Below are 57,164 nucleotides of genomic sequence, written 5' to 3'. Positions count from 1 at the left end.
GGCAAATATCCAAGATAAAAAATATTAATCAAGGCAGTGAAGACCATGTCGTTTTCAGAATACCAGCTATTGTCAGTGCTCGCCCAGGAAATGAATATGAGAAAGGCTGCGGAAAGATTATTCGTCTCACAGCCGGCACTGTCACAGAGGCTGCAAACAATTGAAAAGGAGTGGGGGACGAAATTGTTTCTCCGCTCGCAAAAAGGTCTTTCCCTGACTCCGGCTGGGGAAGCGGTTGTCCGGCTCGCCAATGAGATGCTTGCGAAAGAAGAAAAGATTAAGGAAAGTATCCAGGCAATGGAGCATGAAGTGTATGGGACATTGAAAATCGCCTGTGCCACTATTGTCGGGCAAAACTGGCTGCCGAAAGTATTGAAGAAATTCGTGCAAACATATCCGCATGCGAAAATTTCTTTGATCACTGGCTGGAGCAGTGAGATTTTAAGGTCGCTTTATGATGGGCAGGCCCATATCGGGATTATTAGGGGTACGCCGGACTGGAAAGGTGTTAAAAAGCATTTATTCAAAGACATGCTTTATCTTGTGGATACAGAAATGGTCAGACTTGAGCAGGTTTTGGAAACCGACCGGCCATTTATTCAATTTAAGAGCGATTCCAATTATTATCAAGAAATCCAGGATTGGTGGTTTCGCCACTTTCAGACGGCTCCCAAAAACACGATTGTGGTCGACCAGATCGAAACCTGCAAGCAGATGGTTTTCAATGGGATCGGATATGCGATACTCCCGGCGATTACACTGCATGATAAAGATGAAAATATTTTTAAGATCCCATTGTTTGATGAACATAATCATTATTTGGAACGGGATACATGGCTGTGCGGTTATGAATCTTCCTTTCAATTAAAACAGGTCCAGGCTTTTACCGGGATTGTACAGGAACATATACGTGAAAAGCATTAAAGCGCATAAAAACAGGAAAATGCCATTCTTGCTTGATTTTTCATGCTTTGTTTTGGTAAATTATAAAAAGCAATTATACATATCAGGGGGAATCCTTACACATGAAAATGATGGATGCAAATGAGATTATTTCTTTTATTCAAAACAGCAAAAAGTCGACACCGGTCAAGGTTTATGTAAAAGGCCAGCTTGAAGGCATTAACTTTGGCGAGAATGCAAAAACGTTCATTACCGGAAACACTGGCGTCATCTTTGGGGAATGGGCAGACATCAGTGAAGCGATCAACGCCAATCAATCCCTGATCGAGGATTTTGTTGTCGAAAACGACCGCAGAAATTCTGCGATTCCGTTGCTTGACCTGAAAGGAATAACAGCAAGAATCGAGCCTGGTGCCATTATCCGTGACCAGGTGGAAATCGGTGATAATGCCGTTATTATGATGGGCGCTTCGATTAATATCGGTGCCGTGATCGGTGAAGGCACAATGATCGATATGAACGCAATCCTTGGCGGACGGGCAACAGTCGGGAAAAACTGCCACATCGGAGCAGGCGCAGTTCTTGCGGGTGTAATTGAGCCGCCTTCTGCTAAACCGGTTATTGTTGAAGATGATGTGTTGGTTGGAGCTAACGCTGTGGTACTTGAAGGCGTCACGATTGGAAAGGGTTCTGTAGTTGCAGCTGGTGCCATCGTAACAAAGGATGTTCCTCCGTACTCAGTCGTTGCAGGAGCGCCTGCAAAAGTAATCAAGGAAATAGATGAGAAAACGAAATCGAAAACAGAAATTATGCAAGAGCTTCGCCAATTATAAGGGATTGGTTTCCCCGCGGCGATTCATAAAGTTGGGACAGGCGTGGATCCATGATCCACGCCTTCTTTATAAGGAGGAAACATAAAATGGAAGAAGGTCATTCTTTTGTTGCGATAAGAAGGGATTTACATAAAATTCCTGAACCGGGTTTTCAGGAATTTAAAACACAGCAGTACTTATTGAATTATTTAAAAGGCCTGTCATCTGACCGGCTAGAAATAAAGACTTGGAAAACGGGGATTTTTGCTAAAATCCATGGGCACAATCCGTCAAAGACGATTGGGTATCGTACGGATATCGACGGGTTGCCGATCAAAGAGGAAACTGGACTCACATTTGCATCAGAACATGGGGAATTCATGCATGCATGCGGCCATGATTTCCATATGAGCATTGCCCTCGGAGTCCTGACCCATTTCATTTACCATCCCATTGATGATAATCTGCTGTTTATTTTCCAGCCTGCCGAAGAGGGGCCAGGGGGAGCAGAGCCGATGCTGGGAACGGATATCATGAAGGAATGGAAGCCTGATATCATAACAGCGCTCCATATCGCCCCCGAATATCCTGTCGGGACCATCGCCATCAAGGAAGGATTGCTGTTCGCCAACACATCCGAGCTTTTTATTGACCTGAAGGGAAAGGGAGGCCATGCCGCGTATCCGCATGAAACAAACGATATGGTAGTTGCAGCCTGTACGCTTGTCGGCCAGCTTCAAACGATTATCTCCCGAAACATAAACCCGTTGGATTCAGCTGTCATTACCGTTGGCAAAATCACAGGCGGGACAGTTCAGAACATCATCGCAGAAACGGCGAGGCTGGAAGGAACAATCCGCACATTATCGGTTGCTTCCATGGAGAAGGTCAAGAAGCGTATCGAGCAGCTTGTCGAAGGTATCAGGACCGCATACGGGTGTGAGGTTACCATCGATTATGGCAGTATGTACCATCAGGTATACAATGAAGAAACGCTCACAAGGGAATTTATGGAGTTTGCAAATAGTATTGCCGGCATTACCGTCCATGAATGCCGGGAAGCGATGACAGGTGAGGACTTTGGCTATATGCTGAAAGAAATCCCGGGTTTTATGTTTTGGCTGGGAGTAGATTCAGAATACGGCCTGCATCACGCGAAGCTGTCGCCTGATGAAAGGGCGATAGGAAAGGCAATATCACTTTTGAAAGAATACTTCACGTTCAAAGGCTCTGCAAAATAATCATACGCTTAATCTGCTTGTTACCTGTGAATACGATTTTGTTACAAAAAGGTAATGAAAAATTGAAATGCAAATAGTTTGTTCACCGCCAGCGTAAATGATAAAATAATAAAGTCGAAAAAAGTATGATTTTGTCTCATTTTCGATTAGGACGCACCAAACAAGGGTAAGCTGAGAAAGTGGATTAGCTGGTATTGATGATAACACCTTCTTAACAGCTATTAATGAAGGGTCGATTCTCAATTTTTGCTTGTCTATATTGTTAACTGCCCGAAACAAACATAGATGGGAATTCTTTAACTGGATTCTCTGGTGAAAAATACTTACTTGGAGGGATTTCTTGATGCCAGAGCGTATGGTAGGAAAACAAGCGCCTCGTTTTGAGATGGATGCTGTAATGGCCAATAAGGAGTTTGGCAAAGTTAGTTTAGAAGAAAATATGAAAAATGACAAATGGACTGTATTATTCTTCTATCCAATGGACTTCACTTTCGTGTGTCCGACAGAAATTACTGCGATGAGTGACCGTTTCGAAGAATTTGACGATCTTGATGCAGAAGTAATCGGTGTTTCAACCGATACTATTCATACACATTTAGCATGGATTAACACTGACCGCAAGGACAATGGCCTAGGAGATCTTAATTATCCATTGGCTGCTGATACAAACCACGTTGTTTCCCGTGAATACGGCGTGTTAATTGAAGAAGAAGGTGTTGCGCTTCGCGGCTTGTACATCATCAGCCCAGAGGGTGAATTAATGTATTCGGTGGTTAACCACAATAACATCGGCCGTGACGTGGATGAAACCCTTCGTGTTCTACAAGCTCTTCAAACAGGCGGACTGTGCCCGGCTAACTGGAGACCTGGCCAAGAAACACTTTAATCCGGCATTGAAATTGAATAAAGGGCCTAACTCCCATGTTAGGCCTTTTTTAAATAGAATAGTGACATAGATTTTATGGAGGTGCAGGAATGAAATTACGTGAATTAATGCCTGAATTAACTGGAGCAACAGCTTGGCTAAACAGAGAAGTTACCAAAGATGAATTGGTCGGTGAAAAGCCTACACTGATACATTTCTGGTCAGTAAGCTGCCATTTATGTAAAGAAGCTATGCCACAAGTAAATGAATTCAGGGATAACTACAAAGATAAATTGAACGTTGTGGCTGTCCATATGCCCCGTTCTGAAAAAGATTTGGATCTTGATGATATCAAAAACACGGCAGAGGAACATGGAATCAGCCAGCCGATTTTTGTTGACAGCGAATTGAAGCTGAATGATGCGTTCCAAAACCAATACGTTCCCGCTTATTATGTTTTCGATAAAGAAGGAAAACTTCGCCACTTTCAGGCTGGAGGAAGCGGAATGAAGATGCTCGAAAAGCGTGTGAATCGCGTGCTTGATGAAAATGAGAAAGCTTAAATAGTGATAAGGTAAGCTGATGGAGATTTCATCAGCTTTTTTTTGGCCGTTGGAAAAGCTTTTCCTGGCTTGACGGCTGATGATATATACTATCTAAATATGTTGAATTTATGCATTACAGATTTCCCGGAGATTTCTGGCTTGGGGATGGTGAACCAGGCTTTTAATATGCCCTTTAGCACAGCTGAAAGGTTGATCCAACTGCATCGTCCAAGAGAAAGCTAGCTTCTCGCGAGCCAATCAACAGTATTTTTTTTCAAAGTGTAATTTTTACTTTATATTATATAGCTGCTTAAACAAATGGTTATGTGATAAAATATCATCATGTTTAAAGTTAACGCATTTCTGGAGGTAACGTCGTGAAAAAAGAGTTCGCTGTTATCGGATTGGGACGCTTTGGCGGGAGCATATGCAGGGCCCTAGCCGAAGAAGGAATGGAAGTTTTGGCTATTGATATGGATGAGGACAGGGTAAATGAATTTGCGATGATTGCCTCGCATGCAGTTGTGGGTGACACGACTGACGAAAATGTCCTGAAAAGCCTCGGGATCCGCAATTTTGACCATGTCATCGTCGCAATCGGCGATAATATCCAGGCCAGTATCTTGACTACGTTAATGTTGAAGGAATTAGGCGTGACCAATGTAACGGTGAAGGCTCAAAATGATTATCATGAAAAAGTGCTGCGAAAGATTGGCGCTGACCATGTTGTCCATCCGGAACGGGATATGGGACGCCGGATCGCCCACAATATCTCATCCAATAATGTCCTCGATTATTTAGAACTATCCGATGAACATTCAATCGTGGAAATCGTTGCAAGTGAAAAAATGGACGGCCGTTCGATCATCGAAATGGATGTCCGGGCCAGGTACGGGATTAACATCGTAGCGATTAAAAGAGGGAATGAAATTATTGTTTCTCCCCAGGCGAATGACCTTATTAAAAAAGGGGATATACTGATCGTCATCGGAGCTGATAGCGATATCAACCGATTCGAGAAAAAAGTCCTTCAATAGCAACTATATATGTTTGAATTTAAGAATTTAGAACTCAGCATATACTTTTTGCTCATTCATGTGAAACCTGGGATTCAAATGTTTTTCAGTAAAGCTGAAAGGTTGATCCAACTGATAGGCCACGGGAAAGCTTGCTTTCTCCTTGGCCTTTGCAATCGAATCTTACCATGAACCAAAGCCCATGATTTTAATTATCAATGCGTATTATACTTTTATAGCATGGTATCCAGGAAGAATGTCGGGTTGCCCCCATCGAGCAGTTTCTTGATTTTTCTAGAATGAGACAGCCCAATGCCAAATACTTGTTTACATGAGGACAGAAAAAAGCCAACTTTACTGTTGACTTTATTTGAGATACAGTATTCCACAAGTGATATATAGTGTTAAATCTGGAAAATCGAGTCCCCTCCCCGGTGCCCGTTGCCGGAAAAATCCTGACATATTTTGAGCGGGGTATTTCTACCAGCGTTCATCGCACCATTTGTTTTCCTTCTGCCCAAAATCCCTGTTGCGTTTTTTGATATGACACTCAACACAAACAGTTTCAAGATTATCAATATCCAGTGCAAGTTCCGGGTAGTGTTGCAGTTCTTTTATATGGTGAACGACTAACTGAATCTTCTTCGCTTAGCACTTTGGCTATATTTGTTCGTATCAATACGAACTATGCCTTACCGTTTACATTCTTGACATTCCTAGTTGTCACGATGCTTTACTTCCGCACGTAACTACTTCCTCGCTCCACTGTCATAAAACTTACGCTTCTGTTCTCGGACTTTTACTCATTCAAAGAGTTATTACTCCAAAAAAACGCCTACCCATTGGATAAGCGCTTTGATATGATATATGAGTTTAACCGACAAGCAGTTGACCCTTGTCCCTGAAAAAATAGAAAGCGGACCCTGACAAAGCAGTCACGCCTTCTATCCATGTTATATTATTTATAGGATTTTACCATATCCATCAATTGGGATAAGTCATGCTTATCGTGGTCCTTATTGGCAAAAAGAAACACAATGAGCACAATCAAAATATCGAAGTCCACTTTAACATTTACTTGAGCATTGTTTTCAACTTTGTTTGATACAGTATCAGTGTCAACGTTGCTTTGAGCCTGTGCTTGTGCTTGAGCTTGTTGCTGCTTCTGCGTTTGGATAAAAGCTAAAATTTCCTTAGCCTTTTTTTCCATAATGTCGTAATCTTTATCGTAACAATATGACATATTTTTTCCCCCTTTCCTTTTTACTACTGTATTTATATGCTTGACTCTTCATCAGTGAGAGGGTGCTTGTCTTCATTAAATCAACCATTTTTTAACCGGATAAAAATAAATGGAAAGAAAATATCCTTAATGAAGCATTTATATTATTAAAAAAACGAAGATGATTACATTGACGGAAGAAACAAAAGAATACAACGGCTATGACACAACCATTATCTATGACTATAAAAAAAATCCTGATGTTAATTATGGACGATGATAACTGTGGTCACACAATGTTTAAAAGTTCTTGCCAAAGATAATAAGTTCCTTAGAAAATGTAGAAACTGCGGAATGAAAAAAAGCATTTGACTAACAATTGGTTGTAAATAAAAAGCCTAACCAATAGGCTCGTACCACTACGGGCTTGGAGATGAGAAAAAACCCGCTCTATTGGCAGAGCGGGTTTTTTTTGCAGGTAAGAAACTATATAACTTTCTTGCCTGCATAAGGCACAGTACAGGCTAAGTTACGCAACGTCCCGTAGCAGCGCCTTTGTGACCCAGACCTGTGGGCCTAACTGTGCCTCTGTCTTCGCCTTTACAAAAGGCTCGCCAATCGACGAGTTTTTCTAATATTACACTTCCATGATAATCGGCAAAATCATCGGCCGGCGTTTTGTTTTTTCGTAAAGGAATGGTGCAAGTGTATCTGTAATTTCGTTTTTGATTTCTGACCATTGGGTTGTTTTTCTTTCCATCACCCTGTTTAAGTGCTTTTGGATTAAATTTTGGGCATCATTAATCAGGTCCCCGGATTCCCTCATATAGACAAAACCACGGGAGATGATGTCCGGTCCGGCGGAGATCTTGAATTCTTTCATATTTATGCTTACAACGACTACGACAAGTCCTTCTTCGGAGAGAATCCGGCGGTCGCGCAGAACGATGTTTCCGATATCCCCGATACCGCTTCCGTCAATGTACACATTGCCTGAAGGTATTTTTCCGGCAACTTGTGCGGAATTGTCGCTTAGTGCAAGCACTTCTCCATTATCCATGATGAAACAATTCTCTTCAGGCACGCCGCAATCTATGGCGTGTTTTGAATGCATTTTCTGCATTCTGTATTCACCGTGGATTGGCATAAAGAATTTCGGCTTGATCAAACGGAGCATGAGCTTTTGCTCTTCCTCCCCACCGTGGCCTGAGGTATGGATGTCGCTTAACTTGCCGGCGATGACTTCGGCACCGGCGCGGTATAACATATTGATTGTCCGCGATACGCTGATCGTATTTCCCGGAATGGGAGAGGACGAAAAGACAACCGTATCCCCCGGAATGATCTGGATTTGCCTGTGAGTTCCGTTGGCGATACGGGACAGGGCTGCCATAGGCTCACCCTGGCTTCCTGTACAAAGGATTGTTACACGGTTTGCAGGTATCCGGTTGATTTGCTGCGCTTCAATGAAGGTATCCTTCGGTGCGCGGATATATCCTAGGTCAAGGCCGATATTAATCGCCGCTTCCATGCTTCGGCCAAAAACGGCTATTTTGCGTCCGTTTATTACGGCAGCCTCGACAACCTGTTGCAGCCTGTGAATATTCGACGCGAATGTAGCGAAAATGATGCGGCCATCCACCTTGCGGAAGATATTGTCAATCGTCTCGCCGACGCGCCTTTCTGACATCGTAAAATGCGGAACCTCACTGTTTGTGCTGTCCGAAAGCAGACATAGCACGCCTTCTTTGCCGATTTCCGCCATTTTTGTGAGGTTGGCTGGTTCGCCAACTGGGGTAAAGTCGAATTTGAAATCTCCCGTATGAACGATTTGGCCCGGAGGTGTTTTCACTACGATACCATATGAGTCCGGGATGCTATGGGTTGTCCGGAAGAAGCTTACGGACGTTTTTCTGAACTTGATTACATCATCTTCCTGGATTTCGATCATCTTTGTCTGACGGAGCAGGCCGTGCTCTTCCAGTTTGTTTCTCAATAATCCCAGGGCAAGCTTCCCTCCATAAACAGGAATGTTCACTTCCCTTAAAAGGTAAGGGATTCCTCCTATATGGTCTTCATGGCCATGCGTAATGAACAGGCCTTTAATCTTTTCTACATTTTTTGCTAAATAGCTGTAATCAGGAATGACATAATCGATGCCAAGAAGTTCGTCCTCTGGAAATTTAATGCCGGCATCAATGACAATAATTTCATCCTGAAACTGTACTGCATAAGTATTTTTCCCGATTTCGCCTAAACCGCCCAGGGCAAAAACGGCCGTTTGATCGTTTTTTACAAATTTCATTTTTTATAGCTCCAATACTTTAAAGTGTTCATTTTGCTTTTCGTAATCCAGATATGCGCCGGTTACTGGCTGGATGAATTCAATGTTGAAAGGCTCCTGCTTGATCTTCAGGCGCACATCCCTCACTGATTCTCCCTCTATATACATGGTTTTAGTATGCTCACGAATGGCAACTTCTGATGCATCCGCTTGGTAATAAACTTTAAAAATCATGATAATATCTCTCCTATCCTCTAATTAATTGCTTTTTTCATTATATATAAAAACAACAATTTTTTCATGTTTTCCTATCGTCTGTCAGGTAATGTAAGAATTTCATTTAATGGAAAAAAGATGGACACTTAAAGACTGTACAATAAGAATAGGCCCTCCGCAAGTTTTTGAAGGGCCGATAAGCAAAAGTTTATGCGATTGACTTCTTTCTTAATAATCCATTCCATTGTTTTTGCAGCTTCTTGCGCAGCTTTTTCAACATGGCGGATCACGCTCCCCTTATCTTTTATTTTAATGGAATATGAAATAAAGTAAATAAGTCTTTATGGGCAAAAGCGGATTTATCGGCAAAATTTTCTCTGGTTTTACAAATACCGCAGGTTGGCGTAAAATCTCGGAAGCTTCGTTCTTAGTATGTTGATTTTGTATTCCAAGTATATGTAAAGTTTACGCAGTCTTTTCATTACTAATATTGGAAAATATATTGGGATACAGGTATGTTTTCTTGACATGAAACCCCGGCCAGCGGTTAAATGGGTACATATTCTGTCTGCTATTGGCAAAATAAAGAAAGGCAGAACTTTTACAAGAATGTAAGGAAGTGGACTAATGAAGATTGTTTTTTTTGATATAGATGGAACCTTGCTTGACCATGATAAGAAACTCCCTGATTCTACAAAGGCAGCGATCAAAAAGCTTCAGGAAAATGATGTTTTCGTGGCAATCTCGACCGGCAGGGCCCCATTTATGTTTGAACACTTGCGTGAAGAACTCGATATTGACACCTTTGTCAGCTACAATGGCCAATTTGTAGTTTTCCAGGGAGAAGCGATATATAAAAATCCTCTTTCCAGGGAACAGCTTAAACAGCTGCATGGCGATGCCGAAACGAACAATACACCAATCGTTTTCATGAATGATAAAACAATGAAGGCAAATGTCCGGCATGACGAAAGAATCGAAATTTCATTAGGGACACTTCATTTTCCACACCCTGAAAAGGATGAGACGTTTTACCACGACAGGGATATTTACCAATCTTTATTGTTTTGCAATGAGAATGAGGAAAGCAAATATGTGGGGAAATATGAAAAGTTCCGTTTTATCCGGTGGCATGAATACAGCATGGATGTCCTTCCTGTGGGGGGCTCAAAGGCAGAGGGCATCAGAATTTTAATCGAAAAGGCAGGCTTTGCCATGGAAGATGTTTACGCTTTTGGGGATGGATTAAATGATATTGAAATGCTCGAAACGGCAGGGACTGGTATTGCCATGGGAAACGCAACGGAAGCAGTTAAGAAATTTGCCAACCATGTGACTGATGATGTCGATAACGATGGGATTTATAATGGCTTGAAGCATTTTGGCCTAATTTAAGGGGCAGACTCATAAGGGTCCGACCCCATCGGCCCTTTTACATTAGCTCTTCATATCGAAGAACATCTGTAAATGTCCTTGTGGGTCTGACCCTTGTTTCCTAAGTCGGCGGCTTCCATTATCTCTCGATTGCGATAGCGTCCCCCGAGATGGTAAAGGGGTTCTCCTGGGAAATATGGTCATAAAACATGATGCCGTTCAAGTGATCGATTTCGTGTTGAAACACAATTGCCGGCAGACCTTTAAGTTTTAGGGTGATTTTTTCGCCTTCCAATGTGGTACCGGACAATTTTATTCTGGCATGACGCGGCACATAGCCGGGAACCATACGGTCGACAGACAGGCAGCCTTCCCCGGCAGTCAAATATGATTTTTCCACGGAGTGGCTGATAATTTTAGGGTTAAATAGCGCATAGCTGTAAAGTATGCCATCATGATCTTTCACATGAACCGCGATCATTCTTTTTGAAACATTGATCTGGGGAGCGGCCAGGCCAATTCCTGGCCGCAAGCCGTGTTTTTCGGCCATTTCAGGATCCTGGCTGTTTTTGACATATTCAAGCAAACCAGCGAGGATTTCTTTGTCTTCCTTTGAAGCTGGAAGCTGTACTTCCTCTGCTGTTTTGCGGAGGGCAGGGTGCCCTTCCCTGATGATATCTTTCGTTGTAATCATGATTGCACCTCGAAATTCACAAGATAATATATTATGTAGTCTACCAAATCAGGCCCCAAAAGTAATCCGGGAGATTTGCAAGAACAGGCCGATTGCAATTTTTGACACAAATCGGCCACCTGGATAAAGCTAAAGATTATCGATGCTATTAGAAAAGACGATTACGATCAATAATTTTACGGGTATACAAAAGAAAGCGGCCTATGTTAAAAACTCCAGCACGCACCGACGATAATTAATAAAATGAATAGCACGATGATTAAAGTGAAGTTTCTGCCGCGTCCAAATCCGCAATACCCATGACCGGCAACCGGGTAGCAGCAGTCATAACCGGAATAAGGGCTTCCCTGGATGTTGCTGCCGTAAACATTTTGATACATACGGGATTCCTCCTCGAGTTTTTCATTCCTTTAGGAACGACTCCCTACAGCCTATGCTTTGTATTGAGTGTTGTATAGGCTATAGCCCAACAGTTTTTATATATTAAAATTTCCAGAACACAAACAGATATAGTATGGATTAGCCGGGTTTTGACAAATTATGAAGTTTGTCTCCTATTGTCAAATACTTCGGCTTTCCATTATAGTAGTAAATGTGAACAAATGGGGGGAGTTATCAGTGTTGAAACAACTAAGCCTAGCAGCTATTCTTTTATGTTTTACTTTTTTTATTACAGGATGCAGTGCGTCACCCGAAGAACAAATCCACACCATTCTTGAGGAAGCGGTCCAGAAAGAAAATGCGTTTGAAGAACAGCAAGGACCCATTACCGAGTCGGAAAAAAAGGAAAAACAACTATATGAGCAAATCATTGGCTTGAGCATGAAGGAATTTGACCAGATCGTGAAACTTTCCGATCAAGCGCTGGCCAATATTGAAGAACGTGAGAAACTAATAGAAAAAGAACATGAGAGCATAACTGAATCGGAAGAAGAATTTAATAATATTAAGGATCAAATCGGCGAAATAGAAGATGAAGAAGTGAAGCAGCGTGCGGGAAAGCTTAAGGAAACGATGGAAAAAAGATACGCAGCACACGATGACTTGTATAAAGCCTATAAGGAAAGCCTAGCTCTCGATAAAGAACTGTACGGGCTATTCAAACAGGAAGATTTGAAAATGGATAGGCTCCAGGAGCAAATCAACAAAATTAACAAATCCTATCAAAAAGTATTGGATGCAAATGAAACGTTCAATAAAGAAACAGAACGGTACAATAAAGAGAAAGAAGCATTTTACAAGAGCGCAGATATTAAGGTCGAAGAAAGCTCCGATAAAAAATAAACCAGGCAAAGTCCTAACAGGACTTGCTTTTTTTTTTTCAATATACAACAGCACATTGTGGGATTTTCTTTTCTTCTATAATAACCTTTAGGGATTGGAAGATGATGATTAAAGGAAAAACCGTTTGGATACCCTTTATCAGGAGAGGAAAAAATTATATTAAATTAACTCTTCAAGGCAGATATTCATTTGGAAATGAGAATTTTGTAATACAGTTTTATATTTATTGTATAACAGATGTGAAATCGGGGGTTGTGTATTACGTCATATAAAAACGCTGCCAATGTTGTAAAATTAAAGATCATAGTATTTGACGAATAGGTATTTGTTAGGTAAACTAAAAACGGAATAAAGCATTGTACTATTTAATTTTCTGGTTAAATTGATACAGACGATCATTTAAATCCGGAAAATGCCTGCATGTTTCACTAATTTTTTATTGTGGAAAATATAAACTGGCGTCCATATCGGCCCTTTGAATATTGGGAAAAATGCTTTATGGAAAATATAACCTTTTAATTGAAAGGATGAGGTGGCACAAGATGGCTTCGAAAACAAAAAAAGCTCAATTTGATGTCAAAAAACAGTTTGAGGCTGTGGCAGAGCAGTTCCAGACACTTCAAGTTTTAAACGAAGAAGGCGAGATTGTCAATGAAGCGGCAATGCCTGACTTAAGCGATGAACAGCTCCAGGAATTGATGAGGCGCATGGTGTATACACGGATTCTTGACCAGCGTTCTATTTCTTTAAACCGGCAGGGCCGGCTTGGTTTCTATGCACCAACTGCAGGCCAGGAGGCTTCGCAATTAGCATCCCAGTTTGCTTTGGAGAAGGAAGACTTCATCCTGCTCGGATACCGTGACGTCCCGCAATTGATCTGGCACGGGCTGCCTTTATCCCAGGCATTCTTATTTTCAAGAGGCCATTTCAAAGGAAACCAGATTCCAGAAGGCGTTAATGTTATTTCTCCACAAATCATCATCGGAGCCCAAATCATCCAGGCTGCAGGTGTTGCGCTTGGAATGAAGAAAAACGGTGCAAAATCGGTTGCGATTACATATACAGGTGACGGCGGTGCTTCACAAGGGGACTTCTATGAAGGCCTGAATTTTGCGGGAGCATTTAAAGCGCCTGCAATCTTCGTTGTACAAAACAACCGTTTCGCAATCTCAACACCGGTTGAAAAGCAGTCCGCTGCACAGACAATCGCTCAAAAGGCAGTGGCTGCAGGTATTCCTGGAATCCAGGTTGATGGTATGGATCCGTTAGCTGTATATGCAGCCGTCAAGGATGCCCGGGAACGTGCGATAAATGGGGAAGGGCCAACATTGATCGAAACATTGACTTACCGTTATGGGCCTCATACAATGGCAGGCGATGATCCGACACGCTACCGCACCTCCGACCTTGATAATGAGTGGGAACAGAAGGATCCGCTTGTTCGCTTCCGTAAATTCCTGGAAAAGAAAGGATTATGGAGCGAGGAGCTCGAAAATGCAACAATCGATCAGGCGAAAGATGATATTAAGGAAGCAATCAAAATTGCGGATGAAACGCCTAAACAAAAAGTAACCGACCTAATGGAAATCATGTACGAAGATATGCCTTACCACTTGAAAGAACAATATGAAATTTATAAAGAAAAGGAGTCGAAGTAAGCCATGGCTCAAATGACAATGATTCAAGCAATCACTGATGCATTGCGCACAGAACTCCGCAATGACGAAAAAGTGCTGATGTTCGGGGAAGACATTGGCGTAAACGGCGGTGTATTCCGCGCAACAGAAGGATTGCAAAAAGAATTCGGCGAGGACCGTGTATTTGACACGCCGCTTGCAGAATCAGGCATTGGGGGCCTAGCGATCGGTCTTGCCCTTACCGGTTACCGTCCGGTACCGGAAATCCAGTTCTTCGGGTTCGTTTTCGAAGTAATGGATTCGATTGCAGGACAAATGGCCCGCATGCGTTACCGTTCTGGAGGTCGATATAATGCTCCGATCACGGTACGTTCTCCGTTTGGCGGAGGTGTACATACTCCGGAACTGCACTCAGATGCACTGGAAGGGCTGATGGCACAATCTCCCGGACTAAAAGTAGTTGTTCCATCCACTCCTTATGATGCTAAAGGATTGCTGATCTCTTCTATCCGTGACAATGATCCGGTTATCTTCCTTGAGCACTTGAAATTGTACCGCGCTTTCCGCCAGGAAGTGCCTGAAGAGGAATATACAATCGAAATCGGCAAGGCAGATGTTAAGCGCGAAGGAACTGACCTGTCCATCATTACTTATGGAGCAATGGTCCACGAATCCTTAAAAGCGGCGGAGGAACTCGAGAAGGAAGGCCACTCGGTAGAAGTAGTCGATCTCCGTACAATCCAGCCTCTGGATATTGAGGCGATTATTGCTTCGGTAGAGAAGACAGGCCGTGCCATTGTGGTACAAGAAGCCCAAAAACAGGCAGGCGTAGGTGCGCAGGTTGTTGCCGAAATCAATGACCGGGCTATCTTAAGCCTAGAAGCACCTGTTCTGCGTGTGGCTGCTCCTGATACCATTTATCCTTTCTCCCAAGCAGAAGGTGTTTGGCTGCCGAATTTCAAGGATATTATCGAAACAGCGAAAAAAGTATTAAACTTCTAAGCATGTTTGAACGATCTGCTTAACGGCTTCTATGATGGCTGTTAAGCAGTTTAGTTATATGGAATTCGCATGCTTAAAATCTAGCAGCCCGGAAAAAAGACTTTTTTGTTGTAAGTATATATGATTGAATAATAGGAGGTTGAATCCATTGGCATTCCAATTTAGACTCCCTGACATCGGAGAAGGTATTCACGAGGGTGAAATAGTAAAATGGTTCATAAAACCAGGGGACAAAGTACAGGAAGACGATGTGCTTTGCGAGGTTCAAAATGATAAGGCCGTGGTGGAAATCCCATCACCGGTTGAAGGTACTGTTGAAGAAATACTGGTACAAGAAGGTACAGTAGCTACAGTCGGCGATGTCCTTGTCACTTTTGACGCTCCAGGGTATGAGAACCTGCAGTTCAAAGGCGACCATGCAGAGGAAGCGGCTGACAACAAAACAGAAGCCCAAGTACAGGCTACTGCAGAAGCCGGCCAGGAAGTGAATAAGGAAGAGGCGCCTGCACAGCAAGCAGCTGGCGCAACGGGAGCGGGTGCTGCACCTCAAGCTGAGGTCGATTCAAACCGCCGCATCATTGCCATGCCTTCAGTGAGAAAGTATGCACGCGAAAAAGGTGTCGAAATTCGCCTGGTAGCAGGTTCCGGTGACAATGGCCGGATCATGAAGGAAGACATTAATGCGTTCCTGTCTGGCGGAGCAGCACAGCCTGTACAAGCCGAAGCTGCCGAAACGCAAGCTGCACAGGCTGAAGAGAAGGCGGCAGCAAAACCGGCTGCAGCAGTTCCAGCAGGCCAATATCCTGAAACCCGTGAGAAAATGAGCGGAATCAGAAAAGCGATTGCAAAAGCGATGGTGAATTCCAAACATACTGCACCGCACGTTACATTAATGGATGAAGTGGACGTGACCAAATTGGTCGCTCACCGCAAGAAGTTCAAGGAAATCGCAGCATCAAAGGGAATCAAGCTTACTTTCCTTCCTTATGTGGTAAAAGCCTTAACCAGCGCATTGCGTGAATTCCCTGCTTTGAACACATCCATTGATGATGCAGCAGGTGAAATCATCCATAAGCATTATTTCAATATCGGGATCGCTGCAGATACTGAAAAAGGGCTTCTAGTTCCGGTCGTCAAGGATGCGGACCGTAAATCAACCTTTGCTATTTCCAATGAAATTAATGAACTTGCAGGAAAGGCCCGTGACGGGAAACTTGCTCCTGATGAGATGAAGGGTGCTTCTTGCACTATTTCAAATATCGGTTCTGCAGGCGGTCAATGGTTCACGCCAGTCATCAACCATCCTGAAGTTGCCATCCTTGGAATCGGCCGCATCGCGGAGAAGCCAATTGTACGCGACGGTGAAATAGTTGCCGCTCCAGTCTTGGCATTATCACTAAGCTTTGACCACCGTATTATTGACGGTGCCACAGCACAAAATGCATTAAACCACATCAAGAGATTGCTTAACGATCCAGAACTATTGTTAATGGAGGCGTAATAACATGGTAGTAGGAGATTTCCCAATTGAAACAGATACTATAGTCATCGGTGCAGGCCCTGGCGGATATGTTGCCGCAATACGCGCAGCACAGCTTGGCCAGAAAGTGACAATCGTAGAAAAAGGGACTGTTGGCGGGGTATGCTTGAATGTCGGATGTATTCCATCAAAGGCCTTGATCTCTGCGGGCCACCGTTTTCATGAAGCTGGATCCTCAGAAGAAATGGGGATAACAGCAGAAAACGTAAAGGTTGATTTTTCAAAGGTACAGGCATGGAAAGGGTCTGTGGTAAACAAGCTTACAGGCGGTGTTTCCGGCTTATTAAAAGGAAACAAGGTTGAAATCGTAAGCGGGGAAGCATATTTTGTAGATGCGAACACTTTGCGCGTAATGAGTGAAACATCCGCACAAACCTATACATTCAAAAATGCAATCATTGCTACAGGTTCAACACCTATTGAACTGCCTGCTTTCAAATATTCAAAGCGCATTATCAATTCTACCGGTGCACTTGCTCTTGATGAAGTTCCTTCGTCAATGGTAGTGATCGGAGGAGGATATATCGGAACCGAGCTGAGCGGAGCTTACGCTAACTTTGGTACAAAGATCACAATCTTGGAAGGTGCAGATGAAATCCTTGCCGGTTTTGAAAAGCAAATGTCTGCTCTTGTCAAGCGCAACCTTAAGAAAAGGGGTGCGGAAATTGTAACGAAAGCCTTAGCGAAGGGCGTAGAAGAAACAGAAAACGGCGTAGTCGTAACTTATGAAGTCAAAGGCGAAGAAAAGAAAGTCGAAGCGGATTATGTTCTAGTAACAGTTGGACGCCGCCCTAACACCGATGAATTAGGCCTTGAACAGGTCGGCATCAAAAAGACTGACAGAGGCTTGGTCGAAACCGATAAGCAATGCCGTACAAGTGTTAGCAATATCTATGCAATCGGAGACATTGTCGAAGGGCCGCCGCTTGCTCACAAGGCTTCCTATGAGGGTAAAATAGCAGCTGAAGCAATTGCCGGACATGCTTCCGAAATCGATTACCTAGCCATCCCTGCGGTTGTATTCTCTGAGCCTGAACTTGCTTCTGTAGGCTATACTGAACAGCAAGCCAAGGAAGAAGGAATTGAAGCTATTGGGGCAAAATTCCCGTTCGCCGCAAACGGCCGCGCTCTTTCCTTAAACAGCGCCGACGGATTTATGAAGCTCGTGACACGCAAGGAAGACGGACTGGTTATCGGTGCGCAAATCGCGGGACCTGGGGCAAGCGACATGATCGCTGAGCTTGGATTGGCTATTGAAGCAGGTATGACTGCAGAAGATATTGCCATGACGATCCATGCCCACCCTACATTGGGAGAAATCACTATGGAAGCTGCCGAAGTTGCTTTGGGAAGTCCAATCCATATCATTAAGTAATACATTTAAAAAGCACACTTACCGAAAAGGTAGGTGTGCTTTTTTCAGGTTTAGCCTCATCAAATCTCCTGTACAGGCATATATATGATTCATTAATGGAAAAAGTTTTTTCGAAATCCATCCTGGACAGGTCCTTTCAAAAAAGTCTTCAAAAAGCGTTTACGGGCTTGTGGTTGGGTTATAAAATGAATAGACCACTGGCAAAGTGAGGCTGTATACTTTGAAAAGTTATATTGTATTCCTCTTTCAAATCATTGTCTGGAGCGGGTACACCCTGGCGGAATGGCTGTCATCACACGACCGCTTAATGTTCAAAGTTATCATGTTCATGGTATTTTGCTATTTTGCAGCCTACATTGGCAAAACGATCCTGAAGTCAAACAGGGGAACGATACTGGTCACTTGCACAAGTCTCCTTAGCTATGCATTATTGCAGCTGTTGTTTAACAAATACCTGCCTCAATGAATAAAGCAAGATTATTAGTAAACAGATTGATTGTTGGCCACCTTACTCTATTACTGACGAATCTCTTTTACAACAAACATATTGCTTGCGGGGTGACTAACCTGAAAAAAATATGGATCGTAACCGTTTTATTTTGTATGTTCTTAACAGGTTGCAACGGGGAGACTGCTTCAACGGAGAATCGGAATGGAGAAAAAACCGAAAAGCAGGAAGCTGGGAACGAAAACGGATCAAGCGAGGAAAAAATAAAAGGGCAATTCGATAATAACGGGTCAAAAGAAAGGCAGGAAGAAAATAAACAAGCGCGGCCGGCGATGAAAAATGAACGGCCTAAATACCGCATCAATCCTGCAAACTGGTCTGTCCATCCTATAGAAAGTGCGGATGCACAGGTTGTGCTTTTGACCTTTGATGATGCCCCTCATGAATATTCTTTAACCATTGCAAACACATTAAAACAACACGGTGCCAAGGCCATTTTCTTTGTAAACGGGCATTTCATCGACACAGAGCCGGAGAAAGCCGTTTTGAAGAAAATTCATGAAATGGGTTTTGCGATTGGGAACCATACCTACAGTCACGCCACACTTAAGGGTTTGAGTGAAGATGAACAGGCGGCGGAAATTGTAAAATTGAATGACGCAGTGGAAGCGATAACCGGGGAAAGACCGAAATTTTTCAGGGCGCCATTCGGGATGAACACCGATTTTTCGAAACGACTGGCCGCCAAAGAAAATATGCTTGTCATGAATTGGACATATGGTTACGATTGGGAAAAGGAATATCAAAACAAGGCGGCTCTTGTGGATATCATGGTGAACTCGCCATATTTAAATAGTGGGGCGAATTTGCTTATGCATGACAGGAAATGGACAAGTGATGCTATTTCAGGCATTATCAAGGGGCTGAAACGGAGAGGGTTTGAAACTGTTGACCCTGCCCTTATTGAAACACCTTGAAATCAAAACTTTGTGCTTTTGTGTCAAAACCGGCCGTATTTTCGGCCGGTTTTCTACTTCCGAGGGTAGTAATACATGACCCGTTGATTAAATAAATGAAGTTCCCCTTTTAGTTTTTTTGCGAGAAACTTGCAAAATTCATTTGCCTTGCCTTTATCCCCAAATGTAGATGTTTCGGGGAGGGTGATTTGTATATATGTCTGGATTCTTTCATTTTGTGACTCGTCGAATGCTTTTTCTTGGTCTATTCCTATTAAAATTAAATGATAGCCATCTGAGGCCGATTGTAAATACATCCACCTGCCCCCGGAATCATCGGTTTCTTTTATTTCATAGGGAAATGCGCGGTTTTCATAATTCCACGCCAATTGGCTTCCAGTCTTCGAGGTGATTTCCTTGTAATAGGCAAACAATTCTTTCACTTCCTCAAGTGTTACCGTTTCTTTATCCGAACCTGGAACTAACTTAATATAAGCTGTTTCTGCCATAATCAATCCCCTTCCAGATATTCCATGTATCCGTTTTCATTCTAGCATTGTTTAAAAAGGGCTGGCAACAAGAATCAAAAGGCTTGTCAGTTGAAATATACAATTAATTGAATTATAATAATATTCAAACAATAAAAGGGGGATCGTATGGAACTATTCGAAAAATTGTATGATGAGAATGAGACAGTCAAGGTCCGGTTTGTCGGGTTTACGGGAGGCGAAACGAGGTTTGACTTCGGAATCGTATACACGAATATGTTCTTTGGAAAGCCTTTGGTCGTTTGTATGCAAACAGGCCGTTCGACCCTCCTGGAATTAAAGGATATTCAAGACCTGGATTTTCTGCAGGCCGCTTTTAAGATTAATTACGCCGATGCACTGGAACTGGCAGAGTTTTTTAAAGAGACGCTGCCAGAGGTTCCGTTTCAATCTCAATATGAATAATAAAAAGGCCGTATGGCCTTTTTATTATTCATAATTACAGAATTTATGACATACTTTTAATAAAACTATATAAATCTTGTAAATAATTTTTTTAATGTGACATACAAAATAGGCTTGAAATATTAATTGTGTTATATTATTATAGAATCAATAAGATAAAGCGTTTTCATTGAGTGCTTCTAATACTTTTTATTATTAGAAAGGGGAATGGAAAATGGGTACAATCGTATGTAAACACTGCAATGACACAATTGATCATTTTGAGGATGAAAAAGTAAGCGTTCTCTATTCTCAATGTGGAAGCTGTCCGGAAGATGTCACTGAAGAATAGGATAAATTGTCAAAAAGGCCGACTTTCACAGTCGGCCTTTTTCTGTTTTTTATTTAATTGCTTTAAATTCCTTGATTACCCGCAGGAACTTGAGGTCACTGTCTTCAGGTCCCTGTACAGGCAAGCCTACTTCCAGGTTTTTCTTGATATATTCAACATTATCTTTATTTATGATTTCCCCCGGTATGAAAATGGGGATTCCCGGCGGATATACCATGATGAATTCAGCAATGATCCGTCCTACTGAATCATCTATAGGAACGATTTCGGTGTCGGAATAAAACGCATCACGGGGTGACATCGCCAAGGATGGAATGTTAGGGAGCAGCACCTGTGTTTCAGCTTTTTCTTCATCGCCAATATATTTGCGGAACTCTTCGGATAAGTTCTTCAAGGCGTCAACCAATAAATCGGCCTCTTTTTTTGTGTCCCCTGGCGTGACAATACATAGGATGTTGTACAAATCCGACATTTCAACCTCGATATTATATTTCTCCCTTAGCCATTTTTCTACATCATAACCGCTTATCCCGACATCCTTGACGGAAATGATCAGCTTGGTCGGATCCAGGTCATAGGTCGCCTTGGTTCCGAGAATTTCTTTTCCGACACAATACAGGTCAGGGATTTTGTTTACTTCATCACGGATATAATCAGCAAGTGCAATCGTCTGTGAGATTAATTCCCTGCCTTCAGTTGCAAGCCTTTTTCTTGCAACGTCAAGAGACGCCAGCAAAAGATATGATGTGGACGTGGTCGTTAACATGCTTAGTATGGATTGGACACGCTGCACAGAGACAAGCCCTTCCCGCACATTAAGGATGGAGCTCTGGGTCATGGATCCACCGAGCTTATGTACGCTTGTGGCTGCCATATCGGCACCTGCTTCCATTGCGGACATTGGCAGCTCATCGTGGAAGTGGATATGTACGCCATGCGCCTCATCAACCAATACTGGTACATCATAAGAGTGGGCGATTTCTACGATTTTTCTTAAATCTGCTGATATGCCAAAGTACGTCGGGTTGATGACCAGCAATCCTTTTGCATCCGGATGCTGTTCAAGTGCATGTTCAACAGATTCTGTAGTAATCCCGTGCGAAATGCCAAGGTTTTCGTCTATTTCAGGATGGATAAAAATAGGGACAGCCCCTGAAAACACGATTCCGGACATGACGGATTTATGCACGTTCCTCGGAACAATGATTTTATCCCCAGGTCCGCAAACAGCCATAACCATCGTCATGATTGCTCCGCTTGTACCCTGGACGGAAAAAAAGGTATGGTCCGCGCCGAACGCTTCAGCTGCCAGGTCCTGGGCTTGCTTGATAATGCCCTTTGGCTGATGGAGGTCATCCAATGGAGCAATATTGATTAAATCGATGGCTAACGCGTTATCGCCGATGAATTCGCGGAATTCAGGGTCAATGCCGGTTCCTTTTTTGTGTCCGGGAATATGGAATTGGACAGGGTTTTTTTTAGCATGCTGGATTAAACCAGTGAACAAGGGTGTATCATTTTGAGACAATTCTTCGTAACACCTCTTTTATTTTTTATTTACTATTAATAGTATAATGTCTAGCTACAGCGCCCAGCCTCTCGCTTGCCGCACGATGTCACCAAAAAATCAAAGTTTTTTGACCGAAGCCTTCAGGGAAAAACATTCTTTCTGCTGACGTCGGCGTTAGCAACAGCACTTGAAAAGCTTTAGTCCATGCTTACTAGTTTTCCTGCGCAGTTCGTCTTATGCCTCTCTCACTTGCACACGGATGTAAGTTAAAGATTTTTTTGGCTGCCAAACGTTTGGTGGACGCATACCTTGTGTTAACGTCAATGTTAGCCACGGACGTGGCAGGGATTAGCCGACGTTCCTAACAGCGCTTCCGATTTTCTAACAAAACAAATGAATTATAGCATCAATGGTAGTGTTTGCAAAGAAATTATTTTTTACAACGGAGCATGACATATAAATTTAGTTTAATATATGAATTTAAACTAACCGCCTACCATATATTTTTCGGCTCTATCATAAGAACGATAGTGTCACATGCTTCTCAGGAAAGCTGAATGGGACAGGCCAACTGAACACAGGTGAAAAAGCTTGCCTGCTCCTTGGCCTGTGCGGTTTCGCTGTAGTAGAGCCAAAAACTCAACAATATTGCTAATTTGATTTTCTAAAGAGAATTGAGAGAAAATTCTGGTTTTCTCATCCTGGATTATTTAGACTGGATAGAGAAGGATTATATGATAGGGAGGGGAAACCTAATGGATTGGAATACCAGGGTTACAGAACTGCTTGGCATTCAATATCCGATAATTCAGGGAGGGCTTGCGTATCTGGCATATTCAGAGCTTGCCGCTGCCGTCTCGAATGCAGGCGGACTGGGGCAGGTCACCGCAATGAGCCTCAAGGATCCCGGGCAGCTGCGGGAAGAGATCCGAAAAACAAACAGGATGACAGACAAACCGTTTGGCGTAAATTTTGCAATCGGACAGTATAACCGGACATACGCCGATTTCGTGGAAGCCGCACTCGATGAGGGAGTTTCCGTTATCTCGGTAACAGGCGGGAACCCGGCTCCCTTTTTTGAGCTATTGAAAGGAACAAATGTCAAGAAGCTTGTTTTGGTTGCGGCCAGAAGGCAGGCAGTAAAAGCGGAGGAATTAGGGGCCGATGCAGTTATGGTTGTCGGGCAGGAAGGCGGCGGCCACTTAGGAAGGGATGATATCGGCACGACAGTTTTGATTCCGCAGGTGGTTGATTCAGTGTCAATTCCAGTGATCGCTTCAGGTGGATTTGGGGATGGCCGCGGGCTGATGGCAGGCTTATCATTGGGGGCAGAAGGCATAGAAATGGGAACAAGGTTTATCGCCACAAAAGAATGCGTTGATGCCCATGATATCTATAAACAAGCATTAATAAAGGGGACTGAAACGGATACTGTCGTCATAAAACGAACGCTCGGCGCCCCGGCAAGAACGATTTCCAATTCCTGGACAGATAAAATCCTTGAGATGGAAAAAGAACAAGGCACGTATGAGGCATTGAAAGATTACATAAGCGGTGAAGCGAATAAACGGTATATCCACGATGGCGAACCGGATAATGGATTTGCCTGGGCAGGACAGGTGATGGGATTGATTCATGATGTTCCGACGGTGGCCGAGCTTTTTGAAAGGATGATAATAGAAGCGGAAGCTATCCGGGAAAAATGGGCAAGGTAACAAATGCAGCGTATAAAGAATTATCACGACATGCCCCAAATAAAATCGCAAGCAGGTGATGATTGATGGACTATCAATATCCAATGGAAATGGATTGGACGACCGAAGAAATCGTCGATGTAATCCGTTTTTTTGAAGCAGTCGAAAAGGCGTATGAGAGCAAGATCCAAAAAGTGGAGTTGATGTCTGCCTACCGGCGGTTCAAGGAGATTGTACCCGGAAAGGCTGATGAAAAAAAATATACGGATGAATTCCAGCAATCAAGCGGCTATTCCGCCTTTTTGGTCATGAAGAAGGCAAAGGAAATGTCTGACGGTGAATCTGTTTCCATGAAGTAATTTTTTATTTTTCAGAAATATTTCTTGACAGGGAATATTGAAAAGTTTTATGATGTTAAATAAGAAAATGATAAAACGGCGTTGAAGAAGAATAGTAGCTTTACGGGTGCAATTTTAGAGAGCCGGTGGTTGGTGAGAACCGGTTTGTACCGTATTGTGAATGGGCTTCCGAGCTCCAAACCGAAACCCATCAGGAGAGTAGGCTTTGGCGAACAGGTCTCATCGTTACAAGAGGCAGGCATTCTTTTTGGATGCTGTTTAAGTGAGCTTTTTATGCTAATAAAGGTGGTACCACGGGTTCCTCGTCCTTTGGATGGGGGCCCTTTTTGTGTTTTTTTAATAAAGATAAATCGCGAACCGCAGGAGCAAGTAACCTTTTTAGATTCGTTAAAGAGAGCCGGGTAGCTGGGAACCGGCACGATATAATAGGGCGAATGGACTTGCGGGAGGCTCCCTGAACAATAAGTAGTGGAGCACGGAACCCACCGTTAACGGGATAAGGTATCAGACTTTGTCTGTACCTGACAAAGTGGGAGGGCATATGAAGCAAGGCCTTCCAACAGGGGTGGCACCGCGGTAAATGAATCGTCCCCTGCAAGCAGGATTTTTCTGTTTGCAGGGGATTTTTTTATACGGAAAAAAGGAGAAGTGATAGATGTGAATAACAAATTATTATCCAGAGTGGAGACGCTGGAAGGGGATACCCATACCCCTGTCTCCCTGTTTCAAAGGCTGAAAGGAAAAAAGAAATTCCTCCTCGAAAGCTCAAATAAGCATGAAGGAGACGGCCGCTACTCTTATTTGGGAAGCAGCCCCACTGTTGAAATTCTGGCATCAGGAAGCGAGATTACTGTCATCGATTTGAAAAACGATGAAGAGAAAATGGTTCAAGGCAAAATCATCGATTTCTTAAAACATGAAATCTTAGCCGAAACGGACAAAGATTTGCCATTCCCGTTCCATGGAGGGGCAATCGGATTTTTCGGTTATGATGTGATCCGCCAATATGAAGAAATCGGCACGGTCCCTTCTGATGAGCTGGAAATGCCGGACGCACACTTCATGGTTTTTAGGGAACTGGTCGTTTTCGACCATGCCCGTCAAAAAATCCATTTGGTTGTGCTTGATGAAAAAGAATCAGAGCTAACAGGCCGTATGGACACGTTGAAGAAGCTGCTGGAGGCAGAGACGCCGGTTTCCGGACTTGAGAAAGGTTCCTTGATCTTCAAGCCATCCGTAACCAAATCACGGTTTGAAGAAATGGTGGAAGAAGCAAAAGAATCAATCATTGCCGGTAAGATTTTTCAAATCGTGCTTTCGCAGCGCTTCACTTCCGAATTTCATGGCAGCCCATTCGAGGTCTACCGAAGGCTCCGGGTCAAAAATCCTTCACCATACATGTTCTATCTGGATTTTGAACGATATGCGGTGCTTGGCTCCTCTCCTGAAAGCATGATGAAGGCAAGGGGCAGGACGGTGACCCTGAATCCAATCGCGGGTACAAGGCCTCGCGGAAGCAATGAGGAAGAGGATCATTTAATGGAAAGAACACTGTTATCGGATGAGAAAGAAATCGCGGAACATCAAATGCTTGTAGATCTAGGAAGGAACGACCTTGGGAGGGTAAGCAAGGTAGGTTCCATCGATATTACTTCCTCTATGGTGATTGAACGCTATCAATATGTCATGCACTTAGTGTCAGAAGTGTCAGGGGAATTGCTTGACGGCATAACCGGACTTGATTCATTGGCAGTGTGCCTGCCTGCCGGAACCGTGTCAGGGGCTCCAAAAATTGAAGCGATGAATATTATCAACAGGCTCGAAAATGTAAAACGAGGCCTTTATTCAGGGGCAATCGGCTATATTTCTTTTAACGGTGACCTGGATATGGCCCTTGCAATCAGGACAATGATCATTAAAGATAACATTGCTTATGTACAGGCCGGAGCGGGAATTGTGTATGATTCCGTTCCCGAAAAAGAATATGAGGAAACGATTAATAAAGCGAAGTCGCTAACACTGATGGAGGAAGCCGAACATGATTTTGTTAATTGATAATTATGATTCATTTACTTATAACCTTTATCAATATATGGCCGAGCTGAATGATGACATTTTGGTCAAAAGAAACGATGCCGTCACATTGGAAGATATAGAAATCCTGAACCCGGAAGCTATCATCATTTCCCCGGGGCCTGGCCGGCCTGAAGAAGCGGGCATTTGCATCCCTTTGATCCAGCGGTTTTATGAATCGGTGCCAATACTCGGTGTGTGCCTTGGACACCAGGCAATTGCCGCTGCTTTTGGAGCGGAAATCATACAGGCTAAGCGGATATGCCATGGGAAAACATCGCCAATCACGCACAATGGCCAAGGGCTTTTTGAATATCAGCCCCAGCCTCTTGAGGTAATGAGATACCATTCATTGGTGGTGGACCGAAATACAGTTCCTCCAGAATTTGAGATTATGGCAACCGATATGACGGATGGTGAAATCATGGCCATCCGGCATATTTCACTGCCGGTGTACGGGGTCCAGTTCCACCCGGAATCCATTGGGACAAAATCAGGGAAAAAATTATTGCATGAATTTATCAAACAGGCTGGGAGGCTAAAAGACAATGAAATTATTTCTGGAAAAATTAACGGATAGAACGACGCTTTCTGAAGAAGAAATGACGCTTGCGGCTGAGTCCTTATTTTCTGAAGAAATATCGGACAGTGAAATTGCGGCCTTTCTGATTGCCCTTAAGTCGAAAGGCGAATCTTCCGATGAAATTGCAAACCTTGTACAGGTGCTGAGGAAAAAAGCGCTCCGTATCACGCGCAGGTTTGATGATGTTATGGACAACTGCGGAACAGGCGGGGATGGGTCGCAAAGCTTCAACATCAGTACGACATCAGCTTTTGTTATCGCAGGAGCCGGCATCACAATCGCAAAACATGGTAACAGAAGTGTTTCCAGCAAGACAGGAAGCGCCGATGTACTTGAAAAGCTAGGGGTTGATTTACAGGCAGGACCTTCTGAGGTGGAAGAATTATTAATCGAAAACGGGATCGCTTTCTTATTCGCTCCGCATATTCACCCAAAAATGGCCAGGATCATGAAAATCAGGCGTGAATTAAAAATAGCGACCGTGTTCAACTTAATCGGCCCGTTGACCAATCCTGTGGAATTGACATCACAGCTGCTTGGGGTTTACCGGCAAGATATGCTGGAGCCCTTCTCCAAGGTGCTCCATTCCCTAGGAAGGAAAAGAGCGGTTATTGTGAACGGGGCAGGAAATATGGATGAAGCAAGCCTTCAGGGCACAAACAATCTTATATTGCTGGATAACGGGAATACCAAACGCTTCACCCTCCACCCCGAAGAAGTAAACCTTCCTGTTTATGACAATCAGGCCATAAGAGGAGGAGATGCTGCGGAAAACAGCCAAATCCTGTTGAACGTGTTAAAAGGAAAAAAGGGGGCATACCGAGATACGGTATTGCTGAATGCCGGTGTCGGGATTTTCACAAATGGCAAGGCAGAGACGATTCAAGAGGGAGTCGCTCTAGCGAAAGAAAGCATCGATAGCGGAAAAGCTTTGAATAAATTGGAAACACTTATTTCTTATAATCGAACTAAAAGCGGAGTGATTTAAATGGGAGATATCTTATCGAAGATTCTGGCTCATAAAGCAAAAGAAGTAGCTGTTCTAAAGGAGAGCGGGTACATGATGAGTAATGAATATGCCAGAGAATGCAGGTCTTTATTCAACGTGATAAAGCATAACCCTACAATCGACATTATTGCGGAAATCAAACGGGCATCCCCTTCCAAGGGAAATATTTCTCTGGATGTCATCCCTGCCCGGCAGGCCGCCATTTATGAGTCGAATGGTGTAGCAGGGATATCCGTTTTGACGGATTCCGAGTTTTTCAAAGGCTCGTTTTCAGATTTGGAGGCCGTGCGTGCTGCTGTGGGCGTTCCGCTTCTTTGCAAGGATTTCATTATTGATGAAATCCAGATCGACCGGGCGAGGAAAGCAGGGGCGGATGTGATTCTGCTGATTGTCGCAGCCCTTAGCGCCGAAAGGCAAAAGGAACTCTATCACTTCGCAAAGGGCGTCGGCCTTGAGGTAATAACCGAGGTGCATAACGAGCACGAACTGGAACGTGCGGCGGGCATGGGGGTGGAAATGATCGGGATCAACAACCGGAATTTAAAGACATTCGAAGTCGATTTGGCAGTCACGGAAAGGCTTGCGAAAGAACTTGGCAAGTCATCAAGTGCCCTGATAAGCGAGAGCGGGATGAAGACGAAAGAAGATGTGCTCCGGGTAAAATCGGCCGGTGCCGATGCCATTCTCGTAGGTGAAACCTTTATGAAAAGCGATGACCTGGCAAATAAATTAGTTGAATTTCAACTGTGAATATTAGGAGTTTTTAGATGATCGTAAAAATTTGCGGAATTACAACACATGAAGCTGCCCGGGCTGCGGTGGATGCAGGTGCCGATCTGTTAGGCTTTGTATTTGCCAAAAGCAAGCGTCGCATTGAACCGGAATTGGCAGCGGAGATTATTGCCGGAATCAAGGGCAAGGCCAAAACAGCAGGTGTTTTTGTGAACGAACATCCAGATGAAATAAACCGGATCCAGTCCATCGCCGGACTTGATTATATCCAGCTGCATGGCGATGAAAGTACTGATTATATAAACGGTTTGAGGCTGCCGGTTATAAAAGCCTTTGGCATCGGCAAGCAGGAAGACCTGAATAAGCTTGCTTCATACCAGGCGGATTATTTTTTGCTTGATAGCCCGAAAGGAAAATATCAAGGAGGAAACGGGATTGCCATTGATCAGCAAATACTTGACCCGGACGCTCTTCCCTTGAATAAGGTCATCCTGGCAGGAGGGCTTACGCCTGAAAATGTAAGCTCGGCCATCAAAGCCGTCCAGCCGGCCGGTGTAGATGTTTCAAGCGGAGTGGAAACAAATGGCATGAAGGATTTGGATAAGATATACCGATTTGTTAACAATGCCAAATTAACAGTCTATTAAAGGAGATGGAATAAGATGAGCACCTATGTACAGCCAGACCAAAACGGACATTTCGGCCCTTACGGAGGAAGGTTCGTTCCCGAAACACTAATGACCGCCGTATTGGAACTCGAAAAAGCCTATGACGAAGCAATACAGGATGATAATTTTCAAAAGGAGATGGAGTATTACCTGACCCAGTATATCGGGCGCGAAAATCCACTCTATTATGCTGAAAATCTCACAAAATATGCCGGCGGTGCAAAAATATATTTAAAACGGGAAGACCTGAACCATACAGGTGCCCATAAGATCAATAATACAATCGGCCAGGCGCTTTTGACCGCCAGGATGGGGAAGAAAAAGGTTGTTGCTGAAACAGGTGCCGGCCAGCATGGCGTTGCTACTGCGACGGTTTGTGCATTGTTGAATTTGGAATGCATCATTTTTATGGGCAAGGAAGACGTCGCCCGCCAAAAGCTGAATGTATTCCGGATGGAACTTCTTGGGGCCAAGGTAGTCTCGGTGGACCAGGGGAGCGGCACACTTAAAGATGCCGTCAATGAAGCGTTAAGATATTGGGTTGCCAATGTGGATGATACCCATTATATAATGGGCTCCGTTCTTGGACCGCATCCGTTCCCGAAAATTGTCCGTGATTTCCAAAGCGTAATTGGAAACGAAACGAAACGGCAGTTTTCAGAAATTACCGGCGGCCTGCCGGATGCCATTGTAGCCTGTATCGGCGGCGGCAGCAACGCGATGGGGATGTTCTATCCATTTATCGAGGATTCAGGAGTATCTTTGGTTGGAGTAGAGGCGGCAGGAAGCGGAATAGACACAGAGAAGCATGCAGCTACATTAACAAAAGGGAAGAAAGGAATCCTGCATGGTTCCCTGATGTATTTATTACAGGATGATGATGGCCAAATCCAGGAAGCGCACTCGATTTCAGCAGGCCTTGATTATCCGGGAGTAGGACCTGAGCACAGTTTATTAAAGGACATGGGCAGGGTGCAGTATGCATCTGTGACTGATAAAGAAGCTTTGGATGCTTTCATATTGCTTTCCCGTACAGAGGGGATTATCCCAGCCTTGGAAAGCTCCCATGCGGTTGCCTATGCAGTTGGTCACGCAAAGGAGATGAGGCCTGAACAAAATCTTGTGATTTGTCTGTCAGGCAGGGGAGACAAAGACGTGGAAACAATCCAGAAGCTGATGGGAGGACATTCAATTGGGTAAGGAAAGACTGGAACAGGCATTTGAAAAGTGCAGCCAAAAAGGCGAAAAAGCTTTTATACCTTATATTATGGCGGGTGACGGAGGCCTTGATATATTAAAGCAGCAGCTGCTTTTTCTGCAAGAAGCGGGGGCTGATGCAGTCGAATTGGGTATTCCTTTTTCGGATCCGGTTGCAGACGGGCCGGTCATACAGGAGGCAGGCAAGCGCGCCCTTCAACAGGGAGTTTCCCTGAGAGGCATTTTAGAGACTTTAACCTCCATTCGCACGGAAATTAAAATTCCTATTATTCTTATGACCTATCTAAACCCGGTGTTTACATACGGGGCCGGGCAGTTTGCTGCTGATTGCGCGGCTGCTGGAGTGGACGGATGTATCATTCCCGATATGCCGCTGGAAGAAGAAGGAATCATATCCGGGGAGTTAAAACAATCGGGTATTGCTTTGGTACGGCTTGTGACATTGACAAGCCCGGCAGAGCGGATAAAGAAAATCGCTGACGGAGCGGAAGGGTTTCTGTATGCAGTGACCATCAAAGGCACAACAGGGGCAAGGGATCATTTTGAAGAGGAAACCGGACGCTTTTTGCAGCAGGTACGGTCTGTAAGCAACGTACCAGTGTTGGCGGGTTTTGGGATATCCACCCCGCAGCACGTTCGCGAAGCAGGTAAATATTGCGATGGTACGGTTGTTGGCAGCAAGATCATCCAATTGCTTTCTGCTGCAGCATTTAATGAGATTACCGATTTGATTCAAGCGGCAAAAGGGAAAGTGCTGTCTTAAAAATTTTGTACTTTCAAATTGTGACATGTAAAAAGGGCTGGATACGGATCCAGCCCTTTACTTATAATATGAAATCCGCAGTAGATGTCGAATTGTCATAGGATATGTTTATCCGAGTTTATACAGGGGTATTAAATGGTCAAACGCATCACTGATTTTTTTTACTAAGTCATCGCCTGATAGTTTGACCGCTTCTTCGCGGGGAATTTGAATGCCGCAAAGGATTTCTGCTTTTTTCACGGACTGGAGACGTTTGAACATGGATTTCAATTCCTCTATAGAAAGGCCTTCATGAGGAATGACCTCAGGCTTTGTATGGTCGAGTGACCAAACAAATTCATCCGGAATCATATCTTTTACTTTTTGGGCGTTCTGTTCCAGGGTTTTTCCGAACTCGGTCTTGTTGGGTGCTTCATAAATCACTGCAAACCAAATGAATAAATGGGTCTCCCATAAGCCAATCTGGAAGTGGGGCATCATTTTATATCCCCTTTTATTGGCGGCAAAAGCAACCCATGTATCTTTCGGGGGGTTCACCGTCCTTCTTGCGTGCTTAGCAACATGGGCAAACATCTCATCCCCGGTCTTGGCAGATAACTCCTGTGAAAAATGGGTGCCAAGCGTTTGAAGCTTTGGCCAAATCCGGTCCTGTAATGCTTCCATTCGGCCGTCTAGGCCATCTATTTTAAAAACATTAAAATCGCTGGCAATAAATTGTTCCATTTCCTTCCTCCTGTAACTTTTACTACATATATTGTAGCATAGGGGTTGCTTAAATGAAAAAAATTACTATAGATGATGGATTCGCCGGATTCGATTTAGGTTATTGCACAAATTTGTTGCGATTTGGCGAGGGACGTCATAATATAGTAAAAAAATATATCTGAAAATTTAGTTAATTATTCGAGAGGAGAAGATACAGGATGAAACAAGTTATGAATCAGGCATTAAAAGCGAAAGAAGTTGAAAAACATAGAGCAGCAGTATTGAGAATGGAAATGGATTATGAGCTTGCTACCTTATTCGAGGCTATCGGAGAAAAAAATGAGCAGAAAAAAAATCAATGCAAACAGAAGCTTGAGCGCATCCGCTTGGAATTATTGAGACTTAAAGCGCTGTAGCAACAGGTTTTGGAAGAAAATAAGGAGAAAAAAAGCCGGAAATGAGAATTTACAATCTTAACGGAATAATGAAGATTTAGGACGGACACTTTCTTGTAAAAATAAAGTGTCCGTCTTTTATCATCCCACTACAGAATACATAGATGCCAAGCGCTGATGAGCAGGTGGGAGTTGAATCTACTTGGAGCAAGCCAAAAATATTGAAATATGTAATCAGAACAAAAAAACCTGGCAGAATTTGTTCCAATCAGAAGTTTTTCTCAGGCTGGAAGAAAAAGCAGACAAAGCGCAAAAGAACAATGGGCAGGCGGACCATAGCCGGTTTGATTTGGTACTAAGCAAAAAAGGTAAGTTCAAGAATCTGCAATGTTGAAGAATTTGGCAGCATAAAGTAATCTGAATAAAACCGGTTGTAAATGGACCAATATTCTTTCTTATTGGCTGCCACTGTAAATAGCCATAATAAATATGTGTTTTTCTAATAGTAGGGATGTTTGATCAAATGAGCGGAGGATCAGGTATGACGAATTGGAAGCAAATTGATACATATGCGAAGAAATGGATTGAAGAAGCGGGGGAAAAGCTTAGATGCTCTTTTGAAAAAAAGCTGAACATTGAAACAAAAACGAATCCGAATGATCTTGTTACGAACATGGACAGGGAAACTGAGCAATTCTTTCTGGATAAGATAACGGAAACTTTCCCGGGCCACAGGGTTCTGGGAGAGGAAGGAATGGGAGATGCAGTAAGTGATTTAAAAGGAATCGTCTGGATTATCGACCCCATTGACGGAACGATGAACTTCATTCACCAGCAAAGGAACTTCGCCATATCCATCGGCATCCTTGAAGATGGAATTGGGAAAATAGGGCTCGTGTATGATGTCGTCCATGACGAATTATATCATGCATTCAAGGGGCAAGGCGCCTATATGAACGACAAGGAAATTCCAAAGCTTAAGGAAGTGGCCGTCAAGGAAGCCATTCTTTCCTTAAATGCGACATGGGTTACCGAAAATAAGAAACTCGACCCATCCATACTTGCGCCGCTTGTCCGGGACGTAAGAGGGACAAGGTCATATGGTTCGGCAGCGCTTGAATTGGCCTTCGTGGCAGCTGGCAGGCTGGATGCATATATTACACCAAGGCTTTCTCCATGGGATTTTGCAGGAGGGGCGATTTTGATTGAAGAGGCAGGCGGGGAGGTAAGCGATCTCTATGGGAACCCTTTGGATTATATAAAGGGAGGCTCCTTGTTTGTGTCCAAGCCTGGCCTCCATAAAGAAATTAGGGAGAACTACTTGAAGAATTTGTGAAAAAACGCCGCATGCAAGCGGCGTTTTTTCAGGGTTATTATTCAATCTTTTTTTGTTCTTTTTCACGCAATTTTCTCTTCTTCGTAAAGCCGTAGCCCATAATAACAAAAAGAGCGAGTATACTAAGAATGATCCCGATTGTGCTCCCCTCGCCTATTGCGATGCCTGTCCAGGCCATGCTTGCTGCGGCAAGGAGTGCAAGAAGCAGGAAGTTCCATTGCATTTCCTTCATAATCTTCACCTCATTTTATTAAAACATAAGTAATTCGACTTGTCATTTTTAGATGTGCACGTACATGGATTTACTGGCGCCGACGATCAGATGAAGTCCTGGCGGTTTTAGTCGGCCCCGAAGTGCACAGCGCCCGTCTCCGGTCTTTCACAGGACAAGGAAAGATTCCGGTATGATACATCACCCGATGGAAAGCGTAGCTTTTCGAGGAGTTAGTGACATCGGCGTTCGCCACAGGACGTGCCAAAAGTTAGTCGAAGTTTCTTTTAAACAGGTGGCATCCTCTTTTCTTATGATTGTACAGAATTTCTTTCTTTGTTTCTACTATGATTGTGATATAATATGTAAGTTAATGGGACAGACATTATATACCTAGGAGTGAATTTATTGAAATCTCGTAATGATATACGCAATATAGCGATCATTGCCCACGTTGACCATGGGAAAACGACGCTGGTAGACGAACTATTGAAACAATCCGGTACATTCCGTGCGAATGAGCACGTTGAAGAACGCGCAATGGATTCCAATGACCTTGAAAGAGAGCGTGGAATCACGATCCTGGCGAAAAATACAGCCGTTCAATATAAAGATACAAAAATCAATATCCTTGATACACCTGGCCACGCCGATTTTGGCGGTGAAGTGGAGCGGATCATGAGAATGGTTGACGGCGTAGTGCTTGTTGTGGATGCTTATGAAGGTACAATGCCCCAAACACGGTTTGTATTAAAAAAAGCATTAGAACAAAAAATTACTCCGATTGTCGTTGTAAATAAAATTGACAAAGACTCCGCCCGTCCAGAGGAAGTTATTGATGAGGTCCTTGATTTATTCATCGAGCTTGGCGCTGATGAAGAGCAGCTTGAATTCCCCGTTATTTATGCTTCAGGCATAAACGGTACAGCAAGCGTTGATCCGGATCCGGCCAAACAGGAACCAACAATGGAACCATTATTTGAAACAATCGTAGACACGATTCCTGCTCCTGTTGATAACCGTGAAGAGCCGCTGCAATTCCAGGTGGCGTTACTTGATTATAATGATTATGTCGGACGTATCGGGATTGGCCGTGTATTCCGTGGAACGATGAAGGTCGGCCAGCAGGTTTCTTTAATGAAGCTTGATGGCACTGTCAAGTCATTCCGTGTGACAAAGATTTTCGGCTTTATCGGCTTAAAGCGTGTTGAAATCGAAGAAGCGGTTGCCGGAGACCTTGTAGCTGTTTCCGGTATGGAAGACATCAACGTAGGGGAAACCGTAACACCGGTAGAACATCAGGAAGCACTTCCAGTATTGCGTATTGATGAGCCTACTTTGCAAATGACTTTCCTTGTCAATAACAGTCCGTTTGCTGGCCGTGAAGGTAAATATGTGACATCAAGAAAGATTGAAGAAAGGTTAAAGAGCCAACTAGAAACAGATGTTAGCTTGCGGGTTGAAGATACAGATTCACCTGATGTGTGGATTGTATCCGGCCGTGGTGAACTTCATTTGTCTATCTTAATTGAAAACATGAGGCGTGAAGGCTACGAGCTTCAGGTTTCCAAGCCTGAAGTTATCGTCAAGGAAATTGACGGCGTCCGCTGTGAGCCTGTTGAGCGAGTGCAAATTGATGTTCCGGAAGAGCATACAGGTGCAATAATGGAATCAATCGGTGCACGTAAGGGCGAGATGCTTGATATGATTAATAATGGAGGCGGCCAGGTCCGTCTGATTTTTAACGTGCCTGCACGCGGTTTAATTGGATATTCAACGGAATTCCTTACGCTTACGCGCGGCTATGGGATCATGAACCATTCATTTGACAGCTACCAGCCAATGCAGACCGGCCAAGTCGGCGGACGAAGGCAGGGTGTGCTTGTATCCATGGAAACCGGTAAATCCACTCAATACGGGATTATGGGTGTAGAGGACCGCGGCGTCATTTTCGTTGAGCCGGGCACTGAAATTTATGAAGGTATGATTGTGGGAGAGCATAACCGTGAAAATGATTTAACGGTTAACATCGTAAAAGCGAAGCAAATGACTAACATGCGTTCAGCGAACAAAGATCAGACAACCTCCATGAAAAAACCAAGAATTATGTCTCTAGAGGAGTCATTGGAATATCTGAACGACGATGAATATTGTGAAGTGACACCGGAATCGATTCGCCTTCGTAAAAAGATTCTGGATAAAAATGAACGGGAAAAAGCGGCAAAAAAGAAAAAATACGCTGAAACAAACTAAGGTTTATCCAGGGGGGAAAAGGAATGAATGTCGAGGAGCGGCTGTCTTTCTTTGCGGCACTGTTTAATGTAGATAAAAATCCAGAGGCCGGAATGTGGTATTTATACGCCACGGTTTTTGTACTATGTGTGATCGTCTATAAGCTCGGATTTGCGAAAAAACTGCCCGTACTGAAAAATGTCATCATCTATGCCGTAATGGCAATAGGATGCTCGCTTCTTTCATTCCTTGCCGTATTCCTGCCTGTCGGCGAAGGGCTTGTCATTGCCGCTCTGGTTCTCGGCATATATAAATATCGCCTGCATAACCATAAAAAAGAAGAGCGGGCCTAAAGCATGCAATATTTACAGGATACGCTTTATAACTGGCTTACCATTAAAGTTGTCTGTGAGGCACGTCCTGATGATACTGCTGCAAGAGATACAAGACTGCTTTTTGAGCAGATGCTGCGGGAAAAGCACCAAGCAGTAATCTTAGGTGTCCAAAAAGAAGAACCCTTTTATTATGTCGAGTATTTTGTCAATCAGGAGGAAAAGACAGCACGGTTCCCTATTGAGCTGATTGATGTGATGCTTGGGCAAATAGAAGCAGAGCCGGAGAAATATATGAATTATGAAGAATGAAAAAACCGTGAGTCCAGTGGACCCACGGTTTTTCTTTTTGGCAAAGATGAGTCCTACCATTCATCATCCTTGATCGCGCTCCGGTATAAGCGGAAATTTCCTGATTCAATCCGGGCATTTGTTTTTTCTTCGATTCTTTGATGGCAGCTCTTGCACATATATGTATGGATCGGCCGGTTCCTGAGCTTTTTGGCTTCAGGGGAAAAATCAGGAATCGTCTCGATGGTATCGCAAATTACGCATTTTACCCGCATGGCAATAACCTCTTTTCTGATTTGAAATATAATTTCTGTTGCATGCGCATTCTTAAACTTGCATTTTCATTTACATAATAAAAGTATAACATGTTTACTGCTTTACGAATATTTGTATAAGGCAAAAGGATTTCATATACTTACATTATCATCCTGCAATCTGATCAATACAGAGACAATTTCCGCTTAGTGAATGGAGGCTATCACAATGGCTAATCTGGTAGAACCCGTATTAATCCGCCCGTTATTTGAAAAACTGCAGCAGGACCAATATGTGATATTGGCCACGGTCGATCATGAAACAGGTGGTCCGAATGTAAATGCGATTTCCTGGCTTACCGCACGCAGCGAGAAACTCATATACCTTGCTGTGGATAACCGTTCAAGAATTGTCGAAAATATTAAAGTGAATAAAAATGCGGTCATTACCCTTATTGCGAATGAGTCCACTTATTCAATAAGTGGAAACGCCAAGGTGAAAGAGGAATATTTACAGGGTGTCCCCCTCAAACTCGCCCTTATTGAAATTTCGGTGAAGGAAGTAAGGGATATCATGTTTTATGGCTCAAAAATCACTGTTGAACCGCGGTATGATAAAACCTATGACGAACTTGCGGCGGAAAAGCTGGATAAACAAGTAAAAGAAGCGATGATAAAACATTGAACCCATGCAATTTTCATAAAGAAAGGCCCGCGGAGTGCGGGCCTCTACCTTTCCTTATCCTTATAATGATTAGACTGCTTATCTTGCTGCCGTTCCATAATCCTTCTTTCCTTTTGGCTGCCCATTTCCTTTTTTTCATCCTCCAAGGAATTTGTTTGGGGTGGGCCAAAGTGATCACCGGGACCATCGGGAATGACACGTCCCGTTATATCGGCGAGTTCATTCATAATCCCTTGGATTGGACGGCCGTTTTGGATATCCTGGGCCATTTCCCTTATCCTCGCGTTTGTGTCCGCATCAGCAACTACCACGGCATTTGCTCCAGCAGGATCTTCGCTTAGCGCTTGGGCCACGGAATATTTGACTGTCCCCACCTCTGAGCGCTCGAGATTTGCGTCCACATCGATCCCGACTACCGCGTAATTCCCCAGAACCACTGCCGTTGCATCATTGACATGGCCAACCCCCTCGGCAAGGCGGGCAAGCCTTCCCGCTACCTGCTTGCCATTTTTCTTGTCAATGTCTCTTATGGCTGTATTTTGCACCTGTGACGTCTGAGGGTGATTGTCCCTGTTCTCAACGGCATTATTGTCTGAATTGCATCCAGCTATAAACAAAAAAGCAATTGCCGCATACCAATATTTCTTCACGTGCATATCCTCCATCCCTGGCATTTTGTTCATAGTATTCAAATGTTCTTCTATCTTTATGCAAATAGACATATATTTTAGCAACAGTCTCGTCCACGGCATAAACTAAAGTAGCAATAAATACGGGCATAGTGGACATTTCCAGAATGAACAGGCAGGGGGCGTCATATTGGGCAAAATCTATGTATTAGATACCAATGTCTTGTTGCAGGACCCTTATTCGATTTTTTCCTTCGAAGACAATGAAGTAGTCATTCCAGCAGTTGTACTTGAGGAAGTGGATTCGAAAAAGAGGTATATGGACGAAATAGGGAGGAACGCAAGACAAGTATCGAAATTGATTGATGGCTTTCGTGAAATAGGAAAGCTTCATGAAAAAATACCGCTTCATAATGGCGGTTTTCTCAGAATCGAATTAAATCACAGGTCATTTCATGAACTCCAGGAAATATTTGTTGAAAAAACAAATGATAATAGAATATTGGCTGTAGCAAAAAATTTGTCCCTCGAAGAACAAACAAAAGAAAATGGCAGGACAGTCATTCTGGTGTCAAAAGATACATTAGTCCGGGTCAAGGCTGATGCAATCGGGCTTACCGCAGAGGATTTCCTGAATGACCGGGTTGTGGAAATGGACCATATATACAACGGCCTCCAGGAGTTTTTTGTCCCGAAAGAAGTCTTGGACAGGTTTTATGAAAAAGGCAGCCTTCCCGCCACCGATATTACCAACAAACCGTTTTACCCCAATGAATTCGTCATATTAAAGGATGCGCTGGGCGGATCTTCTTCAGCAATCGCGATTGTTGATAAGTCTGGCTCGATAGTCAAAAAGCTGGTATTCGACCAGGAACATATATGGGGGATAAAGCCGAGGAATGTACAGCAGACGATGGCTATGGAAATCCTCCTTCGTTCCGACCTTCCCCTGGTGTCCTTGATCGGTAAAGCGGGAACGGGGAAAACACTGCTTGCATTGGCTGCGGGATTGATGCAGACAGAGGACCTCGGGCAATATAAAAAACTGCTTGTAGCACGTCCGATTGTACCGGTTGGCAAGGATATCGGATATTTGCCGGGCGAGAAGGAAGAAAAATTGAGGCCGTGGATGCAGCCAATTTTTGATAATCTGGAGTATTTATTCAATACGAAAAAACCTGGCGAGCTGGATGCCATTCTCGCAGGCATGAGTTCCATTGAGGTCGAAGCTTTGACTTATATCAGGGGTAGGAGCATACCGGACCAGTTCATCATCATTGACGAGGCGCAAAACCTGACAAAGCATGAAGTGAAAACGATACTCACACGGGTGGGGGACCGAAGCAAAATAGTGTTGATGGGTGACCCGGAACAAATCGACCACCCTTATTTGGATGAATATAATAATGGACTGACTTACGTTGTCGAAAAGTTTAAAGACCAGTCGATTGCCGGCCATATTAAGCTTATCAAAGGAGAGCGCTCGGGCCTTGCCCAGCTGGCGGCCAACATTTTGTAGGGTGTAATGAAAGATTTTTCGCCCATTCCTTTTAATGGGAGCTTAAAGGAATGGGCCGAAAAACGTCATTCGACCCGGAACGATCTAACTTGTTTAATTGGAGTGGCAAAGTTTGCACCATCCCCAAAATAAACATAGACGGGCCCGTCTTCACGCAAAGGCTGGCCCTTTATGGAAAAGCCGAGAATAAAAGCTTTTGCGGCCTCTAAAGAATGGACGCTTTCGCCTGTTTCCGTTTCAATGATGACAGAAGAAGCTCCTTCATGTGGTTCCGCATTCTGTAGAAAGTGTTTAAACGGTATCCCGAATGTACCTGATAATACTTTTTCCTTTTCGAACTTTTTCTCTGTCTTTAATGTTGGCGGAAAAATGGCACCCTCGCGGATCTCCCTTTCCCAATGTTTGGACGTAGAAATCGTGTACTCCTCGAGTTCATTTATTTGTTGGGGTTCCTCATGGAAATACGTATCCAGGTCCACTTTTCTGTCATCAAAGATCCATACTCCCGGATCTAAAGTGATATTATATTTTACATCGCCCTTTATAAAAAGTATTGATTCCAATTCGTCCATTCCTTTCTGCTGCACGCTGCCTTTTTAGTATAGCGGCAAAAGAGGGGGAGTAACAATATATCCGACCGATTTTGCACAAAAATTCTGCACTCTGCATCCAAATGACCTCTTTAATGCGGCGTACCCTCTTAAATTGTCCTTCTATGTTCTTGCTTTTTTGCAAAAGTAAGGGTAGAATTTATAGATAAGATTTAATCGCTTCACAAGCGGGGGGATTTAATATGGCATCTGAAATGCTTGTCAATCATCGAGAAAAAGCCTTTGCTTTGCTTAAAGCTGATGCTGACAAGATATTAAAGCTCATAAAGGTACAAATGGATAATCTTACAATGCCTCAATGTCCTCTTTATGAAGAGGTTCTTGATACACAAATGTTCGGCTTATCCCGGGAAATTGATTTTGCTGTCCGGTTGGGATTAGTGGGAGAAGCTGACGGGAAATCCCTACTGGAAGCACTTGAAAGGGAATTATCGGCTCTGCATGAAGCTTCCCTTCGTAAATGAAGGTGCAAAGATAATAAATTACTCAAACAGATCGAAAGATTGTTTGAGTTTTTTTATATCGTTTTTTGCCGGGAAAGTACCTTGGCAGGAAAGTTGAATAGTATAACACTTTCGTTAAAAGTATGGCATATTGGTCAGAATATGGTATTATTAATGTACTCATAAAAAAACAGCAGCTTTGCATTTTTTTACTATGATAGTTTAATAATAATATTTACAAGATTGCGATAATTCGGTAATATCTTATAGCAAGAGCATGCATTTATTTTTGTGCTAAAAGGGTTTTATGATTTAAAGTAATGGGTAGAGTTGCAAGAATGAATCTGCTGCAATATCCATCGCTTTCAAATGTTTACATAAAAGAGTACGATTTCTATATCAGAAAAATAATAATGAAAACAAAGCAGTGAGAGAAATCTCTCACTCTTTTTTCAATAATAATTTGAAAAACATGAGATTAGGTAGGTGTAGGTAATGGGAACACGCATAAAAAAGGTACTTGCCGCCAACCGCGGCGAAATTGCCATCCGGATTTTCCGGGCCTGTACGGAGCTTGGAATACGTACAGTAGCCATTTATTCCAAGGAGGATTATGGCTCTTACCATCGCTATAAAGCAGATGAAGCCTATCTGGTGGGCGAGGGAAAAAAACCGATAGATGCATACCTGGACATTGAAGGGATCATAGAAATTGCCAAAAAAAGCGGGGTAGATGCCATACATCCCGGCTATGGTTTCCTGTCAGAAAATATCGAGTTTGCCCGCCGCTGTGAAGAGGAAGGCATCATATTCATCGGCCCTGAAACGGAACATCTTGATATGTTTGGAGATAAAGTGAAAGCCCGGCATCAGGCGGTGCTTGCAAAGATTCCGGTTATCCCGGGCAGTGACGGGCCTGTTCAGGGACTTGACGAAGTTATCTCATTCGGGGAAAAATACGGCTTCCCGATCATCATAAAAGCGTCGCTTGGCGGCGGTGGACGGGGCATGCGCATCGTAAACAATATGGAAGAGGTCCGCGAGGCATATGACAGGGCAAAATCGGAAGCCAAAGCTGCATTCGGGAATGATGAGGTTTATGTAGAACGCTTCATCCAAAACCCTAAGCATATCGAAGTGCAGATCCTTGGCGATAAGCATGGCAGCATCGTCCATCTTTATGAACGTGATTGCTCAGTCCAAAGAAGGCATCAGAAGGTTGTAGAGGTAGCGCCAAGCGTCGCTTTGTCCCCGCAATTAAGGGAAAAGATTTGCGATGCAGCTGTTAACCTCATGAAGAATGTGGATTATGTAAATGCCGGAACTGTAGAGTTTCTCGTTGCAAACGATCAATTTTATTTCATCGAAGTCAATCCCCGGGTCCAGGTGGAACATACCATCACCGAAATGATTACCGGCATTGACATTGTCCAATCTCAAATTATGATTGCAGAAGGACATAACCTCCATGAGGCACCGCTTGATATTCCTGTACAGGAAAACATACACACGATCGGTTATGCGATCCAGTCACGTGTAACTACCGAGGATCCCTTAAATAATTTCATGCCGGATACCGGAAAAATCATGGCCTATCGGTCCGGAGGCGGTTTCGGAGTCCGCTTGGACGCAGGCAATGCCTTTCAAGGGGCGGTAATCACGCCTTATTACGATTCGTTGCTTGTGAAGCTTTCTACACAGGCCCATACGTTCGAACAGGCAGCCTCAAAAATGGTAAGAAATTTAAAGGAGTTCAGGATTCGTGGAATAAAAACAAATATTCCGTTTCTTGAAAATGTCGTAAAGCATGAAAAGTTCCTGACAGGAGAATATGACACTTCATTCATCGATACGACACCGGAACTGTTCGCTTTCCCGGTACGGAAAGACCGTGGTACCAAAATGCTTAGCTATATCGGCAATGTCACTGTGAATGGCTTCCCGGGCATCGAGAAAAAGAATAAACCGATTTTCGATAAGCCGCAGGTCCCTATCGTCGGCCAGGATGTTTCTGTCCAGAATGGCACTAAACAGATACTTGACAGGAAAGGGGCAGAAGGGCTTGTAGAATGGGTGAAGGAGCAGAAAGAAGTATTGTTGACGGACACCACGTTCCGTGACGCGCACCAATCCCTGCTGGCGACAAGGATCCGTACTACGGATTTGCTGCATATCGCTGAGCCGACAGCAAAGCTATTGCCAAACCTGTTTTCGCTTGAAATGTGGGGCGGCGCGACATTTGATGTAGCGTACCGGTTCTTGAAAGAAGATCCGTGGGACAGGCTTCTGCACCTTCGTCAAAAAGCTCCAAACGTTTTATTCCAGATGCTTTTGCGCGCTTCCAACGCGGTGGGCTATAAAAACTATCCAGACAATGTGATACAGGAGTTTGTCGAGAAATCAGCCTATGCCGGAATCGATGTATTCCGCATCTTTGATAGCTTAAACTGGGTAAAGGGAATGGAAGTGGCGATTGATGCGGTCCGAAGTTCAGGAAAGATTGCGGAAGCTGCCATGTGTTACACAGGAGATATCAACGATCTAAACAGGGGAAAATACGATATCGGGTATTACAAAAACCTTGCGAGGGAATTGGAGAATCAAGGTGCACACATCCTCGGGATAAAGGATATGGCTGGTTTGCTAAAGCCGGAAGCTGCTTACCGATTAATTTCCGAGTTAAAGGAAACTGTTTCCATACCGATTCATTTGCACACTCATGACACAAGCGGAAATGGCATTTATATGTATGCAAGAGCGATTGCTGCCGGTGTCGATATCGTTGACACTGCACTTGGTTCCATGGCCGGATTGACCTCCCAGCCAAGTTCGGAGACGCTTTATTACGCATTGGAGGGGTCCGACAGACAGCCTAAAGCGGATGTTAATTCAATGGAACAGCTCTCCCACTACTGGGAAGGTGTACGGAAGTATTACACTGATTTCGAGAGCGGTATGAATGCACCTCATTCCGAGGTCTACAAGCATGAAATGCCTGGAGGGCAATACAGCAATCTCCAGCAGCAGGCTAAGGCAGTGGGATTAGGCGAGCGCTGGGCAGAGGTAAAGGAGATGTATTCCCGTGTCAACGCTCTTTTTGGAGATATCGTCAAAGTAACTCCATCTTCCAAAGTTGTCGGTGATATGGCTTTATTCATGGTCCAAAATGAATTGGACGAAGAGTCTGTATTGACAAAAGGCAAGTCGATCGATTTTCCGGACTCTGTGATTGAATTGTTCGAAGGATATTTGGGACAGCCGTATGGAGGGTTTCCAAAGGAACTCCAGGAGGTTATTTTAAAAGGGAAGAAGCCTATAACAGTACGGCCCGGAGAGCTGCTGGAAGATGTGAACTTCCAAACCTTGAAGGAAGAATTGTATAAAGAAATTGGAAGGCCGGTCACAAGCTTTGATGCCTTGGCATACGCCCTTTACCCGAAAGTATTCCTCGACTATGCAAAAACGATCGAGCAGTTTGGAGACATTTCGATGCTTGATACTGCCACATTCCTGTATGGAATGAGACTGGGTGAGGAAATTGAGGTGGAAATCGAGACAGGGAAAACCTTAATTGTGAAATTGGTTTCAATCGGACAGCCTCAGGTCGATGGAACCAGGGTCATCTATTTTGAATTGAACGGCCAGCAACGTGAAGTAGTCATTAAGGATGAAAGCATCAAATCCGCAGTACAGGCGAAGATGAAGGCAGATCCTAAAAATGAGTCCCATATTGGGGCAACAATGCCTGGTACTGTTATAAGAGTCGTGGCCCAAAAGGGAGAAAAGGTCAACCAGGGCGACCATTTGATAATCACAGAAGCGATGAAAATGGAAACAACCGTGCAGGCGCCATTCTCCGGTACAATCAAGGATATATATGTTTCAAACGGCGAAGCGATCAGTACTGGTGATTTGTTAATTGAGATTTCGAAGTGAGAATAAAGAGAGCCATCTTTCTATTTGAAAGATGGCTCTTTGCCTTGGAAGGTTATTGGGCTGCTGCATTATTAGCAACACCCCGCTCTTCCCTTTCCCTGAACGTGGTAGCTGCTTGTTCCAAAGCATTTTCATTTTTTCTGCTACGGGATGAAAGAAGGAGCATGTAACTCATTACGCCAAAAAAACATGAAATGAAAAGGGCATGTCCAAGAGCAATATACAGGTTAAGCCTTGAAAAAATGATAAACGCCCCGGCGATTACCTGTAAGAATACCAATGCCATGGATGAGATCCAGCCCCAGTACAAAACTTTTTGGTGCTTATGATTCCTGATAACAAGGACCGTTGCGTAGGCTACCCACAGGAATATGAGCCCGGCAGCAGCCCTGTGGCCCATTTGTACCCACTCATACAAGTTGTCTGGAAGCAGGTTGGCAGAGTTAGTGCAGAGAGGCCAATCCTTGCAAACCAGGCTGGCGTTTGTGTGCCTGACCAAAGCTCCGGTATACACTACGATAAATGAGTACATCATGATTCCTTGAATATGGAACCTCACCCTTTTATCAATGACCAGCTTCTCCGCTTCAAACTTCTTGTCGACTTCAAATATCAAAAGAGTCAACAGGAATACGGATGCAAAAGAAATTAAGGAAATGCCGAAATGCAGAGCCAACACAAAATCGGATTGCCCCCAGATGACTGCCGCCGCCCCAATCAATCCCTGTGCCAATAGGAAGAAGAATGATAACAGGGAGAGAAACTTTGTTTCCCTTATATGTCCGATCGTTCGCCACGACCATATGGAAAGGATTAGGACCATCAAGCCGACACTGCCGGAAACGAGCCTGTGGGCAAGCTCGATAATGAGCTCCGCGGTAATCTGGGTTGGAACGAATTGCCCGTTGCACAATGGCCAAGACCTGCCGCATCCCATTCCGGATTCCGTTTTCGTTACCAGCGCTCCCCCGAGCAGGATCAGGAGCATGCCGACTGTTGTTAAAACCGCGAACCATTTTAACGCTCGATGCATTGTTTTTCACCTTCTTCATACTTGGCTAATTAGGTAAGCATACGGCTTTCCTAACGCAAAAAGTGGAACTTCCCTATGTCCAACCCTTAAAAAGGCAGGAAATCAGTGGATTTTCTCTCTCTCATACTCATCAAGTGTATTTTACAAGATTACTATTTATTAAATGTACAATAAAGCGTTCTCTTTTCTTTCTAGATATTACACAACTTGCTACGAATTTACAAGATTTTAAAAAATTTGCCGAACCATCGATTTTTCCATTTTTTATGATGGAAAGTTTACAAACATGCCTAAAAGACCAGTGCTGTTTTCCGGTTTCCTGGGCTTATCTTCTCCCTGTTCTAGAGGTTTGCTGGGAAATCACGGACGTCCAATAAGGTTCCATTGCTTCTCGATTGCGGAAAATATACTGTGACAGACCGGGAAAAGCGGTTTCACAAATAAGACAAGAATTATACAAAAAAAATTCACAAAAGAATAGTAAAGTGTGATTTAATATACAGAAGAAGGGTGGCAATTATTCAAAATTATAGAAAATATTATTCTTAGCATTTAAATAGGAAATAAATGCCAGCTTAATTTTTAATGGACTTCCTCAGTCGCTAATATAGAAAAGTTGGAAAAAATGATTTATAGTATTGATTATATGATTTCTTATTTGCGGAATTTGTTGAAGGAGTGAATAGAATGTCTAGTACAAGGGCTTTGACTGAACCTGGCATAAAGGACAGTGACTCAACCCTTCATACCCCAGGGTCGGCAACGACGGCCTGGAAGGATTTCATGGCCCTTATCAAGATTGGGATCGTCAATTCCAATTTGATTACAACATTTACAGGTTTGTGGCTGGCCCTTCATTTTTCAGGCGAGCATTTTTTCAATAACCTGGATACGATGTTTTTTGTTCTTGCTGGGTCTTCGTTGATCGTTGCGGGATCCTGCAGTTTAAATAATTATATTGACCGAGACATAGACCATTTGATGGAGAGGACCAAAAACAGGCCGACAGTTACCGGGAAGGCAAATCCGGCGAAGGTGCTGGCCCTCAGCCTGGGATTGATAGCGGCAGGGACAATCCTGCTTGCTTTCACAAACTTTACTACAGCAGCCATCGGGCTTTTCGGCGTTTTTTCGTATGTTGTGCTGTATACGCTAATCTCTAAACGCAGGTTTGTCTCTAACACGATTGTGGGAAGTGTGTCCGGAGCGGTGCCGCCACTGATTGGCTGGGCAGCTGTTGATCCGGATTTAAGTTTGCTTGCCTGGATGCTGTTTCTAATTATGTTCATCTGGCAGCCTCCACATTTCTATGCAATCGCCATGAAGCGCTGTGAAGAATACAGGGCAGCGGGCATTCCAATGCTGCCGGTTGTAAAAGGCTTCAAAAGGACGAAAAGGTCTATGGTATTATGGGTCGCTTGCTTGCTACCGATTCCTTTTTTCCTTGTTCCGCTTGGAACACCCCTTGTCATTTTGGCAAGCATTTTGAATGTCGGGTGGCTTATTCTTGGAATCTGTGGGTACAGGATGAAGGATGACCTGAAGTGGGCTAGGTTGATGTTTGTATATTCCTTAAATCATATGACCATTCTTTACGTTGCGATGGTAATAGTTACATTGGTTTAATACAGAACAATGTGTATTTATAAGATAGGATTGCCTGATGGTCTGGATATTTTTTTCGGCATCAGGCAATCAAATCATAATTATTGGGGAAACACCTTGTACCCCTGCCGTCTGGCAGGAAAAAGCGCTGTACCTCATACATATCTGGTGTGGGATTCACAAAATTTAAAACGCTGTCATCGAACGGCGTCCTGAGATGATTCCTTTTTTATAGGAATTCTTTCTTATTGTTAGAAATTGATATAGAGAGAATTTTCAAAATCAGCGCAAATCTTTTTGACTTGTGAGAAATTTTACGAAAGAGGGGTTTCTAAAGCTATGAGGAAAAGGCTGCAAAAATGGCGTATAGCTTCATTATTTGCAATATTGGCACTTTTGCTGGCCGGTTGTGGAGAACCATTTGTATCTGCATTACAGCCAGCTGGTGAAGTTGCAAAGAGGCAATACGACCTCATGATCCTAAGTACATCGATCATGGTATTGGTAATTATTGCTGTAGTAGTAATATTTTTAATAGTGATTTTTCGTTTCCGCCGCAAAGAAGGGGACAAGTCAATTCCTAAACAAATTGAAGGAAACCACAAACTTGAAATCATATGGACTGTTATCCCTATCCTTCTTTTATTGATCTTGGCAGTGCCAACTGTAACTGCTACATTTGATTTTGCTGATACCAAAGCTATGGAAAAGAAAGACAAGGATGGCAAAACAAAAGATGCCCTTGTTGTGAATGTGCGGGCAAATCTTTACTGGTGGGAATTCGAATATCCGGATCTGGGTATCGTAACGAGCCAGGATTTAGTAGTTCCAACAGATGAAAAGGTTTACTTCAATTTAACTGCTTCCGATGTTAAGCACTCCTTCTGGATACCTGCTGCCGGCGGCAAGATGGATACGAACGTTGAGGGAGAAAATCAATTCTGGCTGGAATTTGATAGCAAAAAAGCAGAAAATGTCAAAGATGTGTTTTATGGAAAGTGCGCAGAGCTTTGCGGACCATCACATGCTTTGATGGACTTTAAAGTAAAGACGAAATCCCGTGCCGAGTTCGACCAATGGGCGGCTGACATGAAAAAGGTTAAAAAGCCAGTTGCAGAAGGTGACTTAGCAAAACAAGGTGAAGCAGTCTTCAATAAGAGCTGCATCGGATGTCATGCTGTAACACCTAATGACAGCAGGCCTGAACAAGCTCGACAGGCGCCGAACCTTGCCACATTCGGTGAACGTGAACGAATCGCTGGAGTGTTGGAACATGATGAAGAAAATCTGAAAAATTGGATCAAAGATCCTGAACAATTTAAGCCGGGCAACACGATGACGGGCACCTATAAAGTAACCGATGAACAGGTTGACGCACTTGCTGCGTACTTAATGGGTCTTAAAGTGGAAGAAAAATAGGGGATAAAATCATAGATTGATAGACAGAGGGAGGATAAACTGTGAGTACCTACGCTCAGAAAAAAGGATTTGGCGCTACGGTTTGGGATTACCTTACAACGGTAGACCATAAGAAAATCGCCATTTTGTACCTTATCGCTGGCGGACTGTTCTTCGTTGTCGGAGGACTCGAAGCGATGTTCATCAGAATTCAGCTCGCAGTCCCGGACAATGATTTTATTAGTGCCGGATTGTATAATGAAATATTAACAATGCATGGAACGACAATGATTTTCCTGGCAGCAATGCCTTTAGTTTTCGCATTTATGAATGCTGTTTTACCGCTTCAAATAGGAGCACGTGATGTTGCATTTCCTTTTGTAAATGCATTAGGATTTTGGTTATTCTTCTTTGGGGGTGTATTCCTTAACCTATCATGGTTCTTGGGGGGAGCACCGGATGCGGGCTGGACATCGTATGCGTCTTTGTCCTTGCATTCTGAAGGGCACAATGTGGATTTCTATGTGCTCGGCCTTCAAATCTCCGGGATTGGTACGTTAATCGGAGGGATAAACTTCCTGGCGACGATAATAAATATGCGGGCTCCAGGTATGACATATATGCGTATGCCATTGTTTACCTGGTCATCATTCGTAGTTTCTGCTCTAATCTTATTCGCTTTTCCTCCATTAACTGTTGGATTGGTTTTAATGATGTTTGACCGTATGTTCGGATCTAACTTCTTTGATGCTACAGCGGGCGGAAATACAATTATCTGGGAACATTTATTCTGGATTTTCGGTCACCCTGAAGTATATATTTTGATCCTGCCGGCTTTCGGAATATTTTCAGAAATTTTTGCTACATTTTCGAGAAAAAGATTGTTTGGATATTCTTCAATGGTATTCGCGACAGTCCTTATTGGTTTCTTAGGGTTCATGGTTTGGGCTCACCATATGTTTACGGTAGGTATGGGCCCGATTGCAAACGCAATTTTTGCGGTGGCTACGATGGCAATTGCGGTTCCAACCGGTATCAAAATTTTCAACTGGATGTTTACGATGTGGGGAGGAAGCATCAAGTTCACAACACCAATGTTGTACGCTACAGCCTTCATTCCTTCGTTTGTTGCCGGTGGTGTAACAGGTATCATGCTTGCCGCAGCACCTGCGGATTATCAGTATCATGACAGCTATTTCGTAGTTGCCCACTTCCACTATGTAATAGTTGGAGGCGTAGTATTTGGTTTATTAGCTGGTACGCATTTCTACTGGCCAAAGATGTTTGGTACAATGCTAAATGAAAAATTGGGTAAGATTTCGTTTTGGCTGTTCTTGATTGGTTTCCACTTAACATTCTTTATCCAGCATTTCCTTGGATTAATGGGTATGCCTCGCCGTATATTCACTTATCTTCCAGGACAAGGCTTTGAAACAGGAAACCTGATAAGTACGGTAGGAGCATTTTTTATGGCGGTTGCGGTTCTTATCTTACTGATAAATATAATCATGACTTCTATCAAAAATGAAAGAGTCGGTAACGATCCATGGGAAGATGGGCGTACACTTGAATGGGCGATTCCATCTCCTCCGCCATTTTATAACTTTAAACAGCTTCCTCTCGTACGCGGCCTGGATGCTTACTGGGTGGAAAAGATGGAAGGTAAAAATGGAATGACCCCGGCTGAACCGCTTGGTGATATTCATATGCCAAACTCATCCATTCTACCTCTGGTGATGTCATTTGGCCTGTTCGTTGCTGCTTTCGGAGCAATGTACCATGTCGATGATAAGAGCTGGGCAATACCTGTACTTGTAATTGGCCTGCTCATTACCTTTGGGGCGATGTTTATCCGTTCGGTAAAGGATGACCATGGTTTCCATATCCACAAGGAAGATCTGTTAGATGACGATGATAAGGGGGCTAAGGCATAATGCACGCAGAAGAAAAATTCACAGATGCCACCTGGCCTGCTTCTCCTGAAACAGCAACCCTGGAAGGCAAGAATAAATTCCTGGGATTCTGGTTATTCCTGGGAGGAGAGACTGTATTATTCGCATCACTTTTTGCTACCTACCTGGCATTGAAGGATAAAGTTCCGGATTCAAGCCATAAACTGGCTAAAGATATTTTCGAACTTCCATTAACATTTGTTGCGACAATGCTGCTGTTAACCAGTTCATTGACGAGTGTATATGCGATGTACCATATGAAAAATAACCATTTCCAGAAAATGCAGGCCTGGTTATTGATAACTGTTTTGCTTGGCGCGGCTTTCCTCGGACTGGAAGTGTATGAATTCAACCATTATGTCCATGAATTCAAACATACCTTTACCAGCAGTGCATTTGGATCTGCGTTCTACACTCTAGTTGGATTCCATGGGGCCCACGTTGCTGTCGGTTTAGCCTGGATCCTGACATTGATGCTGCGGAATGCAAAACGCGGCCTAAATCTATACAATGCACCTAAGTTTTATGTTGCGAGTCTTTATTGGCATTTCATTGATGTTGTATGGGTATTTATCTTTACTGTAGTATATTTAATGGGAATGGTGGGATAAACTGATGGCGAATGATCAATCAAATTCAGCTAACCCGAATGTGAATTTAAAATACCGGCGCAAAAAAAATGCTGAGGAAATGAAACATCAAGTAATTACCTTCACGTTGATGATCTTCTTTACCTTACTTGCGTTTTTGGCAGTTGCCTATGACGGATTCTCACATTGGTTCATTGTACCTTTTATTCTTTTGCTTGCTGCAGTCCAGGTAGCTTTCCAGCTATATTACTTCATGCATATGAAGCATAGAGGCCATAACACGATTGCTTTGTTCATGTACTCAGGGGCTTTAGTCGGGGCAATTACGATTCTGACATTTATAACCATTACCTGGATTTAAGTAAATCAGAAAATCGGCTATGATCTATAGCCGATTTTCTTTTTAGGCCGGTTTATAATTTAAAATGATATTATTATTTTGTACTTGGTGAACAGATTTGAATTCTTTATCCATACAGAAGTAATAATAACCTTCTTTAAGTTATCCTTTAGATTGTCCATGTTTGAAGCCATGTTGTATAATATTCTTAAAATGAAGGAATTTTTCAGAGGTGATATAATGTCGATCGATATTTTTGGTTTCCGAGCATTGTGGAGCCCTTACTTCCTTGTCGCCCTGGTCTTGATTACGCTTGCTTATTTCTTGCTGGTAACGAGGTATCGAACAAAGTTTTCAGGCAGTGAGCCGGTAACGAAGAAGCAAAGTACCCTTTTTGTTATTTTCATGGCATTATTGTACGTCATAAAAGGATCACCGATAGATTTATTGGGTCATATCATGTTCAGTGCCCATATGATTCAGATGGCTTTCTTATATTTAGTAATGCCGCCTTTACTCATATTAAGCATCCCTGACTGGCTATGGAGGCAGGTTTTCTCCTTTTCAGCTATCGATAGTATATTTAGAAGATTAACAAAGCCTCTAATCGCGTTGCTCGTTTTTAATCTTACGTTCTCTTTCTATCATATTCCGCTTGTTTTTGATTTTGTCAAAACGGATATGTGGCTGCACGCGCTTTATACGGTTGTTCTTTTCTTTACGGCCCTTTTCATGTGGTATCCCCTTGTCAATCAGCTGCCTGAGAAGGAGAGCTTATCAGGTTTGTATAAGATCGGATATATCTTCGGTAACGGTATTTTATTGACGCCTGCGTGTGCCTTGATCATTTTCGCCGATAATCCGATGTATGATACCTTCACTAATGCTTCTGCGTGGGCGAAGGCAATGGAATTGTGTGTCCCTGCATCCCAGCTTTCCGGTTTGCAGCTTAGCGGACCCGAGATGTTTAACGGCCTTCCTCTCTTGGAGGACCAGCAGCTTGGCGGCGTCCTAATGAAGATCATCCAGGAAATCGTATATGGGATCGTGCTCGCTTATGTTTTCTTCGCGTGGTTTCGAAAGGAAAACGGCGCAGTGGATAAAGTTGATCCGCTGCCCGTTGATGTACAAACGATAGAATAATATTTTGACCAGCCTTGTCCATATTTGGCAAGGTCTTTTTTTGGGAACATCGAAAAAATTGGACATTATTGAGCATTCTGTTAAGAATCTGCTATTTCGTTGAGTTTTCCTGATGCCTTTTATAAAATGAATAAGATGGGATATTTAGATATAGAGAGGACGTTATTAATTATCATGTCTTTACCGATACTTCCGACTATTAGTACAACTTTTATCGTTCTAAGCGCAATAACCGTAGCCATCGGCTGGTACCAGATCAAGCAGCGCAGGATTGAAACACACAAGAAAACAATGATTACGGCTGCAATCTTTGCGTTAATTTTCTTTCTGATATATGCATCGAGGACCATTTTTATCGGAAATACAGCGTTTGGGGGACCAGACGATTTAAAAATCTACTATACGGTTTTTTTAGTGTTTCACATCTTTTTGGCTACAACAGGGGCTGTTTTCGGAATTGTGACTTTATTGACGGGTTTCAACAACAAACTTTCCAAGCATAGAAAGCTTGGCCCGATCACAAGCATTATCTGGTTTTTTACTGCCATAACCGGTGTTGCCGTGTACCTTTTGCTTTATGTATTTTATCACGGCGGTGAGACGACATCCGTCATTAAAGCAATTCTGGGGTTTTAACTTAGTAAAAAGCAGCGGACTGAAATTAAATCCGTTGCTTTTTTACTATCTGGTATGAATCTCTCGTATGGTCAGCTGAGCTTAGACGGTTTGAGGGAAAAAATAAAAACGCATGAAGGTTCATGCGCTTTCTTGGGTCATATCAGATGCCTGAGAATTGATCAAGCTCTGCCTTTATGTCTGAAAGGATTTTCTCACATTGCTGAACAAGGGAAGCAGGGAAGCTTTCGCCTTCGCCGTATTCGATGCCATGCGGATAATAGTGTTTGCCCAGTAGAGGAGTAAGTAATTTGATCACGGCCTTGTGTGCGCCAACATCGCCCTCAACGGCATGGCCCAGGACACGCAGATAGAAGGTGCCTTCTTTTAATTCGAATTTTCGATCGTAGCTAACTCTTTCATAATCCCATTGCTCAGCGCGAACCAAACCGTGCTCGGGCATTAACTGATCCAAGCGGTTTAAATCTGCTGTTACATTTTCCAAACCAAAGCTTTCGAATTTCACGGATAACCCTCCTAATTTTGCTTTTCAACGCAGGATAAAAACAAGATGGAGAAAGGTATGTATAAAAATGCTATTTTCTCCAATATTATTTACATATAGACATATTTCCCTCATATTTTATAATAGTACGAAATTATGCAACTTGCAATGAGTACCTTTCCGTTATTTTAACGTTCACAAAAATTATATGTTTTTCCTTCATAAAAACTTAATGTAATAGGGGTTATTGCATGTCATGATTGATATAAAAGCCGCTCAAACAATGATATAATTAATCAAAAAATGGTTTATAAAGCTTATACATCTATATATAGATTTCGAGAGGGGGAGACTTCCTCTGCGCATATTGGCAAGGGCGATCATACTTTCAGCTATTTTATTTATTATTGGAATTTATTTAAATTTAGCTCATGACAGTAGTGAAAACTCGATTCTCTTGGGGGAGAACGGCATCAAGCAAAAAAATCAGGAAGACATTCAAAGAAATATGGCCCCCAGTGATAATGGAGCTTTAAAGAACCCGAAAGAGGGTCTGGCTGGCTTAATAGGAAAAAAAGCGGCTGAAGCAGAAAAGCGTTATGGAAAGCCTTCAAGGGTCGATCCATCCTCTTACGGTTATGAATGGTGGATCTATAATCAGGACAGCAGAAGGTATTTTCAGCTTGCTGTTGAAAGCGGAAGGGTTGTTTCGGCCTATGGGATCGGCAAGAAAATCAATGTAACACCATTTAAAATCGGGCAGACGATTGATGAGATATATTCCAGTGCTTTTGTAGAGACGTCAGTCGACATTGAAGCGCATGGAAGCTCTTACCGTTTTGAGCTTTCAGAGGAAGATATGAATATGAGGCCGCTCATAAAGCTTGGAGATGTATACGCTCAGTTATATCTGGATAAGTTCACAGGGAGTGTATCCAGTGTCCGGTTTTTAAACGAGGAAACGCTACTTAAACAGAAGCCTTATGAATTGACATACCGCGGGAAGTTGAAGGAAGAACGGCCCCTCGGTGAGGAAGAATGGAAAAAGGTGGAGGCCGGAAGCCGCCATCAAATTTTTGATATTACCAATATCATGCGACAACGGTTTGACCTTGCAGAATTGAAATGGGATGAGAAAACTTCCGAGGTTGCTTATGATCATAGCAGCGACATGTCGGAAAGCCGGTATTTTTCCCATACTTCCCCTACGAAAGGGGACCTTGAGGACAGGCTTGCCGAGGGTGGCATATCCTACACACTTGCAGGAGAGAACATTGCAGCAAACTATGTGGATGCGATTGCCGCAATGGAAGGATGGCTGAATAGCAAAGGGCATCGCGATGCACTGTTGAATAAAGATTTTACCCATGTAGGTGTTGGAGTTTACCGGAAATATTACACACAGAATTTTATCGCTAAATAAGGAGCCTTCACTAGTGAGTCGGGCCTCGGGTCAAATTTCTGCATTTTTAGTTCGGGTGATGAATGTAGTGTTGACCCTGGTCCTTTTTTTAATGTGCTTTTTGTGGTATACGCCCGCCGTCACACTTTCGATTTCTGTTCATAAGATGGGAATAGGCGTATGTCATGGCGTGAGGTGATCGTATATGGCTCAAAAAAAAGGGCGCACATCAGTTGAAAAATTCAAGGCATTCGTGAAGAAGCATCCTAAATTAAGGCAGGAAGTCAAAGACGGTAACTATACATGGCAGGAGTTATTTGAGGAGTGGCAGCTTTTTGGAGGCGACCATGAACAGTGGGAGGAATACAAGGCCAAGGATGGGGTTGGCACGAGGCAGGAAGAACCCGAGAAGGGCAAGTCCATCGAAACAAATCAAACAATAAAAACCAGCCAAATGAACAAAACGGATTTCTTGGCACTCCTTCTTCAGTCAGTCAAGAACCTGGATGTTAACCAGGTCCAGCAGTATATATCAAGTGCAAACCAGGCACTGGGAGCAATCCAGGGGATTATTTCTTCATTCCAGGGAGAAAAGCCGAAAAACGAAGAAGAGGTGCAGGAACAAAAACCCAAGTCCAATCCATTTGTATTCAGAAAAGACTAGAAATCCGTCTGAATGAGGAGGTTTTTATGAGGCAGGATGTATATAGCTTGATTGAAGAAAACCAGGATTTGAAAAAGTTTCTGCGTGGTCAGCCGTATTGGTACCGGAGATTGATGAGAAATCCTCAGGATTTGGATAAATTGGAAACCGAAGCCGCGTATCATTTTAATAAAACGATCCCGCAAAGAATAAATAAGTTTTCAGATGGCGTCCAGATGGCTTCTATGCTGCTTGGGATGTTCCAGGCAATGAAATATCAAAATGGCTGATCCTTTGGGAACAGCCATTTTTATTTTACTGGGTTTTTGGCCTGATTTAGCTGCAAGTCGATGCAAAACCCAAGAATGATCCATAAAGTTCTTTAACACTCAGGAAGGAACCATGATTGTTATTCTGTGAGTAAATTGGCTTTTTTTGCAAACACTAGTTGGCAAAGGAGGCAGATTATATGAAATGGCTGGTTACTGTATTTTTATTGGTGCTGATCGTCTCAGGTTGTGGCAACAAAATACCTGAACCGCAATATAACCAGAAAACACCGGAAGTTCTTGGCCGCGGCCATTCTGCTTCAGCGGAATCTATCAAGCCGGACGGCGATAGAGGATTTGAAGCCAAATATTTTATGAAAGGAAACTCCCTTTATGTTGATTGTTTCTTAAGAGGATTTTCCTTATCTCCTTCCTACGGCAAAGAGAGGGCGAAGATTAGGTGTTATATGGACGGGAAAAGGATCGCTGACTATCAAACTGCCGCATTTATCGTGAAAAAGATGCCCCAGGGCCGGCATGAAATGCTATTAGAAATTCTTAAGGCAAATGGGCAGCCCGCCGGACTGAAAAAAGGCTTCACCGTTGAAGTCAATTCTGACATCTAAGGAAAAGCATTAGCATCTAAACTGCAAAAATGGTAGAATGTTGGTGGAGGTGAGCGGTCAATGCTTGCTACGATGGAAAGGGTTAACATCTTGCAAACTGCCGATTCTTTGGCGGAAATGGTATTGCAATCTGAAGCAGGGGAAAACTATCTCCTTA

General features: G+C 43.3%; 61 protein-coding genes, 2 pseudogenes and 2 other annotated features (1 of these 65 cut by a window edge). Of the genes and pseudogenes, 48 read left to right on the top strand and 15 right to left on the bottom strand.

Annotated elements, in window-relative coordinates:
* The first annotated feature begins 45 nt into the window (after positions 1-45).
* The 6 genes from D0466_RS11990 (at position 46) to D0466_RS11960 (ending at position 5,403) form a co-directional block, all read left to right on the top strand.
* Positions 46-924, top strand: a complete 879-nt coding sequence (locus D0466_RS11990; protein WP_117322813.1) for a LysR family transcriptional regulator — start codon at positions 46-48, stop codon at positions 922-924.
* 101 nt (positions 925-1,025) lie between these two features.
* Positions 1,026-1,736 carry a 2,3,4,5-tetrahydropyridine-2,6-dicarboxylate N-acetyltransferase gene (gene dapD / locus D0466_RS11985; RefSeq protein WP_117322812.1) on the top strand — a complete coding sequence of 237 codons (711 nt, stop codon included), beginning with the start codon at positions 1,026-1,028 and terminating at the stop codon, positions 1,734-1,736.
* A gap of 86 nt (positions 1,737-1,822) precedes the next feature.
* Positions 1,823-2,956 carry an N-acetyldiaminopimelate deacetylase gene (locus tag D0466_RS11980; RefSeq protein ID WP_117322811.1) on the top strand — a complete coding sequence of 378 codons (1,134 nt, stop codon included), beginning with the start codon at positions 1,823-1,825 and terminating at the stop codon, positions 2,954-2,956.
* Between the two features lie 343 nt (positions 2,957-3,299).
* Complete coding sequence (locus D0466_RS11975; protein WP_117322810.1) at positions 3,300-3,842, top strand: peroxiredoxin; 543 nt, start codon at positions 3,300-3,302, stop codon at positions 3,840-3,842.
* 89 nt (positions 3,843-3,931) lie between these two features.
* Positions 3,932-4,384 (top strand): TlpA disulfide reductase family protein, encoded by a 453-nt coding sequence (locus D0466_RS11970; RefSeq protein ID WP_117322809.1) that lies wholly within the window; start codon positions 3,932-3,934, stop codon positions 4,382-4,384.
* A 359-nt stretch (positions 4,385-4,743) separates the two neighbouring features.
* The gene (locus D0466_RS11960) at positions 4,744-5,403 is read left to right on the top strand and encodes a potassium channel family protein (protein ID WP_117322807.1); all 660 of its coding nucleotides are present in this window, start codon (positions 4,744-4,746) and stop codon (positions 5,401-5,403) included.
* Between the two features lie 459 nt (positions 5,404-5,862).
* Here D0466_RS11960 and D0466_RS22930 read toward each other — a convergent pair.
* Together D0466_RS22930 and D0466_RS11950 are read right to left on the bottom strand one after the other, a co-directional pair.
* Positions 5,863-6,182 (bottom strand): annotated as a pseudogene (locus tag D0466_RS22930) (HNH endonuclease); the annotation flags it as partial.
* A gap of 158 nt (positions 6,183-6,340) precedes the next feature.
* Positions 6,341-6,625: a hypothetical protein gene (locus D0466_RS11950; protein WP_117322806.1), complete on the bottom strand. Its 285-nt coding sequence runs from the start codon at positions 6,623-6,625 to the stop codon at positions 6,341-6,343.
* A gap of 160 nt (positions 6,626-6,785) precedes the next feature.
* Between D0466_RS11950 and D0466_RS11945 the strand changes: the two are divergent.
* Positions 6,786-6,976: pseudogene (locus D0466_RS11945) on the top strand (hypothetical protein).
* A gap of 265 nt (positions 6,977-7,241) precedes the next feature.
* Here D0466_RS11945 and rnjA read toward each other — a convergent pair.
* Together rnjA and D0466_RS11935 are read right to left on the bottom strand one after the other, a co-directional pair.
* The gene (rnjA, locus tag D0466_RS11940) at positions 7,242-8,909 is read right to left on the bottom strand and encodes a ribonuclease J1 (RefSeq protein WP_117322805.1); all 1,668 of its coding nucleotides are present in this window, start codon (positions 8,907-8,909) and stop codon (positions 7,242-7,244) included.
* 3 nt (positions 8,910-8,912) lie between these two features.
* Positions 8,913-9,122 carry a DNA-dependent RNA polymerase subunit epsilon gene (locus tag D0466_RS11935; protein ID WP_117322804.1) on the bottom strand — a complete coding sequence of 70 codons (210 nt, stop codon included), beginning with the start codon at positions 9,120-9,122 and terminating at the stop codon, positions 8,913-8,915.
* A 609-nt stretch (positions 9,123-9,731) separates the two neighbouring features.
* On the opposite strand from D0466_RS11935, the gene D0466_RS11930 reads away from it, so the two are divergent.
* Positions 9,732-10,499 carry a Cof-type HAD-IIB family hydrolase gene (locus D0466_RS11930; RefSeq protein ID WP_117322803.1) on the top strand — a complete coding sequence of 256 codons (768 nt, stop codon included), beginning with the start codon at positions 9,732-9,734 and terminating at the stop codon, positions 10,497-10,499.
* 118 nt (positions 10,500-10,617) lie between these two features.
* Here D0466_RS11930 and def read toward each other — a convergent pair whose 3' ends face one another.
* Both def and D0466_RS11920 read right to left on the bottom strand, forming a co-directional pair.
* Positions 10,618-11,172 (bottom strand): peptide deformylase, encoded by a 555-nt coding sequence (gene def / locus D0466_RS11925; protein WP_199484548.1) that lies wholly within the window; start codon positions 11,170-11,172, stop codon positions 10,618-10,620.
* 206 nt (positions 11,173-11,378) lie between these two features.
* Positions 11,379-11,552 carry a YjcZ family sporulation protein gene (locus D0466_RS11920; RefSeq protein WP_117322801.1) on the bottom strand — a complete coding sequence of 58 codons (174 nt, stop codon included), beginning with the start codon at positions 11,550-11,552 and terminating at the stop codon, positions 11,379-11,381.
* Between the two features lie 238 nt (positions 11,553-11,790).
* Here D0466_RS11920 and D0466_RS11915 point away from each other — a divergent pair, with 238 nt between their 5' ends.
* The 7 genes from D0466_RS11915 to D0466_RS11885 all read left to right on the top strand — a co-directional run bounded on the left by D0466_RS11915 (position 11,791) and on the right by D0466_RS11885 (position 19,435).
* Positions 11,791-12,456 carry a YkyA family protein gene (locus D0466_RS11915; RefSeq protein ID WP_158555893.1) on the top strand — a complete coding sequence of 222 codons (666 nt, stop codon included), beginning with the start codon at positions 11,791-11,793 and terminating at the stop codon, positions 12,454-12,456.
* Between the two features lie 542 nt (positions 12,457-12,998).
* Positions 12,999-14,114 carry a pyruvate dehydrogenase (acetyl-transferring) E1 component subunit alpha gene (gene pdhA, locus D0466_RS11910; protein ID WP_117322799.1) on the top strand — a complete coding sequence of 372 codons (1,116 nt, stop codon included), beginning with the start codon at positions 12,999-13,001 and terminating at the stop codon, positions 14,112-14,114.
* A 3-nt stretch (positions 14,115-14,117) separates the two neighbouring features.
* Complete coding sequence (locus D0466_RS11905; RefSeq protein WP_117322798.1) at positions 14,118-15,095, top strand: alpha-ketoacid dehydrogenase subunit beta; 978 nt, start codon at positions 14,118-14,120, stop codon at positions 15,093-15,095.
* A gap of 148 nt (positions 15,096-15,243) precedes the next feature.
* Entirely contained in the window at positions 15,244-16,596 is a 1,353-nt protein-coding gene (locus D0466_RS11900; protein WP_117322797.1) for a dihydrolipoamide acetyltransferase family protein, read from the top strand.
* Positions 16,597-16,600: 4 nt separating this feature from the next.
* Positions 16,601-18,010 (top strand): dihydrolipoyl dehydrogenase, encoded by a 1,410-nt coding sequence (gene lpdA / locus D0466_RS11895; RefSeq protein ID WP_117322796.1) that lies wholly within the window; start codon positions 16,601-16,603, stop codon positions 18,008-18,010.
* Positions 18,011-18,230: 220 nt separating this feature from the next.
* Positions 18,231-18,476 carry a hypothetical protein gene (locus D0466_RS11890; protein WP_117322795.1) on the top strand — a complete coding sequence of 82 codons (246 nt, stop codon included), beginning with the start codon at positions 18,231-18,233 and terminating at the stop codon, positions 18,474-18,476.
* A complete protein-coding gene (locus tag D0466_RS11885; protein WP_233522625.1) occupies positions 18,473-19,435 on the top strand; it encodes a polysaccharide deacetylase family protein in 963 nt (320 codons plus the stop codon). Before D0466_RS11890 ends, D0466_RS11885 begins: the two co-directional genes overlap by 4 nt.
* Before the next feature lie 53 nt (positions 19,436-19,488).
* Here the strand turns inward: D0466_RS11885 and D0466_RS11880 are convergent, their stop codons facing one another.
* Positions 19,489-19,923 carry a DUF1885 family protein gene (locus D0466_RS11880; RefSeq protein WP_199484547.1) on the bottom strand — a complete coding sequence of 145 codons (435 nt, stop codon included), beginning with the start codon at positions 19,921-19,923 and terminating at the stop codon, positions 19,489-19,491.
* Between the two features lie 147 nt (positions 19,924-20,070).
* On the opposite strand from D0466_RS11880, the gene D0466_RS11875 reads away from it, so the two are divergent.
* Together D0466_RS11875 and D0466_RS11870 are read left to right on the top strand one after the other, a co-directional pair.
* On the top strand, positions 20,071-20,367 hold the full coding sequence (locus D0466_RS11875; RefSeq protein WP_117322794.1) for a DUF3055 domain-containing protein: 297 nt from the start codon (positions 20,071-20,073) through the stop codon (positions 20,365-20,367).
* A gap of 214 nt (positions 20,368-20,581) precedes the next feature.
* Positions 20,582-20,698, top strand: a complete 117-nt coding sequence (locus D0466_RS11870; RefSeq protein WP_117322793.1) for a GapA-binding peptide SR1P — start codon at positions 20,582-20,584, stop codon at positions 20,696-20,698.
* A gap of 49 nt (positions 20,699-20,747) precedes the next feature.
* Here D0466_RS11870 and D0466_RS11865 read toward each other — a convergent pair whose 3' ends face one another.
* On the bottom strand, positions 20,748-22,226 hold the full coding sequence (locus D0466_RS11865) for an aminotransferase class I/II-fold pyridoxal phosphate-dependent enzyme (protein ID WP_117322792.1): 1,479 nt from the start codon (positions 22,224-22,226) through the stop codon (positions 20,748-20,750).
* Between the two features lie 737 nt (positions 22,227-22,963).
* On the opposite strand from D0466_RS11865, the gene D0466_RS11860 reads away from it, so the two are divergent.
* The 9 genes from D0466_RS11860 to trpA all read left to right on the top strand — a co-directional run bounded on the left by D0466_RS11860 (position 22,964) and on the right by trpA (position 31,307).
* Positions 22,964-23,923 carry an NAD(P)H-dependent flavin oxidoreductase gene (locus D0466_RS11860; protein WP_117322791.1) on the top strand — a complete coding sequence of 320 codons (960 nt, stop codon included), beginning with the start codon at positions 22,964-22,966 and terminating at the stop codon, positions 23,921-23,923.
* Positions 23,924-23,988: 65 nt separating this feature from the next.
* Positions 23,989-24,261 carry a UPF0223 family protein gene (locus tag D0466_RS11855; protein ID WP_117322790.1) on the top strand — a complete coding sequence of 91 codons (273 nt, stop codon included), beginning with the start codon at positions 23,989-23,991 and terminating at the stop codon, positions 24,259-24,261.
* A gap of 72 nt (positions 24,262-24,333) precedes the next feature.
* Positions 24,334-24,574 (top strand) — a binding site (T-box leader).
* A 38-nt stretch (positions 24,575-24,612) separates the two neighbouring features.
* Positions 24,613-24,857: a binding site (T-box leader), on the top strand.
* Between the two features lie 13 nt (positions 24,858-24,870).
* Positions 24,871-26,316: an anthranilate synthase component I gene (gene trpE / locus D0466_RS11850; protein WP_407675634.1), complete on the top strand. Its 1,446-nt coding sequence runs from the start codon at positions 24,871-24,873 to the stop codon at positions 26,314-26,316.
* On the top strand, positions 26,300-26,914 hold the full coding sequence (locus D0466_RS11845) for an anthranilate synthase component II (RefSeq protein WP_117322789.1): 615 nt from the start codon (positions 26,300-26,302) through the stop codon (positions 26,912-26,914). Before trpE ends, D0466_RS11845 begins: the two co-directional genes overlap by 17 nt.
* Complete coding sequence (trpD, locus tag D0466_RS11840; RefSeq protein ID WP_117322788.1) at positions 26,883-27,905, top strand: anthranilate phosphoribosyltransferase; 1,023 nt, start codon at positions 26,883-26,885, stop codon at positions 27,903-27,905. The genes D0466_RS11845 and trpD overlap by 32 nt, the downstream gene beginning before the upstream one ends.
* Positions 27,906-28,676, top strand: coding sequence for an indole-3-glycerol phosphate synthase TrpC (gene trpC / locus D0466_RS11835; RefSeq protein ID WP_117322787.1), 771 nt, complete (start codon positions 27,906-27,908; stop codon positions 28,674-28,676).
* Positions 28,677-28,693: 17 nt separating this feature from the next.
* Positions 28,694-29,305: a phosphoribosylanthranilate isomerase gene (locus D0466_RS11830; RefSeq protein ID WP_117322786.1), complete on the top strand. Its 612-nt coding sequence runs from the start codon at positions 28,694-28,696 to the stop codon at positions 29,303-29,305.
* 15 nt (positions 29,306-29,320) lie between these two features.
* Entirely contained in the window at positions 29,321-30,526 is a 1,206-nt protein-coding gene (gene trpB / locus D0466_RS11825; protein WP_117322785.1) for a tryptophan synthase subunit beta, read from the top strand.
* The gene (gene trpA / locus D0466_RS11820; protein WP_117322784.1) at positions 30,519-31,307 is read left to right on the top strand and encodes a tryptophan synthase subunit alpha; all 789 of its coding nucleotides are present in this window, start codon (positions 30,519-30,521) and stop codon (positions 31,305-31,307) included. The genes trpB and trpA overlap by 8 nt, the downstream gene beginning before the upstream one ends.
* A gap of 108 nt (positions 31,308-31,415) precedes the next feature.
* Here trpA and D0466_RS11815 read toward each other — a convergent pair whose 3' ends face one another.
* Positions 31,416-32,030, bottom strand: a complete 615-nt coding sequence (locus D0466_RS11815; RefSeq protein WP_117322783.1) for a YktB family protein — start codon at positions 32,028-32,030, stop codon at positions 31,416-31,418.
* A 200-nt stretch (positions 32,031-32,230) separates the two neighbouring features.
* Here D0466_RS11815 and D0466_RS11810 point away from each other — a divergent pair, with 200 nt between their 5' ends.
* The 3 genes from D0466_RS11810 (at position 32,231) to D0466_RS11800 (ending at position 33,743) form a co-directional block, all read left to right on the top strand.
* Complete coding sequence (locus D0466_RS11810) at positions 32,231-32,428, top strand: hypothetical protein (RefSeq protein ID WP_117322782.1); 198 nt, start codon at positions 32,231-32,233, stop codon at positions 32,426-32,428.
* 181 nt (positions 32,429-32,609) lie between these two features.
* On the top strand, positions 32,610-32,801 hold the full coding sequence (locus tag D0466_RS11805; RefSeq protein ID WP_117322781.1) for a hypothetical protein: 192 nt from the start codon (positions 32,610-32,612) through the stop codon (positions 32,799-32,801).
* Positions 32,802-32,948: 147 nt separating this feature from the next.
* On the top strand, positions 32,949-33,743 hold the full coding sequence (locus D0466_RS11800) for an inositol monophosphatase family protein (protein WP_117322780.1): 795 nt from the start codon (positions 32,949-32,951) through the stop codon (positions 33,741-33,743).
* Positions 33,744-33,780: 37 nt separating this feature from the next.
* Here the strand turns inward: D0466_RS11800 and D0466_RS11795 are convergent, their stop codons facing one another.
* Positions 33,781-33,975, bottom strand: a complete 195-nt coding sequence (locus D0466_RS11795) for a YlaF family protein (protein WP_117322779.1) — start codon at positions 33,973-33,975, stop codon at positions 33,781-33,783.
* 378 nt (positions 33,976-34,353) lie between these two features.
* Here D0466_RS11795 and typA point away from each other — a divergent pair, with 378 nt between their 5' ends.
* Genes typA through D0466_RS11780 form a run of 3 tightly spaced genes read left to right on the top strand, consistent with a single transcriptional unit; the run spans position 34,354 to position 36,830 of the window.
* A complete protein-coding gene (gene typA, locus D0466_RS11790; protein WP_325048714.1) occupies positions 34,354-36,207 on the top strand; it encodes a translational GTPase TypA in 1,854 nt (617 codons plus the stop codon).
* A 23-nt stretch (positions 36,208-36,230) separates the two neighbouring features.
* Positions 36,231-36,539: a YlaH-like family protein gene (locus D0466_RS11785; RefSeq protein WP_117322777.1), complete on the top strand. Its 309-nt coding sequence runs from the start codon at positions 36,231-36,233 to the stop codon at positions 36,537-36,539.
* Positions 36,540-36,542: 3 nt separating this feature from the next.
* Entirely contained in the window at positions 36,543-36,830 is a 288-nt protein-coding gene (locus D0466_RS11780) for a hypothetical protein (protein WP_117322776.1), read from the top strand.
* 53 nt (positions 36,831-36,883) lie between these two features.
* Here D0466_RS11780 and D0466_RS11775 read toward each other — a convergent pair whose 3' ends face one another.
* Entirely contained in the window at positions 36,884-37,084 is a 201-nt protein-coding gene (locus D0466_RS11775) for a YlaI family protein (RefSeq protein WP_117322775.1), read from the bottom strand.
* A gap of 208 nt (positions 37,085-37,292) precedes the next feature.
* Between D0466_RS11775 and D0466_RS11770 the strand changes: the two genes are divergently transcribed.
* Complete coding sequence (locus D0466_RS11770) at positions 37,293-37,748, top strand: pyridoxamine 5'-phosphate oxidase family protein (protein ID WP_117322774.1); 456 nt, start codon at positions 37,293-37,295, stop codon at positions 37,746-37,748.
* Positions 37,749-37,792: 44 nt separating this feature from the next.
* Here D0466_RS11770 and D0466_RS11765 read toward each other — a convergent pair whose 3' ends face one another.
* The gene (locus D0466_RS11765) at positions 37,793-38,398 is read right to left on the bottom strand and encodes a YhcN/YlaJ family sporulation lipoprotein (RefSeq protein ID WP_233522623.1); all 606 of its coding nucleotides are present in this window, start codon (positions 38,396-38,398) and stop codon (positions 37,793-37,795) included.
* A 169-nt stretch (positions 38,399-38,567) separates the two neighbouring features.
* On the opposite strand from D0466_RS11765, the gene D0466_RS11760 reads away from it, so the two are divergent.
* Positions 38,568-39,896 carry a PhoH family protein gene (locus D0466_RS11760; RefSeq protein ID WP_117322773.1) on the top strand — a complete coding sequence of 443 codons (1,329 nt, stop codon included), beginning with the start codon at positions 38,568-38,570 and terminating at the stop codon, positions 39,894-39,896.
* 65 nt (positions 39,897-39,961) lie between these two features.
* Here the strand turns inward: D0466_RS11760 and D0466_RS11755 are convergent, their stop codons facing one another.
* Positions 39,962-40,459 carry a peptidyl-prolyl cis-trans isomerase gene (locus D0466_RS11755; RefSeq protein ID WP_117322888.1) on the bottom strand — a complete coding sequence of 166 codons (498 nt, stop codon included), beginning with the start codon at positions 40,457-40,459 and terminating at the stop codon, positions 39,962-39,964.
* Between the two features lie 230 nt (positions 40,460-40,689).
* Here D0466_RS11755 and D0466_RS11750 point away from each other — a divergent pair, with 230 nt between their 5' ends.
* Both D0466_RS11750 and pyc read left to right on the top strand, forming a co-directional pair.
* Positions 40,690-40,971 (top strand): YlaN family protein, encoded by a 282-nt coding sequence (locus D0466_RS11750; RefSeq protein WP_117322772.1) that lies wholly within the window; start codon positions 40,690-40,692, stop codon positions 40,969-40,971.
* A 474-nt stretch (positions 40,972-41,445) separates the two neighbouring features.
* Positions 41,446-44,886, top strand: coding sequence for a pyruvate carboxylase (gene pyc, locus D0466_RS11745; protein ID WP_117322771.1), 3,441 nt, complete (start codon positions 41,446-41,448; stop codon positions 44,884-44,886).
* Positions 44,887-44,938: 52 nt separating this feature from the next.
* Here the strand turns inward: pyc and D0466_RS11740 are convergent, their stop codons facing one another.
* On the bottom strand, positions 44,939-45,919 hold the full coding sequence (locus D0466_RS11740) for a COX15/CtaA family protein (RefSeq protein WP_117322770.1): 981 nt from the start codon (positions 45,917-45,919) through the stop codon (positions 44,939-44,941).
* A gap of 687 nt (positions 45,920-46,606) precedes the next feature.
* Here D0466_RS11740 and cyoE point away from each other — a divergent pair.
* From cyoE to D0466_RS11705, 7 genes are all read left to right on the top strand, one after another.
* Complete coding sequence (gene cyoE, locus D0466_RS11735; protein WP_117322769.1) at positions 46,607-47,545, top strand: heme o synthase; 939 nt, start codon at positions 46,607-46,609, stop codon at positions 47,543-47,545.
* 318 nt (positions 47,546-47,863) lie between these two features.
* Complete coding sequence (gene coxB / locus D0466_RS11730) at positions 47,864-48,943, top strand: cytochrome c oxidase subunit II (RefSeq protein ID WP_117322768.1); 1,080 nt, start codon at positions 47,864-47,866, stop codon at positions 48,941-48,943.
* 41 nt (positions 48,944-48,984) lie between these two features.
* Positions 48,985-50,856: a cytochrome c oxidase subunit I gene (ctaD, locus tag D0466_RS11725; RefSeq protein ID WP_117322767.1), complete on the top strand. Its 1,872-nt coding sequence runs from the start codon at positions 48,985-48,987 to the stop codon at positions 50,854-50,856.
* Positions 50,856-51,485 carry a cytochrome (ubi)quinol oxidase subunit III gene (locus tag D0466_RS11720; protein WP_117322766.1) on the top strand — a complete coding sequence of 210 codons (630 nt, stop codon included), beginning with the start codon at positions 50,856-50,858 and terminating at the stop codon, positions 51,483-51,485. The genes ctaD and D0466_RS11720 overlap by 1 nt, the downstream gene beginning before the upstream one ends.
* 4 nt (positions 51,486-51,489) lie before the next feature.
* Positions 51,490-51,825: a cytochrome c oxidase subunit IVB gene (ctaF, locus tag D0466_RS11715; RefSeq protein WP_117322765.1), complete on the top strand. Its 336-nt coding sequence runs from the start codon at positions 51,490-51,492 to the stop codon at positions 51,823-51,825.
* A gap of 219 nt (positions 51,826-52,044) precedes the next feature.
* Complete coding sequence (gene ctaG, locus D0466_RS11710) at positions 52,045-52,947, top strand: cytochrome c oxidase assembly factor CtaG (RefSeq protein WP_117322887.1); 903 nt, start codon at positions 52,045-52,047, stop codon at positions 52,945-52,947.
* Between the two features lie 174 nt (positions 52,948-53,121).
* Positions 53,122-53,583 (top strand): DUF420 domain-containing protein, encoded by a 462-nt coding sequence (locus D0466_RS11705; protein WP_199484546.1) that lies wholly within the window; start codon positions 53,122-53,124, stop codon positions 53,581-53,583.
* 142 nt (positions 53,584-53,725) lie between these two features.
* On the opposite strand, the gene D0466_RS11700 is transcribed toward D0466_RS11705, so the two are convergent.
* On the bottom strand, positions 53,726-54,088 hold the full coding sequence (locus D0466_RS11700) for a YugN family protein (protein ID WP_117322764.1): 363 nt from the start codon (positions 54,086-54,088) through the stop codon (positions 53,726-53,728).
* Positions 54,089-54,434: 346 nt separating this feature from the next.
* Between D0466_RS11700 and D0466_RS11695 the strand changes: the two genes are divergently transcribed.
* From D0466_RS11695 to D0466_RS11675, 5 genes are all read left to right on the top strand, one after another.
* Positions 54,435-55,490 (top strand): CAP domain-containing protein, encoded by a 1,056-nt coding sequence (locus D0466_RS11695; protein ID WP_233522622.1) that lies wholly within the window; start codon positions 54,435-54,437, stop codon positions 55,488-55,490.
* Positions 55,491-55,674: 184 nt separating this feature from the next.
* Positions 55,675-56,133, top strand: coding sequence for a YlbD family protein (locus tag D0466_RS11690; protein WP_117322763.1), 459 nt, complete (start codon positions 55,675-55,677; stop codon positions 56,131-56,133).
* A gap of 26 nt (positions 56,134-56,159) precedes the next feature.
* Positions 56,160-56,402, top strand: a complete 243-nt coding sequence (locus D0466_RS11685; protein ID WP_117322762.1) for a YlbE-like family protein — start codon at positions 56,160-56,162, stop codon at positions 56,400-56,402.
* A gap of 179 nt (positions 56,403-56,581) precedes the next feature.
* Complete coding sequence (locus tag D0466_RS11680) at positions 56,582-57,007, top strand: hypothetical protein (RefSeq protein WP_117322761.1); 426 nt, start codon at positions 56,582-56,584, stop codon at positions 57,005-57,007.
* A 60-nt stretch (positions 57,008-57,067) separates the two neighbouring features.
* Positions 57,068-57,164, top strand: partial view of a YlbF family regulator gene (locus D0466_RS11675; protein WP_117322760.1) — the 5' end (the start) only. It continues 350 nt past the right edge of the window; 97 of the gene's 447 nt are visible here — the first part of the coding sequence; it begins with the start codon at positions 57,068-57,070; the stop codon falls past the right edge of the window.

It is taken from the genome of Peribacillus glennii (genome assembly GCF_003429105.1).
In the GTDB taxonomy this organism is placed as follows: Bacteria; Bacillota; Bacilli; order Bacillales; family DSM-1321; genus Peribacillus; species Peribacillus glennii.
The sequence above is the reverse complement of the archived record's forward strand: the minus strand, read 5'-3'. Positions and strand labels throughout refer to the sequence as shown.

Excerpts from the sequence above, each read along its gene's own strand:
- D0466_RS11750 (WP_117322772.1), top strand. The coding sequence starts at position 40,690 with ATGGCATCTGAAATGCTTGTCAATCATCGAGAAAAAGCCTTTGCTTTG.
- D0466_RS11720 (WP_117322766.1), top strand. The coding sequence starts at position 50,856 with ATGCACGCAGAAGAAAAATTCACAGATGCCACCTGGCCTGCTTCTCCT.
- trpB (WP_117322785.1), top strand. The coding sequence starts at position 29,321 with ATGAGCACCTATGTACAGCCAGACCAAAACGGACATTTCGGCCCTTAC.
- ctaF (WP_117322765.1), top strand. The coding sequence starts at position 51,490 with ATGGCGAATGATCAATCAAATTCAGCTAACCCGAATGTGAATTTAAAA.
- D0466_RS11770 (WP_117322774.1), top strand. The coding sequence starts at position 37,293 with ATGGCTAATCTGGTAGAACCCGTATTAATCCGCCCGTTATTTGAAAAA.
- D0466_RS11885 (WP_233522625.1), top strand. The coding sequence starts at position 18,473 with ATGAATAAAGCAAGATTATTAGTAAACAGATTGATTGTTGGCCACCTT.
- D0466_RS11855 (WP_117322790.1), top strand. The coding sequence starts at position 23,989 with ATGGACTATCAATATCCAATGGAAATGGATTGGACGACCGAAGAAATC.
- D0466_RS11705 (WP_199484546.1), top strand. The coding sequence starts at position 53,122 with ATGTCTTTACCGATACTTCCGACTATTAGTACAACTTTTATCGTTCTA.
- def (WP_199484548.1), bottom strand. The coding sequence starts at position 11,172 with ATGATTACAACGAAAGATATCATCAGGGAAGGGCACCCTGCCCTCCGC.
- D0466_RS11935 (WP_117322804.1), bottom strand. The coding sequence starts at position 9,122 with ATGATTTTTAAAGTTTATTACCAAGCGGATGCATCAGAAGTTGCCATT.
- D0466_RS11870 (WP_117322793.1), top strand. The coding sequence starts at position 20,582 with ATGGGTACAATCGTATGTAAACACTGCAATGACACAATTGATCATTTT.
- D0466_RS11930 (WP_117322803.1), top strand. The coding sequence starts at position 9,732 with ATGAAGATTGTTTTTTTTGATATAGATGGAACCTTGCTTGACCATGAT.
- trpC (WP_117322787.1), top strand. The coding sequence starts at position 27,906 with ATGGGAGATATCTTATCGAAGATTCTGGCTCATAAAGCAAAAGAAGTA.
- D0466_RS11795 (WP_117322779.1), bottom strand. The coding sequence starts at position 33,975 with ATGAAGGAAATGCAATGGAACTTCCTGCTTCTTGCACTCCTTGCCGCA.
- rnjA (WP_117322805.1), bottom strand. The coding sequence starts at position 8,909 with ATGAAATTTGTAAAAAACGATCAAACGGCCGTTTTTGCCCTGGGCGGT.
- D0466_RS11680 (WP_117322761.1), top strand. The coding sequence starts at position 56,582 with ATGAAATGGCTGGTTACTGTATTTTTATTGGTGCTGATCGTCTCAGGT.
- D0466_RS11810 (WP_117322782.1), top strand. The coding sequence starts at position 32,231 with ATGAAACAAGTTATGAATCAGGCATTAAAAGCGAAAGAAGTTGAAAAA.
- pdhA (WP_117322799.1), top strand. The coding sequence starts at position 12,999 with ATGGCTTCGAAAACAAAAAAAGCTCAATTTGATGTCAAAAAACAGTTT.
- D0466_RS11775 (WP_117322775.1), bottom strand. The coding sequence starts at position 37,084 with ATGCGGGTAAAATGCGTAATTTGCGATACCATCGAGACGATTCCTGAT.
- D0466_RS11740 (WP_117322770.1), bottom strand. The coding sequence starts at position 45,919 with ATGCATCGAGCGTTAAAATGGTTCGCGGTTTTAACAACAGTCGGCATG.
- D0466_RS11990 (WP_117322813.1), top strand. The coding sequence starts at position 46 with ATGTCGTTTTCAGAATACCAGCTATTGTCAGTGCTCGCCCAGGAAATG.
- D0466_RS11950 (WP_117322806.1), bottom strand. The coding sequence starts at position 6,625 with ATGTCATATTGTTACGATAAAGATTACGACATTATGGAAAAAAAGGCT.
- trpD (WP_117322788.1), top strand. The coding sequence starts at position 26,883 with ATGAAATTATTTCTGGAAAAATTAACGGATAGAACGACGCTTTCTGAA.
- pyc (WP_117322771.1), top strand. The coding sequence starts at position 41,446 with ATGGGAACACGCATAAAAAAGGTACTTGCCGCCAACCGCGGCGAAATT.
- D0466_RS11815 (WP_117322783.1), bottom strand. The coding sequence starts at position 32,030 with ATGGAACAATTTATTGCCAGCGATTTTAATGTTTTTAAAATAGATGGC.
- D0466_RS11875 (WP_117322794.1), top strand. The coding sequence starts at position 20,071 with ATGGAACTATTCGAAAAATTGTATGATGAGAATGAGACAGTCAAGGTC.
- D0466_RS11970 (WP_117322809.1), top strand. The coding sequence starts at position 3,932 with ATGAAATTACGTGAATTAATGCCTGAATTAACTGGAGCAACAGCTTGG.
- D0466_RS11785 (WP_117322777.1), top strand. The coding sequence starts at position 36,231 with ATGAATGTCGAGGAGCGGCTGTCTTTCTTTGCGGCACTGTTTAATGTA.
- D0466_RS11975 (WP_117322810.1), top strand. The coding sequence starts at position 3,300 with ATGCCAGAGCGTATGGTAGGAAAACAAGCGCCTCGTTTTGAGATGGAT.
- D0466_RS11800 (WP_117322780.1), top strand. The coding sequence starts at position 32,949 with ATGACGAATTGGAAGCAAATTGATACATATGCGAAGAAATGGATTGAA.
- lpdA (WP_117322796.1), top strand. The coding sequence starts at position 16,601 with ATGGTAGTAGGAGATTTCCCAATTGAAACAGATACTATAGTCATCGGT.
- D0466_RS11780 (WP_117322776.1), top strand. The coding sequence starts at position 36,543 with ATGCAATATTTACAGGATACGCTTTATAACTGGCTTACCATTAAAGTT.
- D0466_RS11880 (WP_199484547.1), bottom strand. The coding sequence starts at position 19,923 with ATGGCAGAAACAGCTTATATTAAGTTAGTTCCAGGTTCGGATAAAGAA.
- D0466_RS11860 (WP_117322791.1), top strand. The coding sequence starts at position 22,964 with ATGGATTGGAATACCAGGGTTACAGAACTGCTTGGCATTCAATATCCG.
- cyoE (WP_117322769.1), top strand. The coding sequence starts at position 46,607 with ATGTCTAGTACAAGGGCTTTGACTGAACCTGGCATAAAGGACAGTGAC.
- D0466_RS11690 (WP_117322763.1), top strand. The coding sequence starts at position 55,675 with ATGGCTCAAAAAAAAGGGCGCACATCAGTTGAAAAATTCAAGGCATTC.
- coxB (WP_117322768.1), top strand. The coding sequence starts at position 47,864 with ATGAGGAAAAGGCTGCAAAAATGGCGTATAGCTTCATTATTTGCAATA.
- D0466_RS11830 (WP_117322786.1), top strand. The coding sequence starts at position 28,694 with ATGATCGTAAAAATTTGCGGAATTACAACACATGAAGCTGCCCGGGCT.
- dapD (WP_117322812.1), top strand. The coding sequence starts at position 1,026 with ATGAAAATGATGGATGCAAATGAGATTATTTCTTTTATTCAAAACAGC.
- ctaG (WP_117322887.1), top strand. The coding sequence starts at position 52,045 with ATGTCGATCGATATTTTTGGTTTCCGAGCATTGTGGAGCCCTTACTTC.
- D0466_RS11905 (WP_117322798.1), top strand. The coding sequence starts at position 14,118 with ATGGCTCAAATGACAATGATTCAAGCAATCACTGATGCATTGCGCACA.
- D0466_RS11685 (WP_117322762.1), top strand. The coding sequence starts at position 56,160 with ATGAGGCAGGATGTATATAGCTTGATTGAAGAAAACCAGGATTTGAAA.
- D0466_RS11980 (WP_117322811.1), top strand. The coding sequence starts at position 1,823 with ATGGAAGAAGGTCATTCTTTTGTTGCGATAAGAAGGGATTTACATAAA.
- D0466_RS11920 (WP_117322801.1), bottom strand. The coding sequence starts at position 11,552 with ATGTATCAAAATGTTTACGGCAGCAACATCCAGGGAAGCCCTTATTCC.
- D0466_RS11845 (WP_117322789.1), top strand. The coding sequence starts at position 26,300 with ATGATTTTGTTAATTGATAATTATGATTCATTTACTTATAACCTTTAT.